At 67.4% G+C, this 57068-nt stretch carries 55 protein-coding genes (1 of these 55 running past the window's edge); 18 read left to right on the top strand and 37 right to left on the bottom strand.

Going from position 1 to position 57068, the window contains the following annotated elements; genetic code table 11:
* A protein-coding gene (gene lepA / locus G341_RS0103785) for a translation elongation factor 4 (protein ID WP_051092624.1) crosses the window boundary here: on the bottom strand, positions 1-1373 show its 5' portion. The gene continues 541 nt to the left of window position 1, outside the view; only the first 1373 of its 1914 coding nucleotides appear in the window; the start codon lies at positions 1371-1373; the stop codon falls past the left edge of the window.
* Between lepA and G341_RS0103780 the strand changes: the two genes are divergently transcribed.
* Entirely contained in the window at positions 1372-2040 is a 669-nt protein-coding gene (locus G341_RS0103780; RefSeq protein WP_043450495.1) for an alpha/beta hydrolase family protein, read from the top strand. The two genes, lepA and G341_RS0103780, sit on opposite strands and share 2 nt — an antisense overlap.
* Positions 2041-2058: 18 nt before the next feature.
* On the opposite strand, the gene G341_RS0103775 is transcribed toward G341_RS0103780, so the two are convergent.
* Together G341_RS0103775 and G341_RS0103770 are read right to left on the bottom strand one after the other, a co-directional pair.
* Positions 2059-2379 carry a nuclear transport factor 2 family protein gene (locus G341_RS0103775; protein WP_018177778.1) on the bottom strand — a complete coding sequence of 107 codons (321 nt, stop codon included), beginning with the start codon at positions 2377-2379 and terminating at the stop codon, positions 2059-2061.
* A 40-nt stretch (positions 2380-2419) separates the two neighbouring features.
* Positions 2420-3184, bottom strand: a complete 765-nt coding sequence (locus G341_RS0103770) for an SDR family oxidoreductase (protein ID WP_018177777.1) — start codon at positions 3182-3184, stop codon at positions 2420-2422.
* A gap of 125 nt (positions 3185-3309) precedes the next feature.
* On the opposite strand from G341_RS0103770, the gene G341_RS0103765 reads away from it, so the two are divergent.
* Both G341_RS0103765 and G341_RS0103760 read left to right on the top strand, forming a co-directional pair.
* Complete coding sequence (locus G341_RS0103765) at positions 3310-4212, top strand: LysR family transcriptional regulator (RefSeq protein ID WP_026303214.1); 903 nt, start codon at positions 3310-3312, stop codon at positions 4210-4212.
* Between the two features lie 62 nt (positions 4213-4274).
* Positions 4275-4823, top strand: coding sequence for a type II toxin-antitoxin system PemK/MazF family toxin (locus G341_RS0103760; RefSeq protein WP_051092622.1), 549 nt, complete (start codon positions 4275-4277; stop codon positions 4821-4823).
* Between the two features lie 6 nt (positions 4824-4829).
* Here the strand turns inward: G341_RS0103760 and G341_RS0103755 are convergent, their stop codons facing one another.
* Positions 4830-5741, bottom strand: coding sequence for an alpha/beta fold hydrolase (locus G341_RS0103755; RefSeq protein ID WP_018177774.1), 912 nt, complete (start codon positions 5739-5741; stop codon positions 4830-4832).
* 26 nt (positions 5742-5767) lie between these two features.
* A complete protein-coding gene (locus tag G341_RS0103750) occupies positions 5768-6844 on the bottom strand; it encodes an oxygenase MpaB family protein (protein WP_018177773.1) in 1077 nt (358 codons plus the stop codon).
* A 93-nt stretch (positions 6845-6937) separates the two neighbouring features.
* Between G341_RS0103750 and G341_RS20880 the strand changes: the two genes are divergently transcribed.
* Both G341_RS20880 and G341_RS0103740 read left to right on the top strand, forming a co-directional pair.
* Positions 6938-7447, top strand: coding sequence for a PadR family transcriptional regulator (locus G341_RS20880; RefSeq protein WP_018177772.1), 510 nt, complete (start codon positions 6938-6940; stop codon positions 7445-7447).
* 107 nt (positions 7448-7554) lie between these two features.
* A complete protein-coding gene (locus G341_RS0103740; protein WP_018177771.1) occupies positions 7555-7962 on the top strand; it encodes a nuclear transport factor 2 family protein in 408 nt (135 codons plus the stop codon).
* Between the two features lie 12 nt (positions 7963-7974).
* Here the strand turns inward: G341_RS0103740 and G341_RS0103735 are convergent, their stop codons facing one another.
* From G341_RS0103735 to G341_RS0103705, 7 genes are all read right to left on the bottom strand, one after another.
* Complete coding sequence (locus G341_RS0103735) at positions 7975-8493, bottom strand: DUF779 domain-containing protein (RefSeq protein WP_018177770.1); 519 nt, start codon at positions 8491-8493, stop codon at positions 7975-7977.
* Entirely contained in the window at positions 8493-10016 is a 1524-nt protein-coding gene (gene adh, locus G341_RS0103730) for an aldehyde dehydrogenase (RefSeq protein ID WP_026303213.1), read from the bottom strand. The genes G341_RS0103735 and adh overlap by 1 nt, the downstream gene beginning before the upstream one ends.
* 112 nt (positions 10017-10128) lie before the next feature.
* Positions 10129-11367, bottom strand: a complete 1239-nt coding sequence (locus G341_RS0103725) for a sigma-54-dependent transcriptional regulator family protein (protein ID WP_018177768.1) — start codon at positions 11365-11367, stop codon at positions 10129-10131.
* A gap of 128 nt (positions 11368-11495) precedes the next feature.
* Entirely contained in the window at positions 11496-12344 is an 849-nt protein-coding gene (locus tag G341_RS0103720) for a transglutaminase family protein (RefSeq protein WP_018177767.1), read from the bottom strand.
* Positions 12341-13330 (bottom strand): alpha-E domain-containing protein, encoded by a 990-nt coding sequence (locus G341_RS0103715; protein ID WP_018177766.1) that lies wholly within the window; start codon positions 13328-13330, stop codon positions 12341-12343. Before G341_RS0103715 ends, G341_RS0103720 begins: the two co-directional genes overlap by 4 nt.
* The gene (locus G341_RS0103710; RefSeq protein WP_018177765.1) at positions 13330-15021 is read right to left on the bottom strand and encodes a circularly permuted type 2 ATP-grasp protein; all 1692 of its coding nucleotides are present in this window, start codon (positions 15019-15021) and stop codon (positions 13330-13332) included. The genes G341_RS0103715 and G341_RS0103710 overlap by 1 nt, the downstream gene beginning before the upstream one ends.
* Positions 15022-15091: 70 nt before the next feature.
* Positions 15092-16213 carry a hypothetical protein gene (locus G341_RS0103705; protein WP_018177764.1) on the bottom strand — a complete coding sequence of 374 codons (1122 nt, stop codon included), beginning with the start codon at positions 16211-16213 and terminating at the stop codon, positions 15092-15094.
* Positions 16214-16436: 223 nt separating this feature from the next.
* Between G341_RS0103705 and rpsT the strand changes: the two genes are divergently transcribed.
* Positions 16437-16697 (top strand): 30S ribosomal protein S20, encoded by a 261-nt coding sequence (gene rpsT / locus G341_RS0103700; protein ID WP_018177763.1) that lies wholly within the window; start codon positions 16437-16439, stop codon positions 16695-16697.
* Between the two features lie 99 nt (positions 16698-16796).
* Here the strand turns inward: rpsT and G341_RS0103695 are convergent, their stop codons facing one another.
* The 5 genes from G341_RS0103695 to G341_RS0103675 form a co-directional block, all read right to left on the bottom strand.
* Positions 16797-17186, bottom strand: a complete 390-nt coding sequence (locus tag G341_RS0103695) for a PPOX class F420-dependent oxidoreductase (protein WP_018177762.1) — start codon at positions 17184-17186, stop codon at positions 16797-16799.
* A 49-nt stretch (positions 17187-17235) separates the two neighbouring features.
* Positions 17236-18264 (bottom strand): aldo/keto reductase, encoded by a 1029-nt coding sequence (locus G341_RS0103690; RefSeq protein ID WP_018177761.1) that lies wholly within the window; start codon positions 18262-18264, stop codon positions 17236-17238.
* A gap of 44 nt (positions 18265-18308) precedes the next feature.
* Positions 18309-18752 carry a MerR family transcriptional regulator gene (locus tag G341_RS0103685; protein ID WP_018177760.1) on the bottom strand — a complete coding sequence of 148 codons (444 nt, stop codon included), beginning with the start codon at positions 18750-18752 and terminating at the stop codon, positions 18309-18311.
* Between the two features lie 115 nt (positions 18753-18867).
* Complete coding sequence (locus tag G341_RS0103680; protein ID WP_018177759.1) at positions 18868-19848, bottom strand: crotonase/enoyl-CoA hydratase family protein; 981 nt, start codon at positions 19846-19848, stop codon at positions 18868-18870.
* Positions 19845-21503 carry an acyl-CoA dehydrogenase family protein gene (locus G341_RS0103675; protein ID WP_043450515.1) on the bottom strand — a complete coding sequence of 553 codons (1659 nt, stop codon included), beginning with the start codon at positions 21501-21503 and terminating at the stop codon, positions 19845-19847. The genes G341_RS0103680 and G341_RS0103675 overlap by 4 nt, the downstream gene beginning before the upstream one ends.
* Positions 21504-21557: 54 nt before the next feature.
* Here G341_RS0103675 and G341_RS0103670 point away from each other — a divergent pair, with 54 nt between their 5' ends.
* Positions 21558-22295: a PaaX family transcriptional regulator C-terminal domain-containing protein gene (locus tag G341_RS0103670; protein WP_018177757.1), complete on the top strand. Its 738-nt coding sequence runs from the start codon at positions 21558-21560 to the stop codon at positions 22293-22295.
* A gap of 48 nt (positions 22296-22343) precedes the next feature.
* On the opposite strand, the gene holA is transcribed toward G341_RS0103670, so the two are convergent.
* From holA to G341_RS0103655, 3 genes are read right to left on the bottom strand one after another with little or no spacing between them, the layout of a single operon-like run.
* The gene (gene holA, locus G341_RS0103665; RefSeq protein WP_043450513.1) at positions 22344-23318 is read right to left on the bottom strand and encodes a DNA polymerase III subunit delta; all 975 of its coding nucleotides are present in this window, start codon (positions 23316-23318) and stop codon (positions 22344-22346) included.
* On the bottom strand, positions 23281-24831 hold the full coding sequence (locus G341_RS23390) for a ComEC/Rec2 family competence protein (protein WP_018177754.1): 1551 nt from the start codon (positions 24829-24831) through the stop codon (positions 23281-23283). The genes holA and G341_RS23390 overlap by 38 nt, the downstream gene beginning before the upstream one ends.
* A complete protein-coding gene (locus G341_RS0103655; protein ID WP_081622408.1) occupies positions 24828-25697 on the bottom strand; it encodes a ComEA family DNA-binding protein in 870 nt (289 codons plus the stop codon). The genes G341_RS23390 and G341_RS0103655 overlap by 4 nt, the downstream gene beginning before the upstream one ends.
* A gap of 210 nt (positions 25698-25907) precedes the next feature.
* On the opposite strand from G341_RS0103655, the gene G341_RS0103650 reads away from it, so the two are divergent.
* Positions 25908-26294: a VOC family protein gene (locus G341_RS0103650; RefSeq protein ID WP_026303210.1), complete on the top strand. Its 387-nt coding sequence runs from the start codon at positions 25908-25910 to the stop codon at positions 26292-26294.
* 64 nt (positions 26295-26358) lie between these two features.
* Here the strand turns inward: G341_RS0103650 and G341_RS0103645 are convergent, their stop codons facing one another.
* Positions 26359-27216 carry a DegV family protein gene (locus G341_RS0103645; protein WP_018177751.1) on the bottom strand — a complete coding sequence of 286 codons (858 nt, stop codon included), beginning with the start codon at positions 27214-27216 and terminating at the stop codon, positions 26359-26361.
* 9 nt (positions 27217-27225) lie between these two features.
* The gene (gene octT, locus G341_RS0103640; RefSeq protein WP_018177750.1) at positions 27226-28047 is read right to left on the bottom strand and encodes a diglucosylglycerate octanoyltransferase; all 822 of its coding nucleotides are present in this window, start codon (positions 28045-28047) and stop codon (positions 27226-27228) included.
* Between the two features lie 89 nt (positions 28048-28136).
* Here octT and G341_RS0103635 point away from each other — a divergent pair, with 89 nt between their 5' ends.
* Positions 28137-28889, top strand: a complete 753-nt coding sequence (locus G341_RS0103635) for an adenylate/guanylate cyclase domain-containing protein (RefSeq protein WP_018177749.1) — start codon at positions 28137-28139, stop codon at positions 28887-28889.
* 84 nt (positions 28890-28973) lie between these two features.
* On the opposite strand, the gene G341_RS0103630 is transcribed toward G341_RS0103635, so the two are convergent.
* The 6 genes from G341_RS0103630 to G341_RS0103605 form a co-directional block, all read right to left on the bottom strand.
* On the bottom strand, positions 28974-29678 hold the full coding sequence (locus G341_RS0103630; RefSeq protein WP_018177748.1) for a histidine phosphatase family protein: 705 nt from the start codon (positions 29676-29678) through the stop codon (positions 28974-28976).
* Complete coding sequence (rsfS, locus tag G341_RS0103625; protein ID WP_018177747.1) at positions 29675-30091, bottom strand: ribosome silencing factor; 417 nt, start codon at positions 30089-30091, stop codon at positions 29675-29677. The genes G341_RS0103630 and rsfS overlap by 4 nt, the downstream gene beginning before the upstream one ends.
* On the bottom strand, positions 30088-30762 hold the full coding sequence (gene nadD / locus G341_RS0103620) for a nicotinate-nucleotide adenylyltransferase (RefSeq protein ID WP_051092614.1): 675 nt from the start codon (positions 30760-30762) through the stop codon (positions 30088-30090). The genes rsfS and nadD overlap by 4 nt, the downstream gene beginning before the upstream one ends.
* An 18-nt stretch (positions 30763-30780) precedes the next feature.
* Positions 30781-32211, bottom strand: coding sequence for a vWA domain-containing protein (locus G341_RS0103615; RefSeq protein WP_018177745.1), 1431 nt, complete (start codon positions 32209-32211; stop codon positions 30781-30783).
* Complete coding sequence (locus G341_RS0103610; protein ID WP_018177744.1) at positions 32208-33116, bottom strand: AAA family ATPase; 909 nt, start codon at positions 33114-33116, stop codon at positions 32208-32210. The genes G341_RS0103615 and G341_RS0103610 overlap by 4 nt, the downstream gene beginning before the upstream one ends.
* 69 nt (positions 33117-33185) lie before the next feature.
* Positions 33186-34466 (bottom strand): glutamate-5-semialdehyde dehydrogenase, encoded by a 1281-nt coding sequence (locus G341_RS0103605; protein WP_018177743.1) that lies wholly within the window; start codon positions 34464-34466, stop codon positions 33186-33188.
* Between the two features lie 109 nt (positions 34467-34575).
* Between G341_RS0103605 and G341_RS0103600 the strand changes: the two genes are divergently transcribed.
* Positions 34576-37455: a DEAD/DEAH box helicase gene (locus tag G341_RS0103600; RefSeq protein ID WP_026303208.1), complete on the top strand. Its 2880-nt coding sequence runs from the start codon at positions 34576-34578 to the stop codon at positions 37453-37455.
* Positions 37452-38189, top strand: coding sequence for an SWIM zinc finger family protein (locus G341_RS0103595; protein ID WP_018177741.1), 738 nt, complete (start codon positions 37452-37454; stop codon positions 38187-38189). Before G341_RS0103600 ends, G341_RS0103595 begins: the two co-directional genes overlap by 4 nt.
* A gap of 6 nt (positions 38190-38195) precedes the next feature.
* On the opposite strand, the gene G341_RS0103590 is transcribed toward G341_RS0103595, so the two are convergent.
* Both G341_RS0103590 and G341_RS20870 read right to left on the bottom strand, forming a co-directional pair.
* On the bottom strand, positions 38196-39935 hold the full coding sequence (locus tag G341_RS0103590) for an ABC transporter ATP-binding protein (RefSeq protein ID WP_018177740.1): 1740 nt from the start codon (positions 39933-39935) through the stop codon (positions 38196-38198).
* A complete protein-coding gene (locus G341_RS20870) occupies positions 39932-41806 on the bottom strand; it encodes an ABC transporter ATP-binding protein (protein WP_051092612.1) in 1875 nt (624 codons plus the stop codon). The genes G341_RS0103590 and G341_RS20870 overlap by 4 nt, the downstream gene beginning before the upstream one ends.
* A gap of 203 nt (positions 41807-42009) precedes the next feature.
* Here G341_RS20870 and G341_RS0103580 point away from each other — a divergent pair, with 203 nt between their 5' ends.
* Complete coding sequence (locus G341_RS0103580; RefSeq protein ID WP_018177738.1) at positions 42010-42969, top strand: ABC transporter substrate-binding protein; 960 nt, start codon at positions 42010-42012, stop codon at positions 42967-42969.
* 4 nt (positions 42970-42973) lie between these two features.
* Here the strand turns inward: G341_RS0103580 and G341_RS0103575 are convergent, their stop codons facing one another.
* From G341_RS0103575 to G341_RS0103565, 3 genes are read right to left on the bottom strand one after another with little or no spacing between them, the layout of a single operon-like run.
* Positions 42974-43669: an HNH endonuclease family protein gene (locus G341_RS0103575; RefSeq protein WP_018177737.1), complete on the bottom strand. Its 696-nt coding sequence runs from the start codon at positions 43667-43669 to the stop codon at positions 42974-42976.
* Between the two features lie 43 nt (positions 43670-43712).
* The gene (gene recG, locus G341_RS0103570; RefSeq protein ID WP_018177736.1) at positions 43713-45989 is read right to left on the bottom strand and encodes an ATP-dependent DNA helicase RecG; all 2277 of its coding nucleotides are present in this window, start codon (positions 45987-45989) and stop codon (positions 43713-43715) included.
* Positions 45989-47686, bottom strand: a complete 1698-nt coding sequence (locus G341_RS0103565) for a DAK2 domain-containing protein (RefSeq protein ID WP_018177735.1) — start codon at positions 47684-47686, stop codon at positions 45989-45991. Before G341_RS0103565 ends, recG begins: the two co-directional genes overlap by 1 nt.
* Before the next feature lie 240 nt (positions 47687-47926).
* Here G341_RS0103565 and rpmB point away from each other — a divergent pair, with 240 nt between their 5' ends.
* Both rpmB and G341_RS0103555 read left to right on the top strand, forming a co-directional pair.
* Positions 47927-48118 (top strand): 50S ribosomal protein L28, encoded by a 192-nt coding sequence (gene rpmB, locus G341_RS0103560; protein WP_018177734.1) that lies wholly within the window; start codon positions 47927-47929, stop codon positions 48116-48118.
* A 15-nt stretch (positions 48119-48133) separates the two neighbouring features.
* Positions 48134-48907 carry an enoyl-CoA hydratase/isomerase family protein gene (locus tag G341_RS0103555; protein WP_018177733.1) on the top strand — a complete coding sequence of 258 codons (774 nt, stop codon included), beginning with the start codon at positions 48134-48136 and terminating at the stop codon, positions 48905-48907.
* 87 nt (positions 48908-48994) lie between these two features.
* On the opposite strand, the gene G341_RS0103550 is transcribed toward G341_RS0103555, so the two are convergent.
* The 3 genes from G341_RS0103550 to thiL all read right to left on the bottom strand — a co-directional run bounded on the left by G341_RS0103550 (position 48995) and on the right by thiL (position 51226).
* Complete coding sequence (locus tag G341_RS0103550) at positions 48995-49669, bottom strand: uracil-DNA glycosylase (RefSeq protein WP_018177732.1); 675 nt, start codon at positions 49667-49669, stop codon at positions 48995-48997.
* Positions 49670-49672: 3 nt separating this feature from the next.
* A complete protein-coding gene (locus tag G341_RS0103545) occupies positions 49673-50194 on the bottom strand; it encodes a gamma carbonic anhydrase family protein (protein ID WP_018177731.1) in 522 nt (173 codons plus the stop codon).
* A 63-nt stretch (positions 50195-50257) separates the two neighbouring features.
* A complete protein-coding gene (gene thiL, locus G341_RS0103540; RefSeq protein ID WP_018177730.1) occupies positions 50258-51226 on the bottom strand; it encodes a thiamine-phosphate kinase in 969 nt (322 codons plus the stop codon).
* A 29-nt stretch (positions 51227-51255) separates the two neighbouring features.
* On the opposite strand from thiL, the gene G341_RS0103535 reads away from it, so the two are divergent.
* On the top strand, positions 51256-51870 hold the full coding sequence (locus G341_RS0103535) for a DUF3515 domain-containing protein (RefSeq protein ID WP_018177729.1): 615 nt from the start codon (positions 51256-51258) through the stop codon (positions 51868-51870).
* 18 nt (positions 51871-51888) lie between these two features.
* Here the strand turns inward: G341_RS0103535 and G341_RS0103530 are convergent, their stop codons facing one another.
* Positions 51889-52884, bottom strand: a complete 996-nt coding sequence (locus tag G341_RS0103530; protein WP_026303206.1) for an NAD(P)H-dependent glycerol-3-phosphate dehydrogenase — start codon at positions 52882-52884, stop codon at positions 51889-51891.
* Between the two features lie 93 nt (positions 52885-52977).
* On the opposite strand from G341_RS0103530, the gene cofC reads away from it, so the two are divergent.
* The 3 genes from cofC to G341_RS0103515 are packed head-to-tail and all read left to right on the top strand — an operon-like array spanning position 52978 to position 56881.
* A complete protein-coding gene (cofC, locus tag G341_RS0103525) occupies positions 52978-53655 on the top strand; it encodes a 2-phospho-L-lactate guanylyltransferase (protein ID WP_081622410.1) in 678 nt (225 codons plus the stop codon).
* A gap of 17 nt (positions 53656-53672) precedes the next feature.
* Entirely contained in the window at positions 53673-55952 is a 2280-nt protein-coding gene (locus tag G341_RS0103520) for an RNA degradosome polyphosphate kinase (protein ID WP_018177726.1), read from the top strand.
* Positions 55949-56881 carry an NUDIX hydrolase gene (locus tag G341_RS0103515; RefSeq protein ID WP_018177725.1) on the top strand — a complete coding sequence of 311 codons (933 nt, stop codon included), beginning with the start codon at positions 55949-55951 and terminating at the stop codon, positions 56879-56881. Before G341_RS0103520 ends, G341_RS0103515 begins: the two co-directional genes overlap by 4 nt.
* Positions 56882-57068: the final 187 nt, after the last annotated feature.

Here is a 57068-nt window from a genome sequence, read left to right as displayed (position 1 = left end):
CGGCGCGACTGGCACAGCTCCATGATGGTGCCAACGAATTCGCTGGGCGCGATGATCGTGGTCTTGGTGATCGGCTCGTAGATCTCGCGCAGCTTGCCGTCCGGCCAGTCCGACGGATTGGTGACGATCTGCTCCTTGCCGTCCTCGCCGACCACGCGGTAGACCACGTTGGGCGCCGTCGAGATCAGGTCGAGCCCGAACTCGCGCTGCAGACGTTCGCGGGTGATCTCCATGTGCAGCAGACCCAAGAAGCCGCAACGGAATCCGAACCCGAGCGCCACGGAGGTCTCCGGCTCGTAGGTGAGCGCGGCATCGTTCAGCTGCAGCTTGTCGAGCGCATCACGCAGGTCCGGGTAGTCGGAACCATCCACCGGGTACAGGCCGGAGTAGACCATCGGCCGCGGTTCCTGGTAGCCCGTGAGCGCCTCGGTCGCACCGTGCCGCGCGGTGGTGACAGTATCGCCGACCTTTGATTGGCGGACGTCCTTCACGCCGGTGATGAGGTAGCCGACCTCACCGACGCCGAGCCCCTTGGTGGCCTTCGGCTCCGGCGAGACGATGCCGATCTCCAGCAGCTCGTGGGTCGCCCCGGTGGACATCATCGCGATCTTCTCGCGCGGGATGAGTTTCCCGTCGACCACGCGGATATAGGTGACGACGCCGCGGTAGGTGTCGTAGACCGAGTCGAAGATCATGGCCCGTGCGGGCGCATCCGGATCGCCGACCGGCGCCGGGACCTTCGCGACCACGCGGTCGAGCAGCGCGTCGACGCCCTCGCCGGTCTTGCCGGAGACCCGCAGCACGTCATCCGGTTCGCAGCCGATGATGTGCGCGATCTCGGCGGCGTACTTATCGGGATCGGCGGCCGGCAGGTCGATCTTGTTGAGGACCGGGATGATCTCGAGATCCTTGTCCATCGCCAGGTAGAGGTTGGCCAGCGTCTGCGCCTCGATGCCCTGGGCGGCGTCGACCAGCAGCACCGCGCCCTCACAGGCCTCGAGCGCGCGTGAGACCTCGTAGGTGAAGTCGACGTGACCGGGGGTGTCGATGAGATGCATCACGTAGTCGGTCTTGCCCTCGGGACCGTCCACGGTCCAGGGCAGCCGCACGTTCTGCGCCTTGATCGTGATGCCGCGCTCGCGCTCGATATCCATGCGGTCGAGGTACTGCGCGCGCATCGCCCGCTCCTCGACCACGCCGGTCAGCTGCAGCATCCGGTCGGCCAGGGTCGATTTGCCGTGGTCGATGTGGGCGATGATGCAGAAGTTACGGATCCGGGCGGGATCGGTGAACGTCGTATCGGCGAAGCTGATTTGTCTCACTCCTTGTGGCGAAATAGCAGCCACCAGTTTCTCATGAGAGCGTTGATGCATGGCAGCCGCTTCCAAGCCAGGCGTGACCAGTTGGCAGCAGACGCTCGACGGGGTCGATATCGTCGGTGCGCTGCACCGCCCCGACCGTGATCCGATCGCCGCCGTCGTGATCGCGCACGGTGCCGGCAGCAACTTCCAATCGAAGCTGTTGCGGGCGCTCGCGGTGGACCTATGCGAGCGCGGCCTGCTGGTCGGCCGCATCGACCTGCCCTATCGCCAGCGACGCGAGAAGGGGCCGCCGTCGCCCAGCAAATCCGCCGATGACCGGGCCGGGATCGTCGCGGCAGCGGCGGCCATGCGCGCGCTCGCCGGGGACGTCCCGGTGCTCGTGGGCGGCCAGTCGTACGGCGGACGGCAGGCCTCGATGGTCGTCGCCGAAGACCCCGCGGTCGCCGACGGACTGCTGCTGACGGCCTATCCCCTGCATCCGCCCGGCAAGCCCGATCGCCTGCGCACCGAGCACTTCCCGGACGTCACCCGGCCGACGGTGATCATCCATGGCAGCTCCGACCCGTTCGCGACCAGCGCGGAGCTGGAGTCGGCGGTGGCGGCGATCCCGGCGGCGGTCCACATCGTGGAGATCACCGGGGTCGGTCACGAGCTCAACCCGGACAAGAAGCCGGTCGCCCGGCTGACCGGCGACGCGGTGGAGCAGTACCTGCTCTGACGCCGCGCCGCCGAATCGTCAGGCGGTGATCTTCATCAGCGACACTCCGCCGTCGTCAACCGTGTAGGTGAACGTCGACGGGCCGTTGAAACCGTCGCCGCCAACGGTCGCGATGACAATCGTCTGGTCGCCTTCGGTGGTGCTGGACGTCACCGACAGCGTGACGTTCTTGCCGATGTACTCCGCATTGCTCCAGCCGGTGATCTCGGCCGACCCACGAAAGACCCGGCCCCAATCGTCTACTGCCCCATCGGACGTGAACGTCGCGAGGAAGCCGGCCAAGTCCCCGGCATTCGTCGAGTCGATCGAAGCCTGAACGGGTGCTGGCAGTTCGGTCATTATCTCTGTCTCCTGTTGATCTCTGGCCAATGGTCCACGCTTATCGCGTGGTGTAGCCGCCGTTGGCGAAGATGGTCTGACCGGTGATCCAATGTCCTTGCGTCGCAAGGAAGATGACGATGGGGGCGATGTCTTCGATCTCGGTGAGCCGATTGCCCATGGCCTGCGACTTATGGAAATCCACCCGTTCCGGGGTCTCCTGCGGGTAGAAGAACGGCGTGTCCATCGGGCCGGGCGCGATGTTGTTGACAGCGATACCCCGATCGGCGAACTCCTTCGCCGCCGCCCGCGTGAAATGTTCCAGCGGCGCCTTACCGCCCGCATAGGTCGAATAGCCGTCGGTGAACGCGGCGAGCAACGAGGTGGCGATCGTCATCACGGACCCGTTGTCGCGCAGTCGTTTTCCCGCCTCCTGAATGAAGAAGTAGGCGGCCTTCGAGTTGATGTCGAACATCGAATCGTATTCCGCTTCGGTGGTTTCGAGGATCGGCTTGCGCAGCACCTTGCCGACGGTGTTGACGGCGATGTCTACGCCGCCGAATGCCTCGACGGCCGCATCGAACAACGCTGTCACGTTGCCCGGGACGGTCAGATCGCCCTGCACGATGATCGCGCGGGCGCCAGCCGCCTCGACCTCGGCGGCGGTCTTCTCCGCGTCCGGGCGCGACGAATCGCTGTTGTAATGCACGGCAACGTTGGCGCCGAGCTCGCCGAACTGCCGCGAGATCAGCCCGCCGAGGTTCTTCGCGCCGGCGGCGACGACGGCGCTCTTGTTCTCCAGCAATACAGACGCGCTAGTGGTCATGTGATGTCTCCTTCGTGGCTTCCTGTGTGCGATCGACCTCGTGGTCTTCTCGGATTCGACGCTAGGAGCGGTAGAGATCAACTTCCATCGAATGTTTTCGATGAATAATCAACTAGTGTTTGTATATGCCTGTTCAGCCAGCCTCTGCGGTCCCGGATACCCGCCGGCTCGAGCAGTTCGTTGCAGTGGCCGAAACCGAGACCCTCGCGGCCGCGGCGGAGCGCCTCTTCATCACCCAGCAGGCGTTGTCCACCGCAATCCGCCGCCTCGAACGCGAGATGGGCGTGACCCTTTTCCACCGCCAACATCGCCGCCTGACCCTGACTCCCGCCGGCGAGGATCTCCTGGAAGGCGCACGGCCGCTACTGGCCGGCGCGCGGCGGCTCACCGAGTCCGTACGACGCAGCGCTGACGGATCAGCGCCCGCCTTCGTCGTCGGACACTCCCCCGCACTGTCCAACGCCGAGGTGTTCTCGCTGATCGAGCCCGTGCTCGACGACTGGCCCGACACATCGGTCACCGTGCGCCAGGTGTTTCCCGACGATATTCACCACGAACTCATATCCGGGTCCGCCGACCTGATACTCCGTCGGGGCGTCACGACCCCGGACGGGCTGACGTCGGCGATCGTGGCCTATCAGCCGATGCGGCTCGCCGTCGCCGCCGACCATCCCCTGGCCGCCCGGGACCGGATCCGGATCGCGGACGATCTCGCCACGCACCCGGTCATCGTCTGGGCGCCGGAGCGACGATCGTTCTACACGGATTTCCTGGTATCCCATTGTCGGCGTGCGGGAATCGAGCCGGAGCTGCGGATCAACCGGGTGCAGGGAACGCCGCCCGCCACGGCGGCTCTCGTCGATCGTCAGGCCTGCGTGTTCGTCACCGATCCGGCCGGGCCGACGCTCGGTGGTCGCGCCGTCGTGAAGGACTTCGAGACACCGCCGTTGTCGCCGGTGCAGGCGCTATGGCTGCCGCACACGGTGTCCCGGTTTCGCACGGCGTTGCTGGCCGCCCTCGACTCCTGACGCGGCGGGCCGCCGACCATGCCTTGCCGCGCCGCCCTTCGGCCACGACCTACCCTGACCGTATGGGTACTTGGGGAACCGTGTTCTCGCTCGCCAAACAGCACGGGCCGAAGCTGTATCGCGAACTGCAGAAGTCCGGCGCTCTCGACAAGGGCAAGGCTGCGCTGCAGCAACGTCTGGGCTCCGGGTCGGCGGCCGGCGCCGGGCGGCCCATAACCGGCACCTTTCACGACACCGGCAGCCGGGCGCGGTCGATCGAGCACTCGCCGCAGCTGGACGGCCAGGCCGACCCGGGCGAGATCGTGTGGACATGGGTCGAGTTCGAGGAGCACAACGGCGAGGGCAAGGACCGTCCGGTGCTGGTCGTCGGCCGGGACGGCAAGCACCTGCTGGGCCTGATGCTCTCGAGCCAGCAGCACCGCCGCGACGACTCGGACTGGGAGTCCATCGGGTCCGGCAGCTGGGACAACGAACGCCGGGAGAGTTTCATCCGCCTCGACCGCGTCCTGGACGTGCCCGAGGCCGGGATCCGCCGCGAGGGCGCGATCCTCAGCCGCGACCGATTCGATCGCATCGCGAACCGCCTGCGGGCCGAATACGACTGGAGCTAAAGCGGTTCACGCGCCGCCGGACACGCTCGCGCTGCGCTGAACATGCGCAGCCACCATTCCCGCGAGCTCGTCGGGACGCTCCCGGGGTATCCAATGGGAGACGCCGTCGAGCACCTCGAATCGATACGGACCGCTGACGTACCGGACGCAGGCCTCGGCGGCCGTTCGTCCGATGAAGTGATCGCCGGTGCTCCACACGTACAGAGTTGGTATCCCGACGTCTTCGTAGCCCGAGGTGCGCCGCAGCATCGCGCGATACCAGTTGAGAACCGCGGTGGGAGCACCACGTTCGCGCCAGAGCGCGTACATCTCATCGATGGGGCCGGCCGGGGTCCGCGACGCCAGCCGGTCGGCAAGCCGCGTGGCGACGCGGCCGTGTCCACGGAGTCGTCGGGGCAGCTGGCCCAGCGAAAGCAGTAGCAGCATAAGCTTTTCCGGCAGCCACGGGATCTGGAACAGCACCATGTACCAGGACCGAAATATCTGTCCGCGCGGTATCGCGGCGAGGAACGCATGCGGATGCGGCACCGACAGCGCGGTCAGCGTGCAGACGCGGTCGGCGCGCGAGCCGGCCAGCTCCCACGCCACGGTGGCTCCCCAGTCATGGCCCAGGACATGGAATCTCGTGACACCCGCCTGGTCGGCGAGCGCCAGGATGTCCGCGGCGAGGCGGTCGACGGTGTAGTTCTCGACGCCCCGCGGCCGCGCGCCCGGCGAGTACCCACGCTGATCGGGAGCCAACACCCGAAATCCGGCCGAGCTCAAGGGCGCCGCCAGTGCACGCATCCCAACCCGATCCGGAAACCCATGCAGCGCAATGACAACGGGGCTGTCGACCGGCCCCTCGTCCATGACATCGAAAGTCAGCCCGTCGTTGGTGAACGTCCGCAGGCGAGTCGGTCTCGGCTGATCTGTCATCTGAATCCTGTTCCTTCGACGGACCGCTACTGCGGCTGAAAATCGGCCGGCACGCCGGCCAGGCCCTCACGCACAAGCCTTTCCAGATACCCGCGACCGAAACGCTCGAGCCGGGGCGCCACCACAGGGATGCGCTGGAACCAGCCATATGCCGTCAGGCCGCGCGCCACGACCCGCGCCAGCCACGAGCCGAGCCGATGACGATCGATTCCCATGGCGTCGGCGCGCATGTCGCCCAGCATGTGCCGAGCGAGCACCTCGTGCACCGCCCGCGGCACGCGTTCGGCATGCGGGAGATGCTTGAGCCCGGACAGCAAGGCGTCGGCCAGTTTTCGCGAGTTGTCGTCGGGATCGAAGCTGTATTCGAGCACCCGAGCATCGAGCGCCGCCTGCTCCTCCGCGGTGTCACCGAGCAGGTCGCGCGGCACGCCCAGCACGGCGGTGACATAACGCCAGATCAGGTAATAGCCGTCGGCCTCCGCGGGACTGATCACCGCGCCCGACGACCGCAGTCGATCAAGCACCATCGACCCGAAGAACAGTGGCCCCGCCGAGGTCTGCAGCGCATTGATCGGGACGCCCCGCAGCGGCCACTCGCGCGCGCTGCCCAGGTTCATCCGGATCATCGTGTGCATCAGCCGCACCCGCACACAGGTTTCCCACGCGCTGCCGCCCGGTCGCAGCGCGTCGATGTCGAGCACCCCGAAGAAGAGCGTGCCCGACTCGAATATGCGACGCACCACGTCCTGTTCGAGGCGGTTGGTGCCGGCCAGGATGTAGGCGGCGTCGGCACTGCAGAAGGTTGTCATCAGTCCGCCGTGCAGCAACGCGACACCGAGCATCGGGAAGTGCCGGCAGGCCATCGCGGCGCCGGGTCGCATGCGATCGAAATCCGCCCACTCCGGCGGTGTCTCAATATCTTTCAGGAAGTCTCGACACTGCGCGTCACCGTCCGTCGCCAGTTCGCAGATGGCTGGAAGCAGATCGTCAGACCGGACTCCCCGCGCCCGCAATCGGAGGACCACCGCCTCCGCCAGCGGGCGGCCGGCCTCCAGCCAGGGCTCCAACGGCATGCTGCGCAGCCGGTCGACTCGAGACATCATGCGAACTCCCGTCGATGCAGAGGTCTATGTAATAGTCCAACATGGACTATTACATAGACCTTATTCGTCGGCAAGACGTTCTAGAATCAACCGATGCATCCCCGGCTGACGCCCACCTCCTATGTCGTGCTCGGGCTCGTCCGCTGGGCGCCCGGTTCCACCGCCTACGAACTGGAGCGCACGATCGGCGCCACGGTCTCGCATATGTGGACGATTCAGCGCTCACAGATCTACCGGGAGCCACCACGGCTGGCCGACGCCGGACTGCTGACCGCCGAGAGCGACGAATCCGCCCGGCAGAAGACCCGCTTCTACATCACCGACGCAGGTACGGAAGCCCTGGACTCTTGGCTGACGCAAGCATCGGGCGAGATGCCGCAACTGCGCGACATGGCAATTCTCAAGGTCTTCTTCGGCGCCGACCCGGAGGCCATCGCCCGGGTTCAGCTACTGGCACATCAGGCCCGCCTCAAGGAGTACGAGTTCTTGCGCGAAGCGGGCGGTCTGGCTCATCCGGGGCCGCGTCGCGCACTCGAAGCGGCCATCGCACACGAACGCACATCCATCCGCTATTGGAGTGAGCTGGTCAAGCCCGCGGAGTAGCCCCGCGGGGTAGCGCAGTCGAACGAAACCGAACATCTGGGCCACGGCGGCTGATACCGTCAGCGGAACTAGAACACGTTCCAGTTCCGCACCCCTAGGAGACCGCCATGACGACTTTCGATTTCGAGCAGAAGAACACCGAACTGGCGAGCAAGATCGCCCCCGTCGTCGAGGCATACGTCAATCTCCTCGACAGCGGCACCGCCGAGGAGATCGCGGATCTGTACGCGCCATCCGCGACGGTCGAGGATCCGATCGGCTCCGACGTCCGCAACACCCGCGAGCAGCTCGTCGAGTTCTACAGCATCATCACCAACATGGCTGAGCGCTCCGCGAAGCTGAACTGGAAGAAGATCGCCGGCGACACTGCCGTGTTCGAGTTCACGCTGGTGACCGGTGTCAATGCCGATATGCGGTTCGAGATCACCCCTGTCGACATCATGGTCTTCGACGCCGACGGCAAGATCTCGTCGATGCGCGCTGTCTGGGCGCCCACCGACCTCAAACAGCTCTAGTCACAACCGGTTTCAACGACCTGGCACCGGGCAGGCCTCCGACGCCTCGGCGACGACGGTCGGCTCTCCCGGTACCGCCGGTCGTCGGCCGGCCTCCCAGTCGGCGCCGGTGACAACCCCGTCACTAGCCAGCGCGGAGCGTTCTTCATCGGTGAAAACTCTTCCCCGCGTGAGGAATCGCATCCCCTCAGGCGATTCCAGGCTGAATCCGCCGCCACGGCCGGGCACCACGTCGAGCACGAGTTGCGTGTGGCTCCATACGTCGAACTGCGAACCGGAGATCCACAGCGGCACGGCATCGTCGCCGTCCGGGAGCGAGGTCGGCACCTCGCCCGGCGCCAGTCGCAGATCCAGCAGCCCGAGCAGTACATCGCGGTCACCGACGATGAATTCGCCTGCGGGGTAACACATCGGGGACGACCCGTCGCAGCAGCCGCCGGACTGATGCATCATCAGCCCGCCGTGCATACCGCGGAGGCGACGGAGCAGATCCATCGCCCCCGCGGTGGCCAGTGCCCGGGCAGGAACCATCAGAAGAATCCTTGAGCCTTCGGTGCATACGACACCAGCAGATTCTTGGTCTGCTGATAGTGGTCGAGCATCATCTTGTGGTTCTCCCGGCCGATCCCGGACTGCTTGTAGCCGCCGAACGCCGCGTGCGCCGGGTACTGGTGATAGGTGTTCGTCCACACGCGGCCGGCCTTGATGGCCCGGCCGGCCCGGTAGGCGACGCCGCCATCGCGCGACCAGACGCCGGCTCCCAGGCCGTACAGCGTGTCATTGGCGATCGAGATCGCGTCATCGAAGTCGTTGAACGACGTCACCGACACCACGGGGCCGAAGATCTCCTCCTGGAAGATGCGCATCTTGTTGTCGCCCGTGAAGATGGTCGGCTGGATGTAATAGCCACCGGAGAGATCGCCGCCCAGATCAGCCTTCTCGCCACCGGTAAGCACCTGCGCGCCTTCGCCTTTACCGATCTCGATATACGACAGGATCTTCTCGTACTGATCGTTGGACGCCTGCGCACCGATCATCGTTTCGGTATCCAGCGGGTCGCCCTGCCGAATCGCCTTGGTGCGGATGGCCGCCAGCGCGAGGAACTCGTCGTAGATGTCGTGCTGGATCAGCGACCGCGACGGGCAGGTGCAGACCTCGCCCTGGTTCAGCGCGAACATCGCGAAGCCCTCGAGCGCCTTGTCCTGATAATCGTCGTTGGCCGCCAACACATCCGAGAAGAAGATGTTCGGGCTCTTGCCACCGAGTTCCAGCGTGACCGGGATCAGATTCTGCGACGCGTACTGCATGATCAGGCGCCCGGTGGTGGTCTCACCGGTGAACGCGATCTTGGCGATCCGGTTGCTCGACGCGAGCGGCTTGCCGGCTTCGGTGCCGAAACCGTTGACGATGTTGACGACGCCCGGCGGCAGCAGGTCGCCGATGATGCTGAACAGGAACAGGACCGAGGCCGGCGTCTGCTCCGCAGGCTTGATGACCACCGCGTTGCCGGCGGCGAGCGCCGGAGCCAGCTTCCAGGTGGCCATCAGGATCGGGAAGTTCCACGGAATGATCTGTCCGACAACCCCTAGCGGCTCGTGGAAGTGGTACGCGACGGTCTGCGAGTCGATCTCGGACAGCGAACCCTCCTGTGCGCGAATGGCTCCCGCGAAGTAGCGGAAGTGATCGATCGCGAGCGGGATGTCGGCGTTGAGGGTCTCCCGGATCGGCTTGCCGTTGTCCCACGACTCGGCGAGCGCGATCGCCTCCAGGTTCTCCTCGATGCGGTCAGCGATCTTGTTGAGGACCACGGCGCGTTCGGCGGCGGACGTCTCGCCCCAGGCCGGTGCCGCGGCATGCGCCGCATCGAGGGCCAGGTCGATGTCCTCGGCCGTGGATCGGGCAACCTCGCAGAAGGTCTCGCCGGTCACCGGGGTCGGATTCTCGAAGTACTGCCCTTTCACCGGTGGCACCCATTCGCCGCCGATCCAGTTGTCGTATCGCGATTGGTAGGCCATCGCGGCGCCGGCGGTCCCAGGTCGGGCGTAAACGGTCATGTCGCATCCTCCTTGCCTCGACCCGGCCTGTGATCCGGGTCACTGATCCCAAACTAGGAGCGCAACCGTTGCAACAACGTTGCGTGTGTCAGCAGCGACGAGATCTGGGCGATCACCCCCGGCCGAAGCGTCGGTCCAAGAGTTCGATTCGGGCGCTGGCCTGCGCATATCGCGCGCTGGCCGGATCCAGCAACGCCCGGTACGCCGCCCAGCAGTCGCGGTCGTCACGCCCGTCCGCGGCCAGGGTCCATTCCCGCATGAGGCCGGGTTCGGCCGCCCGCAGCAACGCGGCACGCATCGCGGTCCGCAGTTCCTCGCGCAGCTCGACGATGCCGGGCGCATTCGACTCCGGCAGGAGCGGCCCGCGGTACCGGCCCAAGGCTCCCGAGGTATCGCCGCCATCCAACGCCGATCGCACCGCCGCAACATCGGTCCGCAGCGGTATCGCCAGCCGGTACGGCCGCGAGGTGACCGCGTCCGGGCCCAGCACGCGCCGCAGCCGCGACACCTCCGCTCGTACGGTGACCGCGTCCAGGTCGGCCTCGTCGAGCAGCACCGCGAGCCGATCGGCCGACATGCCCTCCGGGTTCTCGGAGAGCAGCAAGAGCACCTCGGCATGCCGTCGAGACAGCTGGATGCGGCGTCCCTCGTGGACCAGCTCCGCCGGGCCGCCCAACACCGAGAGCGTGCTGCCGGTCCGGACCTGGGAGCCGAGCGCCGCGCCCGCCGCCTTGAGACTCAGATGCGCCTCCGCCGCGGCGACGGTGGCCCGCACCAGCGACAGCACCTCCGGCGCGGCGACCCGTGGGCCGCCGGTGATGTCGATCGCGCCGAGCATCGCACCGGAGAGCGGGTCGTGCACGGGCGCGGCCGAACAACTCCAGTCCTGCACCACCCGGCTGAAATGCTCCGACGCGAAGATCTGTACGCAGTCGTCGACCACCAGCGCGGTGCCGGGGGCGTTGGTCCCCACGCGCCGTTCGCTCCAGTCCGCGCCTTCCGCGAAATTCATCAGTGCCGCACGGTCTTTCGCGGCATGATCGCCCTCAACCCATAGCAGTCGGCCGTCGGCATCGCTGATCGCCACCAGCAGCCCGGTCTCCGCGATGTCGTCGAGCAACAGGCGTCGGACGATGGGCCGCACGATGGACATCGGATGCGAATTCCGATACGAACGCAGGTCGGCGTCCGCCCAGGAGTCCGTCGTCTCGGAGTCCGGATCCACACCGTTGCGCAGGCTGCGCTGCCAGGAGTCGAGCACCACCGGCCGCACATCGGCGGCGGACTCGCCCTGCAGCAGGAACGCGTCGTGCGCCGACTCCACGTCCCGCGCGACCCGCGAAGCATCCATGCCCGGGCGCAATGCCACCCAGGGGTTCGTGGCTCCGCTCAACGACACGACGCTCCTTCCGGCCGAGCCCCCGCCCCGCCGAATTCCACTGTAACGCCGATCACAGTCGACTCGCCGTGCGCCGAACGTCAGGCCAGTCGGGTGATCTCCACGACGACGTCCAGATCGGTCGCGCCGCCACCGGTGTAGATGCCCTTGAGCGGCGATACGTCCGAATAGTCGCGGCCCAGGCCGACCGACACGTGTCGTTCCCCGATCGGAATGTCATTCGTCGGGTCGTATCCGCTCCAGGCACCGGTCCATGCCTCTATCCAGGCGTGGCTCTCGCCCTCGACCGTCTCACCGATCGGCGCGTCCGGATTCGAGTGGAAGTATCCGGACACGTAACGGGCCGGAATTCCCAAGCTGCGCAACAGGACCAGCGTCAGGTGCGCGTAGTCCTGGCAGACGCCCTTGCGTTCCTTCCAGGCGTCGACCGCCGAAGTGTGCACCCCGGTCGTGCCCTGCACGTATTCGATCTCCTCGTGCACCCACTTGCACACCTCTCGCACCGCGCCGCGCGGCGTGAAGCCCTTCGCCAGCTTGCGCGCCGTCGCCGCCAGGGTGCGGTTGCGCGGCACGTACTTGGTGAATGTCAGGTATTCGTCGAAACGATCGGCCACGTACTCGCCGGGGAGGTCCTCCCACTCGACGCGCTCGGCATCGTCCGGATACTCCTCCGGCTCGGTCTCCACCACCGAGGCACCCGATACTTCCAATTCCTCATGGGGCGCATGCAGATCGAAGGCGGTGACGGCCGTCCCCCAGTAGTCGATGTAGCGATACGAGCGGGTCGCCGGCACGGTCTCGACGCGGTTCACGATGACGTTCTGCCGGTGGTCACTGCGCGGGGTCAGCCGCGCCTCGTTGTAAGACGAGGTGACGGGCGCGTTGTAGGCGAATCCGGTGGAGTGCACCACCCGTAGCCGCATCGTCATAGCTCACCCTCCTCGATGGCATGCTCGCGCGGATCGGCATCGCTCGCGCTGACACCGGCCCACGAAACATATGGTGCGACATGGAAATACTGCTGCGTGACGGCTTCGGTGACGTCCCGACACGTCGCTTGCAGATCCATCAGCCGCTGCTGCAGTTCGTCGAGAAGCATTCCCGGAGGCATGAACTCGAGGCCACTGCGGGCCCGGCCCAGCAGCCGTTGCGCCTCAGCCCGGGCACCGACCCGACTGGTGTTGCGGCTGTCCAATTCCTGCAGGCACAGTTCGGCCAGGGTGATCGCGTGGAAAACCGACCGCGGAAACAGCCTGTCCAGCAACATGAATTCGACCACGCGATTGGCGTCCAGGGCACCGCGATAGGTCCGCAGGTACGTGTCATGCGCCCCTGCCGACCGCAGCACAGTGACCCAGGCGGGCGAGCTCGACCTGTCCCCCGCCCGCGACAGCAGCATGCGCACCGTCATGTCCACGCGCTCGATCGACCGGCCCAGCAACAGGAATCGGTAGCCGTCGTCGCGGCTGAGAGTGGCGTCGGTGAGCCCGGCGAACATCGCCGCACGGTTCTTCACATACGAGAGATACTCGTGGGGACCCAGCCGCCGCGCCGCCCGCTCGGCATCGGCGAGGCCGTTATAGGTGGTGTTCAAACACTCCCACATCTCGCTGGACGTGACTTCTCGTGCCCCGCGGGCATTTCCGCGCGCCTGGGCGATCGAGTCGGCGATCGAGCCCGAGCCCTCCGCGCCGTATGCCACCCGCTCGGTGAGCGACCGAACACCCAGCTCCTCGTCGGCCGGCGGCTCGGCCATGCCGAGCACCTGCAGCACCAGCCGACAGGTGCGGTCGGGATCGACGGTCGCGTCCTCGAGCAGCTGATGCACCGCGACATCCAGGATGCGGGCGGTATCGTCGGCCCGCTCCACGTAGCGGCCGATCCAGAACAGCGATTCGGCGTTGCGCGCCAGCATCATCGGCGATCACCGCCGTCCGCCCGCTGTTGCTGTTGCTGTTGCTGTTGGCTGGAGACGACTTCCGGCCCCTGATCAGTGCTGTTGCTGGTCGGCAGGTCGCTGGTGCGCACCAACTCATCGCCGGACAGCTCCCGCTCGTCATCGGAGCTGCGCGGCGCCAGCACCCAGGTGTCCTTGGAGCCGCCGCCCTGGCTGGAGTTGACCACCAGTGAACCCTCGGGCAGCGCCACGCGCGTGAGCCCGCCCGGCAACACCCAGACGTTCTCGCCGTCGTTGACCGCGAACGGCCGGAGATCGACATGGCGCGGCGCCAGGCCGTCGCCGACCTTCGTCGGCACCGTTGACAGCTGCACCACCGGTTGCGCGATCCAATCCCGCGGGTGGGCCTTCACCTTGCGTGCCAACGTGTCCCGCTCGGCCTGCGTCGCATCGGGCCCGAACACGATGCCGTAGCCGCCCGACCCCTCGACGGGCTTCACCACCAGCTCGTCGAGCCGGTCCAGCACCTCGTCACGCTCCTCGGGCAGCCAGCACCGCAGCGTTTCGACGTTGCCCAGCACCGGCTTCTCGCCCAGGTAGTACTCGATGATCTGCGGCACATAGGTGTACGTGAGCTTGTCGTCTCCGACCCCGTTGCCGACGGCGCTGGAGATCACGACGTTGCCCGCCCGCGCCGCGTTCAGCAGACCCGGCACACCGAGCACCGAATCCGGCCGGAACTGCAGGGGATCCAGGAACTCATCGTCGATCCGGCGGTAGATGACGTGCACGCGCTGCTCGCCCTCGGTGGTGCGCATGTAGACGTCGTTGTCACGGCAGAACAAGTCTCGCCCCTCGACCAGCTCGACTCCCATCTGCCGGGCCAGCAGCGAATGCTCGAAGTAGGCGGAGTTCGCGACGCCGGGCGTGAGCACCACGATGGTCGGGTCGGCCTCGTTGAACGCCGAGGCCGCGCGCAGCGCCCGCAGCAGATGCGTCGCATAGTCACCGACCGCGCGAACTCGATGGGATGAGAACAGATCCGGGAACACCCGCGCCATCGTTCGGCGGTTCTCCATCACGTAAGACACCCCGGACGGCGACCGCAGATTGTCCTCGAGGACCCGGAAGTCGCCGTGCTCGTCGCGAATCAGGTCGATGCCGGCGACGTGGATGCGCACGCCGTTCGGCGGGACGATTCCGGCCGCCTGCCGATGGAAGTGCTGGCACGACGTCACCAGTCGCTTCGGCACCACGCCGTCGCGCAGGATCTCCTGCTCGCTGTAGACGTCGGCGAGGAACATCTCCAGCGCCTGCACGCGCTGCGTGATACCGCGCTCGAGCTTGGACCACTCGGCCGCCGAGATCACCCGCGGGACGACATCGAGCGGAAACGGCCGTTCCTGCCCGGACAGCGAGAACGTCACGCCCTGGTCGATGAAGGCACGGCCCAGCGCGTCGACCCGGGCCTGCAACTCCTCGTTGGCCGATGGGGCAAGCGCCTTGTGGATACCGCGGTACGGTGCGCGGACCTCGCCGCGAGCATCGAACATCTCGTCAAATGCATTGCTGTACTTCGCATTGCCGTAGTCGTCGAAGATGCCCCGGGCCGCACTCGCTGCGGTCGCCGCCTTTCGCGCTTTCGTCGGCCGGGCGCGGGTCCTGGCCGATCCGGCGGATCGGCCCGAGGCGGTCGGGGTGGCGTTCATGACTATGAATCGTGCTACAGATCGCCGCATCCGGCAGCACCGCGGTTCGATTCGTTACCGCGCAAAGCTGTTACCGGCGCAGTCGCTGCGTGACACTGAGCACGCGACGTGCGGGGCCGCGCGCAATCGCCTTGGCGCGCTGCGCGGCCGTGAGCCTCTCCTCCGGCAGCGCCATGACTTTCAGCATCGCGGCCATCGCATCCAGCGCTTCGGACAGCACCGCCGACTCACCGATCGGGTCGGCCGGCGCCGCGTCGGTAGCCGCGGCGACCCTCAGGTCGTCGGGGGAACCGGTGACCCGGTAGCCGGCGGCGGCGATATCGCCGAGCATCTGCTCCGACCGTTCGGCCGCCCAGATCCGATCGGCCGGCAAGAGCTGTTGTCCGGCAGCCCGTTCCGTCTCGAACAGAATCGACCCGATCAGGAACCGCTTGACGGCCGCTTCGTAGCGGCTCCACTCGATGTCCTCGGGCTGCAACCGGGAGTTGAGCTGCCGCAGCAACTCCACCTGCACCGGCGTCAGAGCGGCGTTGGACGAGTCCACCACCCGATCGAGTTCTGCGTCGTCGACGCCGAGGACCGAGATGAACCGGGCCCACAGGCTGTCGTGGCTCCCCGGGGGCGGAACCGCGACGACGTGCACCCGTTCCGGCGGCAGATCCGCCGCCCAGGTCCGCAGGATCCGCGGATAGTCCTGGAATTCCCAGAACGGCGGGGCCGACGGGTCGTCCTCGCGGATCGCGGTCACGAAGTCGTCGAACGTGGCGCGGTACTGGTTCTTCACGTTCTCCTGCCACACCGACGGGATCTGCCGGGCGAGGTCACGCACCGTGACGACGATGTGGACCGGCGCGAAGTCCAGATCACGCAAGAGCTGCGCGGCCTGTTCCGGCGTGGCCGTCGCGAACAACTCATGGGACACGATGCTCGGTCCGGACCAGCTCCGCATTTGCCGGACCATCGCCGGCCACGCATCGGCATGTGCCGGGTCGACCCAGTCGAGATAGCGGCCCGGCTGCAGGTGGGCGGCAGCGTGAAAATGATCATCGATCTCGTGGCCCGGATACAGCAGACCGCTGCGCCGCATCGCGACGTCACGGTTACGCCAGAGCCGATCCTGCAGATACGTCGTCCCGGTCTTGGGTAAACCCACATGCAGATAGATGCGCTGCTGACGATTCGCGGTGGTCACGTCAGGTCACCCTAGTGACTGAGCCTGGCAAGCTTCGACGGTGCGGCAATCCGGACGCAGACGAGTCGCTACTGCGGTCATCGGCCGGTCAGACCGACGATTTTGGCAGGAAGCGGGCCCGCTGGTAACCTGGACAGCTGGAACGCACCGCTCCCAGCGCGTGCGATAGATAGTTGCGCAAGCAACCGCAAACCAGAACACCAGACAAACGAGGTAACAGCGCGTGGCAAACATCAAGTCGCAGATGAAGCGGATCCGCACCAACGAGGTGCGTCGTCAGCGGAACCAGTCCGTGAAGTCGGCGCTGCGTACCGCCATCCGCAACTACCGCGAGGCTGTCGCCGCTGGTGAGAAGGACAAGGCCGGCGAGCTCCTCGCCAGCACCAGCCGCAAGCTGGACAAGGCCGCCAGCAAGGGTGTCATCCACGCCAACCAGGCCGCCAATAAGAAGTCGGCGATGGCGCAGGCGTACAACCAGCTCTGATCTTTCGGTGAGCCCGGCCCCGGGCTCCCACCGCAAAACCCCGGTGACACCACGCGGTCACCGGGGTTTTGCTGTAGCTGTATGCCGCTGGGCCGGCAGCTACTGGCTGCTGGTCGCGACCGGCCTGATCACGTAGGCCACGCGGTGGTCGACATCGCCGGGTGGCCCGTCGATCGCAAGCCCGTAGCGATCGGCGAGCTCGGCGAACAGCTCGCCCGACGAGTCGTCGTCGATCCGCTCCACGACGCCGCGCACCTCCAGGTAGCGGTACGGCTGGTCGGGGTCGTTGATGGACACCGCGACCTCGGGGTGGGCGGTCACGTTCTTGTACTTCTGCCGGGTCGTCGTGTTCGTGAACCGCAGGTATTCGCCGTCCCATGCGAACCACATCGGGTTCACCTGCGGCGTCCCATCGGGTCGAATGGTGGCGAGGTGCGCGTAGAGCGGCCTCTCGAGCAGGTCACGATGAGTTTCGGGAATCACGGTCATGGCATGGCCTTTCTTTGTTCGGACGCGGTTCGGGTCGATCGACGTCGAGCTATTCGCGGCCGGACGAGATCCAGGTCGGGTCGCCGACGATATTGCGGGTTCCCCGGGCCAGGTCGGCCACCGTGTCGAGCGCGGCGACGGCCTCGTCATCAAGCAGCAGATCGACGGCCGCGGCATTCTCCGACAGTCGCGAGACCGAGCGCGTCCCGGGGATCGGCACCACCGGCAGGCCGGCCCGACGTCCCGCCGCGTAGAGCCACGCGAGCGCGACCTGCGCATTCGTCGCCCCCAGGCGTTGCGCGACCCCAGCCACCACAGCGAGCGCCGACTGATTCGCGTCCCAGTTGTCGCCGATCCGCTCAGTCGCGCCCCGGATGTCGCCGGCGATCTGCTCGCGGGTCAACGTCCCGGTGAGAAAACCGCGGCCCAGCGGCGAGTACGGAACGAATCCGACTCCCAGCTCCGCACACGCCGGCACGACCTGCGCCTCGACATCGCGCGACCACAGACTCCATTCGCTCTGCACCGCGGCGATCGGGTGAATCGATTGTGCCGCAATGAGTTCAGCGGCGGTCACCTCCGAGAGCCCGAGATGGCGGACCTTACCCGCCGCGACCATCTCGGCCATCGCGCCGACCGTTTCCTCGATCGGTACGTCGGGATCGCGGCGATGCATGTACCAGAGGTCGATGACGTCGATCCCCAGTCGCTCGAGAGACGCGTCGCACGCCTGCCGGACGTACTCGGCGTCACCCCGCGAACGCTTGGCAGTCGGATCCACGTCGACGCCGATGCGCGCGGTGATCCCGAACTTGGTCGCGACGGTGACCTCGTCGCGCCGGTCGGCCAGCAGTCGACCGACCAGGCGTTCGTTTGTCCCTGCCGGCCCGTCGGCGCCGGGCAGCGGTTCGCCGTAGACGTCGGCGGTGTCGATGAAGGTGATACCCGCGTCGACGGCGGCGTTCAGTACGGAAAGCGCTGCGGCATCGTCGGTTCCGCCGTAGACATGGGTGACGGCCATGCCGCCGAAGCCGAGGGCCGAGGTCTGCAGGCCGTCTCCGAGGAGGGTGGTGTGCATTCGGGCGTGCTCCTTTTCAGTCTTGAGTTGTTTGTCTTGAGTTGTCAGTCGGTCTCGCCCAGGAGGCGTTGCTGGGCAAGTTCGTCGGGATCGGTGATCGGCTGCTCGCCGCAGTCGAGGCCGGCGTCGATCAGTCGGCGGTAGTGCGCGATCTTGTCGTCGACCGCCCCGAGATCATCGATCAGCTCCCGGATGCGCGCCTCCATCTCCTCGCGATGATCTTCGAGCAGCCGCATGCGCCGCCCATGCGAACGCGCGCCCTGCCCGACCATCGTGACGAAGTCACGCATGTGCGCCACCGACATTCCGGTGCGGCGGAGTCGGACGAGTAGGTCGATCATGCGGACCGTCGCCTCGTCGTACCGCCGGACGCCGGCGGCGTTCCGGGGCACGGCGGGAATGAGACCTTCGGATTCGTACCAGCGGAGGGTGTCGCGGGTGAGTCCCGTCCGGGCGGACACATCGGCGATGCTCAGATCATCAGGCATGTGCCAACGGTATGACCTGGAGTGCACTCCAGGTCAACAGAACTCGGCCCATCGAACCGAAATGAGCCTCGACACGCGCCGGCGGTGCCGCCTGCGTCAGCCGTTGTGCCGCCTGTCAGCCTTTGTTGGTGGACGGCCCGGCATCGTCATAGGGCGCGCCATCGCGTTCACGGACGGCCTGCCGAAAACCGACCGCGGCGGCCCGTTGCTGGAACGCGTACCCCTCGCGCGTGTGCCGCGAGATGCCATCGAACACGGTGCTGATCATCCGGCTGTTCTCGACGCCCTGGCTGAGCAGGGCCGAGTTCAGTGCCAGCTTCACCATCATCAATTGGTTGAGCGGCATAGTCGCGATGCGTTCGACGAGATTCTCGGTACGCGCGTCGAGGTCGTCCGGCTCCGGCGCCTCGATCGCGAGGCCCCACTCGTACGCCTCCTTGCCGTTGAGACAGTCGCCGGTGAGGAGGAGACGCTTGGCGCGTTGGTCACCGAGTCGGTGAGCCCACATACCGGCGCTCGGAACGCCCCACACGCGAGTCGGCGGATAGCCGATCTTGGCATCGCTGGCGATCACGATCTGATCGCAGTGCAGCGCGATGTCCGTGCCGCCGGCCACGCAGAAGCCGTGGATCTTCGCCACCGTCGGCTTGTTGGCATGCAGCAAGGCGGCGAAGCCGCGGGTGAACCGACTCATCATCGCGTAGTCGACCATCGGGTCCCAGGTGCCCGACGGATCGTGGTTGGCCATCTGCACCAGCGGGTCGAGGACGGTCCCCGTCGCATCCCGGCGTCCGGCCATGTCGCCGTCCATCAGCCTCTCGGCGCTGGCCGCGAGGTCGTACCCGCCGCAGAAGCCCTTGCCGCGGCCGCTCAGCAGGATGACGTGAACGCGCGGATCGAGGTCGGCGCGTTCCACCGCGGCCGTGAGGTCCAGCGGGGTGTCCGGCGTTATCGAGTTGCCCTGATCCGGCCGATTGAAGGTGATCCGCGCGATCCGACCGGTCCGTTCGTAGGTGAGCGTGGCGTATTCGACCGGTTCGTCGTTCGTGTCGTCTCCCGGCCCTTCGCGCCACGCAGCGGGTCGGCCCGCGGTCATGCGGGCAGGGCGCGGTCGAGGATCGCGGTGATGTCGGCCGAGGCGGGCAGGGTGCCGAAGACCTGTCCCCAGTCGCCGCCGAGCCGCGAGACGCAGAACGCGTCGGCCACCGCGGCAGGGGCATGACGCACCAGCAGCGATCCCTGAAGTGCGAGAGCCATCGACCCCACCAGCCGGCGGGCCAGCAACTGCGCCTGCGCCGGATCACCGGCCGCGGCCATCAGATCGGACTTGATGCGGCCGACCGCCGCATCGAGATGCTCGTTCGCGCCCGCCGCGAGCTCCAGCTCGTCGAGGAAGGCCTGCGCGGTGGCGGGTTCGCGGCCGAGTGCCCGCAGCACGTCGATCGCGTTGACGTTGCCGGACCCCTCCCACACCGAGTTGAGCGGCGCCTGCCGGTAATGCCGTGGCATCCCGGATTCTTCGACATAGCCGTTGCCGCCCAGACATTCGAGTGCCTCCGCGGTGAACGCGGGCGTCCGCTTGGTCACCCAGAACTTGCCGACCGCGTTGGCCATCCGGCGGAACGACGTCTCACTCTCATCGCCGCGCATCGAGCGATCCGCGGCACCCGCCAGCCGCATGCCGAGCGTCGTCGCCGCTTCGGATTCCAGGGCCAGGTCGGCCAGGACGTTGCGCATCAGCGGCTGGTCGATCAGGTTCGCACCGAATGCCGACCGGTGGCGAGCGTGGTGGCCCGCCTCGACGAGGGTCTTGCGCATCACGCCGGCGGAGCCGATCACACAATCGAGGCGCGTGAAGTTGACCATGTCGATGATCGTCTTGACGCCGTTGCCCTCGCCGCCGACGAGCCAGCCGACGGTGTTGTCGAACTCGGGCTCGCTCGAGGCGTTGGATCGATCGCCGAGCTTGTCCTTGAGTCGGACGATCCGGAAGGTGTTGCGGGTGCCGTCCGGCAGGATTCGCGGGACCAGGAAGCACGACAGGCCGCCGGGCGCCTGGGCCAGCACCAGGAACACGTCGCACATCGGCGCCGACGTGAACCACTTATGCCCGGTCAGCAGGTAGTGGTCGCCATGCGGCACGGCAACAGTCGTGTTGGTGCGGACATCCGAGCCGCCCTGCTTTTCGGTCATCCCCATGCCGGCGAGGAGGCCGCGCTTCTCGGTCGGGATGCGCAGCCCCGGGTCGTAGACGCGGGAGGTGAGCAGCGGCTCGTAGACCGCGGCGAGGCTCGGCTCGTGCCGCAGCGCGGGAATGACCGCGTAGGTCATCGTGATCGGGCAGCCGTGTCCCGCCTCGGTGTGCTGCCAGACGAGCCCGCCGGCGGCCCGCGCGACGTGCCCGCCGGACTTGCCCTCCGTCCACACTGCGCCGGCGCCCCCCTCGGCGACCGACGTCCGCATCAGGTTGTGCCATGCGGGGTGGAACTCGACCTCGTCGATCCGGTTGCCATAGCGGTCGACTGTCTTGAGGACCGGCGTGTAGGTGTTGGCATCCTGCGCCCATCGCTGCGCCTCTTCGCTTCCCGCCAGGCGGCCGAGACGACGGACGTCATCTTCGGCCCAGCCGCCGCCCTCGCGATGCAGCGCCTCGATCAGCGCGGCGTCCTGCGACGAGTCGTACGGGGCGAGTGGCGGCACCTGGTTGGTGACGTCGTGAGTTGCGGTACGTGGAGTGGAGACCTCGGTCATACCGTCGATCATTACACAATGACGACGGTCGTGTCGATAGTGTAATATTTGGATGTGCCGCCAGCCGAGTCGTTGAACCTCCAACCGCTGTCGGCGAGGTCGATCGTGCTGAGCCTGCTGCTCGGCGCCCACCCGCCGCAGCGTCATGTGCGCCACCTTCTCGGTTCCGCGGAGCTCTTCGGCGTATCGGAGTCCGCGCTGCGGGTGGCGCTCACGAGGATGACGTCCGCCGGCGAGCTCGAACGGGTCGACGGCGTCTATCGATTGAACGCACGCCTGCTGGAACGTCAACGGCGCCAGGATGAATCGATCAATGCGCGCACGGTGCCGTGGTCCGACGAGTGGGAGCAGGCGATCGTCGTCGTCAGCGGCCGCGCCGCCGCCGAGCGGGCCCAGATGCGGTCCGACCTCACCGCGCTGCGTCTCTCGGAGCTGCGCGAGGGCGTCTGGATGCGGCCCGCGAATCTGGACCGCGAATGGCCGATCGAGCTCGAACCCTCGCTCGCGCGCTTCACCGCCCGGCCGGACTCTCCCGCCCACGAACTGGTGGCCACGCTCTGGGATCTCCGCGCCTGGACCGCCACTGGCGAGGCACTACTGCAGCACTTCTCGGCGACCACCGATCCGTTGACGCGACTGACCGCCGCCGCCGCGATAGTGCATCACCTCACGACGGATCCCGTGCTGCCGGACGAATTGCTGCCCGCCGACTGGCCCGGCGCCCGACTGCGTGACACCTACGCGGCATACCAGGCCGAACTGATCGCACTCACCGACGCGTTCGTCGGTTAGGCGAACGGAATCGTGACTGCCCCGGAGTAGTTGGCGGTCGTCGCGAGATCAGCGGCGCGACCGCGAGGGCCGCAGGTCGGCGACCATTCCGACCGCGTGCTGCAGGCTGTAGTCGGCGTCGGCCGCCTGGCCCTTGACGTCCCCATTCAGCGTCGCCACCACGGCCATCGCCTTGGCAACCGACTCGGAGTCCCATGCTCGTGCCTGACGCAGCGCTTCCTGCGCACGCCGCGGCGGCATGCCGAGCTCGGAGGCGGCATCGTACTGATTCATCCGGCCGAGGCCGCGCGCCCGGGCGATCCGGTGCACCGCCTCCGCGAGCGCATCGGCGATCAGCACATGCGGGACGCCGCCGTGCTCGGCCCAGCGCAGCGCCTCGAGCGCGCCGGCCCGATCGCCGAGCACCGCCTTGTCGGCGATCTCGAAACCCTTGACCTCCGCACGGCCGGAGTAGTAGCGAGTAACCGCGGCCAGGTCGACCTTGCCGCCGGTGTCGGCGCACAGCTGGCTGACGGCCGACGCGAGTTCACGGAGATCGCTGCCGACCGAATCCATCAGCTGCTCGATGACGTCGGCGCTCGCCTTGACCTTGTTGCGGGCGAACTCGGCCTTGACGAAGTCCGCGCGCTCGTTCGGCCACTTGACCGCCGGGCACTGATGCACCTGCGCACCCGACTTCGTGATCGCTCCGACCATCGCCTTGGTACGACCTCCCCCGGAGTGCACGACGATCAGCGTGATGCCCTCGGGCGGGTCCTGCGCCACGTCGGTGACGAGCTGCGCGGGCTCCTTGCCGGCGGCATCGGCGGCCTCGATGACCACGATCCGGTCTTCGGCGAACAGCGACGGGCTCAGTACCTCGGCGAGTTCGTTGGCGGTGGCGTCGCCGGCACGCAGGATCGCGACCGGGACATCGTCTGATCCGCTGGCGGCCCGAGCCTCGGCGACGATCTGCGACCGGGTGCGTTCGATGAGGAAGTCCTCTTCACCGACGATCAGATGAACCCTGGACTGTGTCGCCATGGCGCCCATCGTGCCAGACTCCGCGGCGCCCGACTCCCCCATACCGACGGCCATGCGCCGGGTGCTGCCGGGCTCGCCTCAACGCCCAGACGGATGCCGCCACGGCAAGGATCGCGGCGGTGACCAACAGCGCGCCCGCCGCGCCGTCGGGCACCCGCACCGTCGCGCCCGGCACCCGCGCGAGCCGCTGCGCGACCTGCACCAGCCACCAGACCGCCGGACCGGTGAATCGCACCAGCAGGTCTGCGATCAAGGGCACGATCGGCGACATCACCGCGGCTGCCGTGCCGAGGATCGTGATCGGTGGAATCGTCAGTGCCACAGCGATGTTGGCGACCATACCGACGGCACTCACCGTTCCCGAATAGAGCGCGACGAGCGGAGCGGTGACCACCTGCGCGACCGCTGCCACCGCCAGCAGTTCGGCCAGCGGCCGGGCAACCCCCCACTCGGACAGTCGATCTCGAACCAGCGACCCGAACACGATCAGTCCCGCGGTCGCCGCGACCGACAGCGCGAACCCGGGATCGACCGCCAACGCCGGCGACACCGTCAGCAGCACCAGGATCGCGGTCGCCAGCGCCGGTATCGCCGCCGATCGTCGGCTGGACGCGATCGCGATCAGGCCGACCGCGCCCATCACCGCCGCCCGCACCACGCTCGGCGAGGGCCGCACCAGGATCACGAAACCGACGATCACGCAGGCGGTGACGGCCGCCGCGACCCGTGGCCGAGCGCCGCAGGATCGTACGAGCCAGAGCACCGAGCCAGCGATGAGCGTGAAATTGCTGCCCGATACCGCGGTCAAGTGACTCAGCGATGTCGCCCGAAAGTCGTTCACCAGCTGCGGATCCTGGGCCGATACGTCACCGAGTACCAGACCGGGCAGCAGCCCCGATTGCGGCGACGGCAACGCCATGGCAGCGACCTTGCGGAATTCCGATCGCACATGCGTCGCGAGCCGCTGATACCAGGGCGGCGCGCGCACCTGCCGCGGCTCCCCGCGCGCGGTGAGCGTCGCAACGGTCAGTCCGCGAGTCGGCGGCCGCACCGTGACCTCGGCGCGCAGCCGCTGGCCAGGCATCACGTCGGCCCAACCGCGGGCAGGCGCGAACACCACCGCATCGACGCCGCCGATCAGCCCGCCGACACGGACGGGCAGCCACACCCGCGAGCCCCCACCCCCAACCGAGCGCGGATCGTCACGCACCGTGACGACGACCGGGCGTTCACCGGCGGCCCCGTAGAGCACGTGCCGCTGAACATGGAACTGCCGCAGGGTGATTGTCGCCGCAAACCCGCCGATCACCACCGCGGCGGCGGTCGCCGGCACCACCCAGCCCGCCGGTCCGCGTCGCCGCCACCACCAACCGCCGGCGACTCCGCCGACCAGCAGAAGGCCGGCCACCGTCGCCGACAACTCGACCGGAGCAACGATGCCGACCGCGGTGACCAGCCAGGCGCCGGCCGCCGCCGGCACCAGTCGCGCGTCATGATCGGAACCGCCGTTCACACCACGACCAGTTCTCGCAGCTTGGCCAGGCGTGCCGGGCCGATACCGTCCACCTCGCCCAGCTGATCGACGCTGGTGAATCTTCCGTGCTGCGTGCGCCAGGCGATGATCGCCTTGGCCGTCACCGGACCCACGCCGGGCAACGCGTCCAGGGCCGATTCGTCGGCGGTGTTCAGATTGACCTTGCCCGCGCCGCCTGCACCCCCAGTACTCGGTTTCGGCTGTGCACCCGCAGATCCCGTCGGGCTTCCGCCATTCGAACCGACCACGGCGCTCTTGATTCGTGGTCCGGTCACCGGATCGGCGAACCCGATCAGGATCTGATCGCCGTCGTGCAGCAGCTGCGCCTGATTGATGCTCGTCACGTCGGCGCCTGGACGTGGTCCTCCCGCGGTGTTGAGCGCATCGGCGACACGCGATTGCGGCGGCAGCCGAACCAGGCCCGGGCGGTGCACCAGACCCACGACGCTCACCACCAATTCCGTTGGCGGCGCCGATGACTCGGGCGCGCTCGATAATGCCCGGCCGGCGGTCGACGGGAACGCCACCCGCGGGGTATCCGCCTCACCCGCACCGGAGAACACCGAGAACGCGGTGAACCCAACCGCCACGACCGCGACAGCGATCAGCGCCAACGCCGCCGGCGGCGCGGTTCGCCACCTGCCGAATCGCGGTCGGTCGGGCGCCTCATCGTCGACGTCGGTGTTGACTCCGCCAGCGCCACCGGTATCCAGCCATGCCGGCGTGGTGCCGACGTCCCACACCGGAGTAGTCGCCGAATCACGCTCGTGCGCAATATCATCGGCCGATCGCGATGGCGCTGGACCGATCCGCGACAGATCGGCCGATACGTGTCCTCTCCCCATGCCGCCACGCTAGTGCGCACACCAGGACGAGCCGCCGCGCCGAGCGCCCATTGTGAATGGCCGGAATGACTGTGGATAAATCACGTTCCCCCAGAGGAATTCGCGTGTCAGACCGCGGTGTGACAGCTCTCCACGGCCCGGAATCGCTTGGGTACCGTATCTTTGCCGATCCGGGTCCCGTTTGTCGGTGTCGGATGCGACGATGTCGTCATGATCGATCACCTCGGAATCAACTGCACCGACTTCGCCAAGGCCAAGGACTTCTACGACTCCGTGCTCGGCGTGCTGGGCTTCACCCGGCAAATGGACTTCGGGGTGGCCATCGGTTACGGCCGCGATGGCAAGCCCGATTTCTGGATCGCGGATGCCAGCGCGGGTGAGGCAACCGGGCCGAATCGCGAGGTCCATATCGCGTTCCAGGCCGCCGATACTGCCGCGGTGCACGCGTTCCACGATGCCGCGCTGGCGTCGGGGGCCGAGTCGCTGCACGCACCGCGGCTGTGGCCCGAGTACCACCCCGGCTATTGCGGGGCGTTCGTTCGTGATCCGGACGGGAACAACCTCGAAGCCGTGTTCCATGGGGCTGCCCCCGAATAAGAGGTCCAGGTCTGCGACACCCGCCGCCGGACGAACGAATCGCTCATCCAAGAGAGCTCGCGGGTCAGAGAACTGAGGTATCGATCCCGACGAGCGAGGTGCACAGGCAGATCGCGACCGCACCACTGCCGACATGCGATCCCAGGACCGGCCCCATGTCGGCGCGGATCATCGAGTCGATCTTCGGCATGCACTCCGAAAGCTCCTCCGCCACTTGCTCCGCCAGCTCAGGAGCAAAGTTGTCGAGCACGCCGACCGAGACCGGATTCGATCCCGCGGCCTCGACGGCGATGTCGATCATCTTCGCCACCGCGCGGGTCATGGTGCGCTGCTTCTCGGTCAACGACAGGCTGCCGTCGACGATCTGCAGTACCGGCTTGATCGACAGGGCCGATCCCAGCAACCGGGTGGTGGCGCTGATCCGGCCGCTGTGACGCAGATTGTCGAGCTGGTGCACGCAGACGACGCATTCGGTCGTCGATGTCGCACGGATCGCGGCCTCATAGACCCGATCGCGATCGGCGCCGTCGTCTGCCGCCTGTGCCGCCGCCAGCGCGGCGAAGCCGATCCCCAGCCCTACCGACCGCGAGTCGACGATTCGGATCGTCGGACCGAGCTTTTCGGCCACCAGGCGTCCTGCGCTCCAGGTTCCCGACAGCCGGCGGGACAGGTGCACGGCCACGACGCCGTCACCATCGCTGTCGGCGATCGCCTGGCTGTAGACCTCTTCGAGATCCGCCGGGATCGCCCCCGACGTGGTGGTGTCGGGATGATCGATGACGTCCTGACTGATCGCATCGATGCCCTCGCGCAGATCGCCGTCCGCGGTGAGCACGTGCATCGGCACCTCACGGATCCGATACCGCTCGCGCAGCGCGGCAGGAATCCGCGCGGCGGAGTCGGTCACGACGATGACGGTCACGGGTACACGCTAGTCGGTGGCCGGCGGCGCGTCGGCCGCGGCTTCCGGGACAGTTGTGCCCAATTCCTCGATCTTCTCCGCGACGAGTTCGGCGACCGCTTTGTGCATCTCGAAGCCCCAGTGAATGCCGTCCGGATTGTGGCCCGGCTGGTGGAAATTGACGACGCTCGGCGGCGTGAAGTCGACGGTCGGCAACCCGGCCTTCGCAGCCCAGTCGACGATCGCCGCGCGGGTTCGGGGGTGACCCGGGTGGGCATGCCCGTAGTAGGGGCTGTCGTGTGTCGGCGGCAGGCAGACGATCAGCCGCAGGTCCGGCCGCAGCTGCGCGAGCGCTCCGCGGATGCGCTCGAAGTATTCGATCATCAGGCGCGGCGGCACGGCCATCGGCCACCCCAGCGGCGACAGCCGCGGCTGCAGCCACCCATAGCCATCACGAACCCCGGCCCGCAGCCAGCCGGGCCGCAGATAGCGAATGCCCTCGCGCAGCGCGGTCGGCAGCGGGGACGGCAGCGAGTCCATGCCGCCGAACGCCAGCACGACCACGCTCGCCTTGGGAATCGCCGCCCACACCCGCGGATCCTGCGTTATCGCCCACCAGACGTCGCGGCTCGTCCACCCGATTCGGGCGATCAGCTCGACCGGCGCACCGAGCCGGGCGCCAACCAGATTCGGCCAGATTCGTGGGTCGTCGGCGGGCAGGCCGCCTTTCGGGCCGTAATACGACAGCGAATCGGCCAGCACGACGATCGTGTTCTGGCTTGTCTCGTCGGCGGAGGGGTCGTTCTTAATGTCCGAAGCAGCGGAGCTGCCGTTCTTAATGTCACCGTTCATTTGCTGTCAAACCCTAGCGATAGGGTCGATGTGTGAGTTCATCTCCCGATGGTTCCGACAAACCCGAGGCTGGCCGGGCCGCCCGCAACGTGGGCAAGATGCTCGCGCAGACGGACCGACAGGACGCGGTGGTGAAGGCTGCTCAGGCGTTGCGCCGGCACGCGCCGGGCGGAGATCCGACCTCGCTCGCCCGCAATGACCTGCGCGGCAGTGATCGGATCGCGGGACTGATCGAGCAGGTGCGCGCCGAGCATCCGAGCGCGGTTCGCGAACTGGGCCTGGCCGCCGTTCAGGTCTGGCAGTCGATCGCACCGCGTCGACGCAGCGCCGACGTGGATACCGGGCCGGTCACGATCCTGTTCACCGATCTGGTGAGTTTCTCCACCTGGGCGCTGCGCGTCGGCGACGACAAGGTGCTCGAACTGCTGCGCGCCGTCGACAAGGCGAGCGAAGAGATCATCGCCGGCCGCGGCGGCCGAGTGGTGAAGTCGCTTGGCGACGGCCTGATGGCGGTCTTCAGCGATCCGGCCGAGGCGATCTGGGCGGCGCATGAGACGTCGGCCGCGGTCAGCGCGATCACGGTGGACGGTTACCGCCCGCAGCTGCGGTGCGGGCTGCATACCGGCACCCCGCGGCAGGTCGGCGAGGACTATCTGGGCGTCGACGTGAATATCGCCGCACGGATCTCCGCGGCTGCGGGCGCCGGCGAGGTCCTGGCCTCTGCGGCCACGCTTGAGGGCGCCGACGAATCGCGATTCACCAAGCGGAACAAGCGATTCCGCGCCAAGGGCGCGCCGAAGGATCTGGTCGTCTATTCGGTGCTGCCGCGCTACGACGCCTAGCTGCTCAGAACGTGGGCATAGCGCGCCGCGGAGGACACTATGTCATCCGCATCCCGCTATGCCCACGGCTTGAGTAATGATCGGCTATTGCACGGCGGCGTCGGCAGGCTCGGCCGACGCATTCCACACGTCCAATCGCCACGTCGGCTGCTCGCCGTGGCCGGACAACTGCACCCAGCTGGTATTCGCCAACCCGCCGAACACCGGCCAGTTCGCGACCGGCAGCGCCAGCAGTCCGGCGGTCATCGCGGCGATCACGCCGCCATGCGCGACCAGCACCACCGGCGACTCCGCATCGTCACCACGACCCCAATCAGCAAGTCCGGCAACGAGTTCGTCCACCACCGCCATAGAGCGCTCGGCCACCTGGACGCGGCTCTCGCCGCCGGGCGGACCCCAGGTCGCATCGTCGCGCCACGCCGCCCGGGCGCCCGGGTTCACGTCGTCGACCTCGTGGTGGGTCATCCCCTGCCACTCCCCGAGATGCGTTTCGCGCAGCCGAACGTCGTAGCCGACCGTCAGACCAGTTTCATCGGCCAACGCCTGCGCCGTGTCGGCGGCCCGCTGCAAGTCCGACGACACGATCAGTCGTGGCCGGCGCGGGGCCAACGCCATTGCCGCGCGCTTCGCCTGCGCCACACCGACTTCCGACAGGTCGGTATCTAGCTGACCCTGCATCCGACTGGCCGCGTTGTAGGCGGTCTGACCGTGCCGCAGCAGCACCAGCCGCCGCACGACCGGAGTCATGCGCTCGACGCTGCTGTCGTGGGTGTCGGGCCCGTTCGTCACGCGAACGTGTCCCCTCGGTCCGCCTCGGCGGCTTCGTGACGCTCGACGCGCCCGGTGACCCCCTGGATCTCGATCGCCGGGCAGTCCTGCCACAGCCGGTCGAGCGCGTAGTAGCTGCGCTCCTCGACATGCTGGATGTGGATCACCACGTCGACGTAGTCGAGCAGCGCCCATCGTCCCTCCCGAGTGCCCTCGCGGCGCACCGGCTTGTGCCCGGCCTCGCGCAGCTTCTCCTCGACCTCGTCGACGATCGCGCCGACCTGCCGGTCGTTGTCCGCGGAGGCGATCACGAAGCAGTCGGTGATCACCAGCTGCTCGGAGACATCCAGGATCACCACATTCGTGGCGAGCTTCTCGTGGGCGACGCGGGCCGCGATGGTGGCGACGGCGATCGATTCGGCGGCGGCGGTCACACCTGGTCCCTTCGGTAGAGCTTGCGTTTGTTGATGTACTGCACGACGCCATCAGGCATCAGGTACCAGATGGGACGACGGGAACTGGCCCGCGCACGACAGTCGGTGGACGAGATCGCCAGGGCGGGGATCTCCATCAGATGCAGGGTATCGGGTGGGAGCTTTTCGAGGTGTTGTGCAAGATGCGCGGCACCCAGCTCATACCCCGGCCGATTGACGCCGATGAACCGCGCGTGCTGGAACAGTTCCTCCCAGTGCTGCCACGACAGGATCGACCCGAGGGCGTCGGCCCCGGTGATGAAGTACAGCTCGGCGTCGGGATGCAGTGTGTGCAGGTCGCGGAGGGTATCGATGGTGTAGGTGGCCCCGACGCGGTCGATGTCGACGCGGCTGACCGAGAACCGCGGGTTGCCGGCCGTGGCGATCACCGTCATCAGATAACGATCCTCGGCAGCCGTGACCTGCCGGTCACCCTCCTGCTTCTGCCAGGGGACGCCGGTAGGGACGAAGATCACCTCGTCGAGGGCGAACTCGTGGGCCACCTCGCTGGCCGCGACCAGGTGCCCGTTGTGGATCGGGTCGAAGGTGCCGCCCATGACGCCGATGCGCCGCAGCGGTGCGGGTCGATCAGGACCCCGGCTGGCCGGAGGACGCTCGTCAGACACAGGCATGAAGTGTGACTTTACTGGTCAGATGGGCAACAGGTTTGCGATGACGTCCGCCAGCTGTGTCGCGTTGCGGCATTCGTACATGTCGATGACGTCCGCGTACTCCCCGGCGGCCGAGTCTCCGGTGTCCCACAGGTTCCGTTCCTCGGGGTTGAGCCAGTAGGCGTGACGGGCCTTGTCGACCAGCGTCGCCAGCACGTCCGCCCGCGGATCGCGGAAGTTGGTGCGGGCGTCGCCGAGGATCAGTAGGGCGCCCCGGTGAGTCAGCGAATCGGCGTAGTTGTCGACGAATCCGCGCAGCACGTGGCCATAGTCGGAATGCCCGTCGCGGGTGAGGACCGCCGACTCCCGCAACATCGTGGACATCGTCTCGGCGAAGTTCGCGTAGTCGTCGGACCGGTCGAAGTAGTCGGTGACCTCGTCGACGGTGTCGACGAAGGCGAACACCCGCACCTTCGAAAACTGTTGCCGCAGGGCATAAACCAGCTGCAGGGTGAACTGGCTGAACCCGGCGACCGAACCGGACACATCGCAGCACACCACCAGTTCGGGACGTCCCGGCCGCGGGCGTCGATGGACCAGATCGATCGGCACCCCGCCGGTCGACATCGACTTGCGCAGGGTGCGCCGCACATCGACCGCTCCCCGATTGTTGCGTCGGCGCCGGATCTCCAGCTTCGCCGCCAGCAGCCGGGCCAACGGCTGCACGGTGCGTCGCAGCTCGGCTTGTTCCGCCGCCATCGCCGACAAGAAGTTCATCTGCTCCGGCAGTAGCGGCACCGCATACTCGCCGACCCGCTCCCGGCCGGCCTCGGCGACCATCCGGCGCCGGGTCTCCGCCTCGATGTCGGAGGAGAACTGCTGCACGCGATCGGACGCCGACCTGCGGTAACGAGCCTGGGTGCCGAGGCGCGGCGCATCACCGTCGGCCGGCTCCCCTGCCGCCTGCGCCATCGCCGCCGCGATCGATGCGATCAGCGTCTGCGGACTGACCGACGACATCGCCTGATACGTGGAGAAGGCCGGTCCGCGCGTCGACTGATACGACCCGAGCTGCTCGACGATCTGCGCCACCATGTCGGCCATCCGACCATCGCTCTGCGCGGCATCGTCGGCGAGCAGCTGCGCCAGCCGATCCCGCAACTGCGGAATGTCGATCTCGCCGGCCTCATCCCGCGGCAACTCCCGCTCGTCGACTACCGACCGGGCGCCGCCCCCGAGCGGCCACCACAGATCGAACACCACGTCGAACACCTTGCGATGGGCGATGTCGTCCAGCAGCGTGCAGGCCAGGCCCTCACGGAAACTGGTGCGGTCCAGGAGATTCAGTACCGATACCGCTTCGGCGGCATCGATCAGCTTGGACGGTCCGACCACGATTCCCCGATCGCGCAACTCGTCCACGAAGGACGCCAGGTGCGCGACGAGTGGTTCAGCGGCGGGAGCGTTCACCCGAGCTTGAGTTCCTTGAGTGCGGTCTTCAGGTCGGGACGATGTTTGAGTACGACGCCCAGCGTGCGGCGAACGGTGTTGTCGTCCAATCGTTTTCCGGGTTCGGCCCCGACGCCCAGGGCGAGCAGCGTGTTGCCCCAGTCGATCGTCTCGGCCACCGACGGCTTCTTGCGGATGTCGAGCCCGCGCAGCACCCCGACGATGCGTACCAGCTCCTGCGCGATCGAATCGCTCAGCTGCGGAACGCGGCTGGCCAGGATCTCACGCTCGCGGGCAGCATCCGGGAAGTCGATGTAGAGGTACAGGCAGCGACGCTTGAGCGCCTCGGACAGCTCGCGGGTGGCGTTCGACGTGAGCAGCACGATCGGACGGGTCTGCGCCGCAACGGTCCCCATCTCCGGGATGGTGACGGCGAAGTCGCTCAGGACCTCCAGCAGCAGGCCCTCGACATCGACGTCGGCCTTGTCGACCTCGTCGATCAGCAGCACCGTCTTGTTCTCGCTGGCAATGGCTTTCAGCAGCGGCCGCGGCAGCAGGAATTCCTCGGCGAAGATGTCGGTCTTGGTCTCTTCCCAGCCGCGGTCGCCGCTCGACTGGATGTGCAGGATCTGCTTGGCGTGATTCCACTCGTACAGGGCCCGCGCCTCATCGATGCCCTCGTAGCACTGCAGCCGCACCAGCTCGCTGCCCGACGTCTGCGAAATGGCCCGCGCCAGTTCGGTCTTACCCACGCCGGCCGGTCCCTCGACCAGCAGCGGCTTGCCGAGCCGGTCGGCGAGGAAGACGGCCGTGGCGGTGGCTTCATCGGCGAGGTAGCCGGTCTGCGCCAGCTGCGCGCGGACCTCGTCCACATCGGTGAAGCTCGGCACCGTCGCCGGGCCGACGCCCAGATTCTGCTCAGTCATACGAGGATTCGACTTTCTGCTGGGGCGGGCGGATTGCGACGCGGGCGGACCTACTTGGGACGAATGTGCCTATTTGGGACGAACTTGGCCGTCGCCCCACACCGTCCACTTAGACGACGTGAGCTCGGGCAAGCCCATCGGACCGCGCGCATGCAGCTTCTGGGTGGAGATGCCGATCTCGGCGCCGAAGCCGAACTGCTCCCCGTCGGTGAACGCGGTCGACGCGTTGACCATCACCGCGGCCGAGTCGACCTCGGCGGTGAACTTCGTTGCGGCCTTGAGGTTCTCGGTGACGATGGCATCAGTGTGGCCGGTCGAGTACTGCGCGATGTGATCGATGGCCGCGGTGATGTCGGGCACGACCTTCATCGCGATGTCCAGGCTCAGGTATTCGTCGTACCAGTCCGAATCGGTGGCCGGCACCATGCCTTCCTCGTCACCGTGAATGACGACGCTGTGCGCCTGCAGGGCCGCGGTGAGCCGCGGCATCGCCACGTCGGCGATCGCCGCGTCGATCAACACTGTCTCCGCGGTATTGCAGACGCTGGGGCGACGAGTCTTCGAGTTGAGGACGATCGCCTCGGCCTTGTCCAGATCGGCATCGCGATCAATGAAGACGTGGCAGTTGCCGGTGCCGGTCTCGATGGTCGGGACCGTCGCCTGCTCGACGACCGCCGCGATCAGCCCGGCGCCGCCGCGCGGGATCACCACGTCGACCAGGCCGCGGGCGCGGATCAGCGCGGTGACGCTCGACCGGTCATGCGCGGGCAGCAGCTGCACCGCGTCGGCGGTGATGCCATGGGCGGTCAGCGTCCCGCGCAGGATGCGCACCAACTCCGCGTTCGAGTCCGCGGCCGACGACGAACCGCGCAGCAATGCCACGTTGCCGGACTTGAGGGCGATACCGAAGGCATCGACGGTGACATTCGGCCGGGCCTCGTAGACCATCCCGACGACGCCGAGCGGGACGCGCACCTGGCGCAACTCGAGCCCGTTGGGCAGGGTCTTTCCGGCGAGCACGTTGCCGATGGGGTCGGGCAGCGCGGCGACCTGTCGCAGGCCATCGGCGATGCCGACGACGCGCTCGGCCGTCAGCCGCAACCGGTCGAGCAGATTCTCCTCGGTGCCGGCGGCCTTGGCGCGCTCGATGTCGGAATCGTTGGCCTTCAGAATCGTCTTCGTCTCGGCGACCAGCGCCTCCGCGGCGGCCGTCAATACGGCGTTCTTCTGCAGGGTGGTCAGCTGAGCCACCTCGCGCGCCGCAGCCTTGGCCGCGGTGGCCTGGGCCCTGACGGTTTGCTCCACGGGTGTCTGCTCTACCTCGCTCTGCGCGGCCTCGGATGCGCTCATTCATCCAGGGTATCCACCCGCGTCCAGCGCGTTCTGTCTGGCCTGCGCCGACCTCCTGCCGGCCGGAGACAGGCTCGATATGTCGGCCTGCCGTGCCACGATGGTCGCCATGTCCCCAGCGACCAGCCCGCGCGCCATCTGGCGCCCGGGTGTCGGGTTATCGCTGTGGTTCAGCGACCCCGATGGTGCGCCGGTCTCCGAACCGGTCCCGGACGATCTCCCGGGGCCGATCGCCGCCTTGATCTCCGGTCGCACCCTGCGTCGCCGCATCGAGCTCACGGTCGACCGCCGCCGGATTCTCGCGGCGTCGCTGACGCTCGGTCCGTCGGCAGCCACCGAGCTGCTCGATTCGCTGACGATCGACGAGCCCGGCGCCGAACTCGCCTTCTATCGCCATATCCGGCAGGGGGTCGAGGCATTCGTTGCGGCGGGTTCGGTGGTGCCGGGAATCGTCCGGACCGCCGGCGAGGCCACGCTGCGGTGGCGCCCGCTGGAGACACCGACGTGGCGGCAATGGCGCCGCGACCTCGCCACCGCGACACCGCAGCTGCTGCGGGACAACGGCGGAACGGCCGCGGTCGACGATTTCTGCGAGGAGCTGGTCGATCAGCAGGCGAGGCAGCTGGTCGGCAAGGTCTCGGCGTTGCGCTCCCCGATCGTCAACGCGCTGATGCTCGGTGCCGACACCCAACCGATCGCGCCAGACCGGCTGGCCGGCGCATCTCGGGCCTGGGCCGAGTGGGCGTACTCGGTGACCGATGGCGAATCCTCTGTCGTGCTAAGGCTCTTCGAACCCGACGACGATTCCGACGCGCTCGACGATGCCGATATCGACTACTGGCGGCTGCAGGTGTGTCAGCGCAGCATCGATAAGCCGGACGAGGCCGTCGACCTGCGCGGCATGGATCCGGCGGACGTCGATCAGATCACCACGGAGCTGGCCGGCGCCATGCGGGCCTTCCCCACCCTGAAATCCGCTCGACATGACCGATATTCACTCGATTTCCTCCTGCCGACCGCCGCCGTCGAGGAGCTCCTCGACACCGGCGCCGACCAGCTGCGCGCCGCCGGATTCGACGTCCTGCTGCCGCGCGGACTGGCGACCGTCCGGCCACGCCTGCACCTGCGCGGCCAACCCGTCGGCATGAGCCGCGGCCGCGACGCGATCGTCGGGTTCGATGAGATCCGCGATTTCCAGTGGCAGTTGGCCATCGGCTCGGACGTGTTCGACGCCGCCGAGCTGGATCATCTGGCGAACCAGGCCGGCGATCTGGTGCGGGTGCGCGGCGTCTGGGTGCGCGCACAAGGAGCGGCGCTGACCCGGGCCGCCAAATTCATTGCCGCACAACAGGCCCTCGCGGCATCCGGCCAGCCCGCCGATATGGGCGAACTGTTCAACCTGGTGGCGGGCGCCGACGACGCGCTGCCGGTGCCGGTCGACTCGGTGCACGGCCTCGGCTGGCTGGACGAGATCGCGAGGGGCGGCACGCTGGCGCCGCCGCCGACCGAGCAGCCCGCGACCCTCGACGCCGAGCTGCGGCCCTACCAACGCCGCGGGCTCGACTGGCTGCAGCATCTGGAAGGTCTGCGGATCGGTGCAGTGCTCGCCGACGACATGGGTCTGGGCAAGACCATCCAGGTGATAGCGGCGATCTGCGCCGGACTGGCCCGCGATCCGGACGCCGGGCCGACCCTGATCATCTGCCCGATGTCGGTCGTCAGCAACTGGGAACGCGAGATCGGTCGATTCGCGCCTGACCTCAAAGTCCTTGTCTATCACGGTAATGACCGTGTTCGCGGAACCAAGTTCACCGCGGCCGCCGCCGCGTGCGACGTCACCGTCACCACCTTCGCGCTGGCCGCTCGCGATACGGCGACCCTAGCTGACGTTCCCTGGCATCGGCTGGTCGTCGACGAGGCGCAGCACGTGAAGAATGTCGCCACCGCGCAGGCGAAGGCGCTGCGCAAGATCGGCGCGCGCCATCGCATCGCCCTCACCGGCACCCCCGTCGAGAACCGCCTCGAAGACCTGCGGGCGGTGCTCGATCTGGTGAATCCAGGAATGCTGGGCTCGCCGTCCGTCTTCAAGGCGCGCTTCGCCGAATCGATTGAGCGCGAGCGGGATCCCGAGGCCGTACGCCGACTGACGGCGGTGACGTCGCCGTTCATTCTGCGACGCGTCAAGACCGATCCGACGATCGTCGCCGACCTCCCCGACAAGACCGAGCTGGTGCTGCGCACCAACCTGACGGTCGAGCAGGCGGCGCTCTATCGGGCCGTGGTCGACGATCTGATGCTGGCGCTCACCGGATCCACCACCGACAAACGGAACAACGCGCTGCGCCGGCGCACCGTTCTGGCCGCCCTGACGCGGCTGAAGCAGGTCTGCAACCACCCGGCCAACTACCTCGCCGACGGGTCCGCGGTGCTGCGTGGGGGCGCGCATCGATCCGGCAAGGTCGAACTGCTGGAGGACCTGCTCGCCGGCGTCGCCGCGGACGGCGCGCGCGCGCTGCTCTTCACCCAGTTCACCGCGTTCGGTGAGATCCTGCGCCCCTGGCTGTCCCGCGAGCTCGACGGCGACGTCCCCTTTCTGCACGGCGGCCTCACGCGCGCCGAGCGGATGGGCATCGTCGAACGTTTTCAGGATGGCGGCGGCCCGCCGGCCCTGCTGGTGTCCCTCAAGGCCGGCGGCACCGGATTGAATCTGACGTCGGCGAATCATGTTGTGCACCTGGATCGCTGGTGGAATCCGGCGGTCGAGAACCAGGCGACCGACCGCGCCCATCGCATCGGGCAGACCAAGCGCGTGGAGGTGCGCAAGTTCGTCTGCGTCGGCACGCTCGAGGAACGGATCGACCAGATGATCACCGCCAAGAGCGAGCTGTCCGACCTGACGGTGTCGGTCGGCGAGAACTGGCTGTCGGAGATCGGCGACGACGAGCTCTTCGATCTGATGCGACTACGCGACGAGGCGGTCAGCGAATGAGCGCCCGCAAGAAGAAACAGCCGATCCGCGGCTACGCGCTGACCCCTTGGTCGAAGGCGCTGCTCGCGGTGATCGATCAGCCCAGCGACGTGCGCCGGGTCAACAAGGCGCGCAGCTACTTCCGCGATCGGCAGGTGATGGATCTGCGCGTGCGGCCCGGCGTGGTGACGGCGATGGTGCAGGGCAGCCAGCTCGATCCGTTCGAGGTCGAACTGACCACCCGCACCGTCGATTCCGACACCGTTCTGGAACTGTTGGCCCGCGCCGACGCCACCCCGGATCTGATGGCCGTCGCCCGCGGCGAGCAGCCGAAGATACTGGGTGAGTTGATCATTCCGACCGAATCCGCGGACATACGGTCGGCCTGCAGCTGCCCGGACGAGACGGTGCGCTGCATCCATGTCCTGGCGACGAGCTACGAACTGACGACCGTCATCGACGACAACCCCGCCGCGCTGCTGACGATGATGGGCGCCGACCTCGGCCGACTGCTCGCCACACTGCGCGGGACCGATGAGAACCCGTCAACGACGCCGTCACGCCGTCGATTGCAGCCCCCCACCGCCGCCCTACCGCCGCTTCCGCAGCCGCCACCGATCGACCCCTTCACCGAGCTCGACGCCACGAAACTGGCTGCGGCACTGCGGGCCAGCGGAACCAATCAGCTTGACATCGCCGAGTCGATCGACGAACTCGCCGAGCTCTACCTGGCGCTGCGACGATCCGGCGGCTGACCCTCGCTAGTGGGCCATAGACCATCCGACGGCTGCCATCCGCTGATCCCAGAACTCGCGATACTGCCCGCCCCGGGCAAGAAGTTCGTCGTGAGTACCGATGTCGTCGATCCGACCATCGTGCGTCAAGACGACAATCTGGTCGGCCCCGACGACCGTGGACAGCTTGTGCGCGATCACCAGCACCGTGCTGCGCTCAGCCAGTTCCCGGATCGACGCCGTCACGTGCACATCGTTTTCCGGGTCCAGAGCGCTCGTGGCCTCGTCGAACAACACGATCGGAGCGTTCTTTATCAGGGCACGAGCGATCGATATTCGCTGTCGTTCCCCACCCGAGAGCGCGGTTCCGGCCTCCCCGACCCGGCTCTGCCAACCGTTCGGCAGGCGATGCACGATGCTGTCGACGCCGGCCACCTCGGCTGCCGCGCGAACCTCGTCATCGCTCGCACCGGGATTGCCGATCTTGATGTTTTCCCACAGCGTGTCGTCGAACAGGTAGACGTCCTGGAACACGAGTGACAGTTGGCTCATCAAGCTTTCGGCTTCTTGATCGCGCACGTCGACCCCGCCGACCCGGACGACCCCTTGATCGACGTCGTAGAACCGGGCGATGAGTCGCGTCACCGTGGTCTTGCCGGACCCGGACGGTCCGACCAGTGCCGTCAACGTGCCCGGGCTGGCGCGAAAACTGATGTCCTGCAGTACTGGCCGATCCGCTGCAGCGTTCGCATAGCCGAAGGCCACCCCGGCCAACTCCAGCTCGCCGACAGTGTCGACCTGCTGCGGCAGCGCGGGTACCGGCATCGCCTCGGTCTTTAGTATCTCCGCGATTCGGTCGATCTCGGTACCGGCAGTCCGCAGCGCGGATCCGAGTTGGGCCAGTTCGGCGATCGGATCGGTGAACCTGGCGACCAGACCGATGACCGCGATGAGCAGGGCCGGCTCGATCCGGTCGGTCACCGCCATCCACGCGCAGAACGCCAGCATGCCCGTGAACACCGCCTGCACCGCGAGGCCGTTGCCCATGATCCCGACGACCGATCGGGTCAGCGCTGTCTTTCCCACCCGATGCTGCTCGTCCAGGGCCGTGCGCAGCGGGACATACTCGGTGCCGGTCTTGCCGAACGCGCGCAGCACCGGCTGAGCGCGGGCGAACTCCACGACGCGATTGTTGACGTCCACGGCGACACCGTGATTAAGGTTCTCCGCGGATGCGGTCATGCGGCTCGCACCCGCCCCCACGGCCCACAGCACCAGCAGACCGAGCACCGCCACGAGACCGATCTGCCAGTTGATGAACAGGAGCCCGATCACCACGGTCACCGAACTCACCGCGTTGGTGACGACCGGCGTGAAGAGATGCGCGCCGGCGCTGCCCACGAACAACGTTCCCTTGACGGCGATCTGCGACGCCTGCCCAACGCGCTCACGGCTGAACCACCCGAGCGGCAGGGTGACGAGGTGATCGCCGAGGCGGTGATGCAGGGCGCGCATGGTGTACAAGGCCATCTGCATTCCCTTCATCGCCTGCACGTAGAAGGTGCCCGAGGCAACGATGACCAGCGGGAGCAGCACCCACAGCCATCGCGCCGCCGTGTCCAGGTTGCCGTCGAGGAAGGCTTGGGCGATCGGCACCAGCACCAGCATCGCCAGCCCCTGCGCGATCCCGAAAATGCTTGCCCACGCGAGGAACTGAATCATTCGGCCGCGCTCGTCGGCCAGGATCGTGAAGTATCCGCGGATCATTCGGGGCTCTCTCCGTCGATAGATGTGCGATGGGCGAGCTCGGCGTCCAGGTGCGCGCTGCCAGCCAGGTAGCTTCGCCACATCGACGCGTACACGCTGTCGGCGGCGACCAGATCGTCGTGCTTGCCCTGTTCGGCGATGCGGCCGTCGACGAGCACCGCGATGTTGTCCGCGTGCACGATGGTGCCGAGTCGATGCGCGATCACCAGGACCGTCCGCCCGGCGACCAGTCGTCCGATCGCCTCCTGGATCTGCGCCTCCGACTCCGGGTCGGCGAACGCGGTGGCCTCGTCGAGCACGAGAATCGGGGCGTCGGCGAGCAACGCGCGTGCGATGCTCACGCGCTGCGCCTCGCCACCGGAGAGCTGCGCATGCTCGCCGACAACGCTGTCATATCCCCTGGGCAGAGCCATGATTCGACCGTCGATGTTGGCTGCGGCGGCCGCCGCCCGAATGTCCCGTTCGCCGGCGTCCGGGCGCGCAAGGGCTATGTTGTCGCGGATGCTGATCCCGAGCAGCGACACGTCCTGAAGGACGAATCCGACCCGCTGGTAGAGCGCCGCCGGATCGATGTTCCGCACATCGACCCCACCGATGCGCACCGCCCCGGAGTCGACGTCATTGAAGCGCATCACCAACGTCGCGAGCGTGGACTTGCCGCTGCCGGACGGGCCGACGAGCGCGGTGAGGCTGCCGGGGGGCAGCGTCAGCGTCACACCGTCGACCGCCGTGACCGCGTCGCCAGTCTCAGACCGATAGCTGAATTCGACATCATCGAACTCGACCGAATTATTCTGGGGTACGGCTGCTTTGACCGGCTCCGCCAGCTCTTCCTGCGCCAGCAGCTGCAACAACCGGCCCGCGGCCGCACCGGCATCCTGCCGACTGTGCATCGACATACTCACGGTGATGATGGCCGTGGGCAGCGTCATCGCGATCAGGGCCGATCCCAGCACCTCGATCGGCTCCACCCAACCGCTGTCGATGAACCAATAGCCTCCGGCAAGATTCACCAGCAGGATCAGCGGCGCCGACAGCACCATCGCCGCAACGGCCTCGAGCCGCAGCAACGGACCGACGTACCCGGCGAAGTCATCGTTGAAAGAGTCTGCGGCATCGGCGAATCGACGATGCGCCTTGCCCGTCTGACCGAACGTCTTGACGACCGAGATCCCCGCGACGAACTCGACGATCGTGGAGCTGATCCGTTCGATGCCGGCGTTCATCTTCGCCATCTGGTCGGTCATGTCGCGGATCATCCAGGCGTAGGCCAGAACGTACAGCGGCAATGTCGCGATGGCGAGCAGCCCGAGGCGCCAATCGAGCGTGAAGCAGTAGATCAACGCGAATACCGGAGTAGTGGCGGCAGCCGTGGTCTCCACATTGGCATGGGCCACCAGATAATGGAGCGTGGCCACATCGTTCTGCGTCGCCTTGCGCACCTGACCCGACGATGTCCGCGTGAACCAGCCCAGCGGCAGCCGCCCCAGCTTGTCGACGATCCGGCGGCGAAGAACGGCCTGCAACTCGATGTCCGCGAAGTGCGTGATGGACAGTGCGGCAGCGGATCCCACCGCTCGCACGAACAGCCCGGCCAGGACGAACAAAACGATGGCCCAGACCCGACCTGTATCCAGCGGTCCCGACTTCAGGAGAGTACGGCCGAGCTCGACGACCCCGATGAACGGCACGACCGTGGCAGCGGACGCCAGCAGCTGGACGAGTTGCGCAACGCGAATTCGGTCGCGGACCGGCGAGAGCATCTCGGCCAGCGCGGCTCGCTGGACTTTCGCTTCGGCGCGCGGGTCGGTCGGCGGGTCGGTGCTCTCGGGCAGTTCCACGACAGCGCTGGGCGATTCGACAAGAACCATGGCCGGAACCCTAGGCTTCCATCACAAGTTAGGCAAGGCTTAGTTTACTTTTGACAAAGCCAACACATATTCATAAAGTTTGGCAAACCTAACTTGAGGACGATCGGTGAGCGACAAGGGTTCGATTTCCATTCCGGCCGTGTTGGCTTCGGCCGCACCGGCTTCAGCCATCGGGTCGCACAGGTGAAACACTCGGTGGCGGCATGATCGCCCGGCGCCTGACAATTCTGGTGGTCGTTATCATCGCGGCGACCCTCGGGCTCGCCGGTTGCAGCAGCAAGGCAGCCGACGACAAACGCGACCCGGTTCAAGTCAATCTGCCGGACGGCACGTCGGTCACCATCAACGGCACGCCCAAGCGCATCGTCACGTTGGGTGACCAGTGGACCGACATCGCTCTGCAATTCGGCATCACTCCCGTCGCGTACTACGACGGCTTGAAGCAACAGACCAAAGAGGACCATCCCTGGTACGGCGGCAAGATGAAGGACGTCCCGCTGATCCAGGTCGGCGGCGACGCAGTCGGCCAAGTCGCCAAGGCCAGGCCGGACCTGATTCTGGCGCCCGGATTCGGCCAGGAGCAGACCCAGGCCCTGGCCAACATCGCGCCGATGATCGGGAAGATCAGCGGGCAGCAGGTCGACCCGTGGGAAGACATGGTGCGGCTGTTCGGCACGATCATCCATCAGCCGGGCCGCGCCAATGAGATCATCCAGGACACCAACGCGAAGATCGCGGCGCTACGGCAGAGTCATCCGAATATCGTCGGCAAGACGTATGCGTTCGCCTTGATCTTCGGCGCCGATCAGATTCAAGTGCTCGCCGACCCTAATGATGGCGCGGCAAAGCTGTTCAGCCAGCTCGGATTTCAGATCGATCCGCGGCTGGTGGCCGAGGGCAAGAAGGCGGGGCAGGCACGATTCGCCCTCAGCGCCGAGCAGGTCCCCATGCTGAACGCCGATCTTCTCGTCATCAGCGCCACGACGCCCGCGCTGCAGGAACGGCTGGGCCATCTCCCCGGATATACGAACCTCACGGCCGTCCGGAACAACGCATACACGTTCCTGTCCCTGCAGGACATCACCGCGTTGAACCAGCCGTCGCCAGGCGGCATCGACTACGTGCTGGATCGGCTCGACCCGACGCTGGGCGCGGTTCGTTAAACCCTCAGCATCTCCGCAACGCTCGATCCAGGACCACCGCCGACGGCCGATCCAGGTACAGCCCGTACGTCTTGGTTACGACGACGAACTGCACGGCATATTGACACCCGATCCCCCGATTCGGCGGCATCCATCGGGCCGGCTCCTGGTCGCCCTTGTCCTGGTTCGAATCACCGTCGACAGCAAGTAGATTCGCCGGATCATTGGCGAATCGCTCGCGCTCGGCGCGATCCCACAGCGCCGCACCCATGTCCCAGGCGTAGGCCAGCGGCACGATGTGGTCGATCTGCACCTGGGCTCCGGTCTGCGCGCCACGACGGAACGACACGAAGTCACCCGTGTAGGGGCTGCGCAGATCGCCGGTGGCGACGGCCCTCGGACAGCTCCGCACGGCGGCATAGGTCTTGTCGGTGAGATCGCGATCCAGGATGTCGTTGCGGGTATCGCAGCCGTTGCGCCCACCGATGGCATCGACTTCGTCGGTCCAGGCTGCACCGAACATGGTGCGCTCGTAGTCTTTTCGCTTCACCCGATCCGGAACCTGCGGGATCAGCCGCAGCTCGGCGATCCACGCGAGCCCATCCGGCGACGTGGGCGGTGGGCGATGTGTGCGCCAGCTGGAGGCGGCAACCAGGACCGCGACCAGCGTCGCGGCACCGAGGGTCGCCCATTGCCGACCGGACAGCTCGATACGCCTCACGAATCATGAGACGTACCAGCAGCGTCGGACCGTTCCGTCGTCCTCAGGACTTGTCGAGATAGCCGGCCCGATCAGAGCCCAGCACCTGATCGACCAGCTCCGGCGACACCGACTTCGTCGCCAACAGCGCATCGGCCAGCTCCCGCGCGTCGGCGATGATGTCGTCGTCCTCCAGCAGCGACAGGAAGTGCAACGACGACGTCTCGCCCGACTGCGCAGCGCCGAGCACGTCGCCCTCGCGCCGCTGCGCCAGGTCGACCCGGGCCAATTCGAAACCGTCATTCGACTTCTCGACGGCCTTGAGCCGCTCCATCGACTGCGACACCTCCGGCGCGCCCGTCATCAGCAGACACAGGCCCGGCAGCCCGCCACGGCCGACCCGGCCGCGCAGCTGATGCAGCTGACTGACGCCGAAGCGTTCGGCATCGACGATCACCATCGTGGTCGCGTTCGGCACATCGACGCCGACCTCGATGACCGTCGTCGACACCAGGATGTCGATATCACCGGCGGTGAACGCGTCCATGATCGCGTTCTTCTCGTCTCCGGGCATCCGGCCGTGCAGCATGGCGATCCGCCGCTTGCCGAGCGGCCCGGCCGACAGCTGCGCGAACAGGTCGACCACCGCGACCGTCTTGTCCTCCTTGCCGTCCCCGGACTTCTTCTTGGACTTCGGTTTTGCGTCCGGATCGTCGCCGATGCGCGAGCACACCACGTACGCCTGGCGCCCGGCCTCGACCTCCTCGTCGACCCGCTGCCAGACGCGTTCCACCCACGACGGGAGCCGGGTCGGCACGACGGTGGTGGTGATCGGTTGGCGCCCGCGCGGCAGCTCCCGCAGCGTCGACGTCTCCAGATCGCCGTAGACCGTCATCGCGACGGTGCGCGGAATCGGCGTCGCCGTCATCACCAGCAGATGCGGAACGACATCGTCGCGGCCCCGGCCACGGAGCACGTCGCGCTGCTCGACGCCGAATCGGTGCTGCTCGTCCACCACTACATAGCCGAGGTTGAAGAAGTCGACATGCTCCTCGAGCAGCGCATGCGTGCCGATGACAATGCCGGCATCACCCGATACCACCTCCAGCAGCGCGGTGCGCTTGCCCGCGGTCTTCATCGAGCCGGTCAGCAGTGCCACCCGAGTGGCGCCGGGTTCGCCCTCCAGCTCCCCTGCCTTGGCCAGCCCACCCAGCTGCGTGGTGATGGTCCGGTAATGCTGTGCCGCAAGAACTTCCGTCGGCGCGAGCAGCACGCACTGGTAACCGTTGTCGACCGCGCGCAGCATCGTCAGCAGCGACACCAGGGTCTTGCCCGAGCCCACCTCGCCCTGCAGCAACCGGCTCATCGGCCGCGGCAACGCCAGCTGTTCGTAGATCTCGTTGACGACGATCTGCTGACCGCCGGTCAGGGTGAACGGAAGACGCTCGTAGAGCTTGTCTTCCAGCCCGCCCGACACGTGCACGATCGAGGGTGAACGTTGATCCCGGTCGGCGAGGCGACGTTCGGCCAGCGCGACCTGCAGGGCGAACGCCTCATCGAACTTCAGGCGTTCCTTCGCCGCGGCCACCTCGTCCTCGGTCTCCGGGAAATGCACCGTGCGCAGCGCCGTGTCCTCGTCGACGAACCCCCGCTCGGCACGGGCGGATTCCGGTAGCGGATCCGCCACCGGCTCAAGAATTTTGAGCACCGTCCGGATGTGACTCCAGATGTCCCAGGTCTGCAGTTTGCGGGTGGCGGGATAGACCGGCACGAGCGCGCGGTCGAAGTCGGCAAGATCGAGACCGCCGGCCGAATCCCCGACGTAGCGGCCCTCGGGCGCGTCCGCCCCTTCACCATCCTGCCGATCGCGTAGGGCAGTCACGACGCTGGTCAATTCGGCCGAACCGACACCGGTCTCGATGCTCAGCCCGTCGTCCGGCAGCACCATCCACTCCGGATGGGTCAGCTGGAGCTGATCGCGGAAGTAGGACACCTCGCCGGAGAGCATCACGCGCACACCGGCTTTGAGTCGATTCCGGATGAACTTCGGATTGAAGAACGTCACGGTGAACTTGTTGTGACCATCGTTCGCGACGATCTTCAGCATCTGCCCGCGACGCTGGCGCATGTTGACCACGTCGGCGCGTTCGATGCGTGCCACCACGGTCACTCGTTCGCCCGTATCGGGCAGCTTCTCCGGCGACAGCGATCCCTGGCGCACATAGCGGCTCGGGAAATAGTGCACCAGGTGACCGACCGTGAATACCTTGATCTCCTCGGCCAGCGATTCCGCAACCTTGGCGCCCAGCACCGATTCGAGCGGATCGGACAGCACCGCCACTATTCGACGCCGATCTGCATCAGCTCATCCGGCTGACCGGACCGGTACGAGACCAGCTCTACACCCGGATGATGCACGCGCACATGCTCTTCGAGCTTCTCCAGCGCCTCCTCGGTGAGGTCGCAACCCGCCAGCACGGTGATCAGCTCACCGCCGGTGGCCATCAGCAGATCGACGAGCGCGGCCGCGGCACCGTCCCGATCGGGATCGATCACCAGCACGTCGTCGCCGATCTTGCCGAGCAGATCCCCGGGCTCGCACATGCCGGCGAACGTCAGCATCCGCTCGGACGCGACGGTCACCGACCCATACTTGGCGGCGGCGGCCGCCTCCGCCATCGCGTAGGCGTCGTCGTCGGCGGGGCGGGAAATGTCGTGAACGGCCATGGCGGCCAACGCCTGCGCCATCGACGCGGTCGGCAGCATCACCACGGACCGGTGCCGCGATCGTGCCGATGCCGCCACATTCAGCAGCTCCTGCGCAGGCAGCGCCCCGTTGGCCATCACGACGACATGGGCGCTGTCGAGTTCGATGATCGCCGCGGCGAGCACGTCGGCGCTCAGGCCGCCGTCGCAACGCACCACCGTCGCTCCCTCCGCCGCGAACAGCTCGGCGGCGTCGTCACCCTTGACCACGGCGACCACGGCGCGTTTGCGGGTCGGCAGCCGACCCTCGGTTCCGCCGGACGCCCGGAAGGCATCGAGCAGAAAGCAACTGATGCGGACATCGGAGACCCGGCCGCGCTCCAGCCCCGCCTCGACCGCCACGCCGGGCGCATCGGTGTGCACGTGCACCGAGAACCGTTCGCTGCCGGCGTCGGAGCTGTCGCCAACGATGACGACCGCCTCGCCGATCGCGTCGAGGGCGGCGCGGAGCTCGGCGATCTGCTCCGCGGCGGTCTGATCGAGGACGTACATGACCTCGAATCCCGTCTCGTCCGATCCGCCGTCACCGCAGGGTTCGCCGATCGCGTGACCGATCGGGTCGCCGCCGCCGGCCAGCGCGCCGGTGTACCGCCGGCGCCGCGCCGACACCCCGGTGACGACCTTGACCAACGAATCCATCAGCACCAGCAGGCCGCGGCCGCCGGCGTCGACGACGCCGCTGCGGGCCAGCACGTCCAGCTGTTCGGTCGTGGCGTCGAGCGCCTCGGCGCAGCTGTCCGCGACCGCCCGGGCCAGGTCGGCGGGCGAATCGGCGGCATGCTCGGCCGCCGTGGCGGCGCCGGCACGCAGCACCGTGAGAACCGTCCCCTCCATCGGATCACTCACGGCCCGCTTGGCACCCAGCGACGCCATCCGCAGCCCCGTGACGCAGAGTGCATTGAAGGTGAGCGCGGACTGCGCATCGCTGCCGAGCTCGGCCGCGTCGGCCAGACCCACCATGACCTGCGACAGGATCACGCCCGAATTCCCGCGAGCGCCGCCCACGGCACCCTCGGCGATCGTCCGCGACACGGCCAGCAGGTCCGCGTCATCATCGAGCGCCTGCAACGCCTCCAGCGCGGCGGTCATGGTGTGCAGCATGTTGCTGCCGGTATCCGAGTCAGGGATCGGGAATACGTTGAGGTCGTTGATCTCGCCGCGAACCTCATCGAGGCCGGCCACGCAGGTCGCGATCCAGTCGCGCAGCAGCTGCGGGTCGACCGGCACTGAGCTGCCGGAATCACGCGTCGCCTGCGGGTGCTGCGGCGGCACGGACTGCGGCGAAGGAACAGTATTCTGGGTCACCCATGCACCCCTTCTCCCGACTGGCTCACCGCTACTAAGGGTACGGACAACCCCGACGATCGCCCGACGGGCGGCTCGTTTTGGCCTGACAGGGTCTGGGCGGCTATTGTGGAACGGTTGCCCCGGGCGGGTCGCGGCGTTCGTAGAACGTCCCCCAGCCACCGGGAAGACCATTGACCACCAGTTTTCGATTAGAGGAGTTCCGCCATGGCTGCCGTCTGTGACGTCTGCGGAAAGGGCCCCGGCTTCGGCAAGTCGGTCTCGCACTCGCACCGGCGTACCAACCGTCGGTGGAACCCGAACATCCAGTCGGTGCGCGCCGTCGTCGCGCCGGGCAACAAGCGCCGGATGAACGTGTGCACGTCCTGCCTGAAGGCCGGCAAGGTCGCCCGCGGCTAAGAGCCACGCGATCAGATGAGCGCGGTTGAAATCCGCGACGGCATTCTGCACGTCGCTGTCTCCAGTTCGGCCAACGGAACGTCGCTCGACCGCGACGCGAAGATCGCCGGCGCTGAAGCCCTCAATTCGTCGGCGGCAACAGACGGCTCCATTCGGGCCATCCTGCTGTACGGCGCGGGTGCCAACTTCTGTGCGGGCGGCAACGTTCGCGCCTTCGCGGCGGCCGACGATCGCCCCGAGTACCTCCTGGGACTCGCAGGCGACTTCCACAGGTTCATCGAGGTGCTCTCGCGCGTCGACATCCCGGTGATCGCCGCGGTCCATGGGTGGGCGGCCGGTGCCGGCATGAGCATCGTCACCCATGCGGACATCGCGATCGGCGGCACCTCGACCCAGTTCCGGCCGGCCTACCTGGGCATTGGCCTCTCCCCCGACGGTGGCATGACCTGGTCGTTGCCGCGAGTGGTCGGCGCTGCCCGCGCCCGCGACATCATTCTGAGCAACCGCGTGCTCGACGCCGCCGAGGCCGAGCGCATCGGGCTGCTCTCGCGCATCGTGGCCGACGACGAGGTGTACGACACCGCGCTCGCCGCCGCCCAGGAGATCGCCAACGGACCGTCGGCCGCGGCACAGGCCACCCGGCGTCTGCTCAATGCGTCCGGTTCCTCGACGCTGGCCGACCAGCTCGACGCCGAGGCGCAGTCGATCTCGCAGCTGTCGGGCACCCCGACGGGCATCGAAGGCGTCGACGCCTTCGTCGGCAAGCGCAAGGCCAACTGGCCCAGCTGACCTGCCGCAGGCGCAAACCCCACACTCAACGACAAACCCGCGCTCTTTCGAGTGCGGGTTTGTCGCGTCTAGTTGGGTCTACGTCGGTCAACCCAGGCTCCAATTAATGGGCTCTGCGCCGAGTTCTTCTAGGGCCTCGTTGGCCCGCGAGAACGGTCGCGACCCGAAGAACCCGCGTGATGCCGACAACGGCGACGGATGCACCGACACGATCGTCGGAACGTCCGGCATCCACGCCCGCAGTCCCGCAGCATCTTTGCCCCAGAGGATCGCGACCAGCGGTTGATCTCGCGCCACCAGTGCCTTGATCGCGCATTCGGTGATCGCTTCCCAGCCCTTGCCACGATGCGAGGCCGGCGCCCCGGGCGCCACGGTCAACACCCGATTCAGCAGCAGCACACCGTTATTCGCCCACGCCGACAGATCACCGTGGTCGGGGCGCGGCAAGCCGAGATCCTCGGTGTACTCGGAGTAGATGTTCTGGAGTGAGCGCGGAACTGGCCGCACATCCGGGGCGACCGAGAAGCTCAGCCCGACAGCATGTCCCGGCGTGGGATATGGATCCTGCCCGACGATGAGCACCCGCACCTGATCGAACGGCTGGGTGAAAGCGCGCAGCACGTTCTCGCCGGACGGGAAGTATCCACGGCCGGCGGCGATCTCGGCCCGCAGGAAGTCTCCCATCGCGGCGATGTTCGATTCGACCGGAGCGAGGGCCCGCGCCCAGCCCGGATCCACCAGTTCGGCAAGCGGTTTGGCCACGTCTCAGTCCAACCGACGGAGGTTGTCGCGGTAGTACGCCGCGTTGTTGGAATACAGCTCGATATTCAGATCGGTATGCCCCTCGGGCACCTCGTAGCCCTCACGGATCTTCGCCGGTACCCCGAGCGCCATCCGCCGGGGCGGCACGTCGAACTTGAAGGGCACCACGGCACCGGCGCCCACCACGGCACCGTCGCCGACGGTGGATCCGTTGAGCACCACCGACGCCGACGCGATCAGCACGTTGTCACCGATGGTGGCGCCCTCGATATGCGCGTTGTGGCCGACGACGCAGTTGCGGCCCAGCACCGTGTTGTCCTGGAATGTGCAGTGAATGATGGTGCCATCCTGGATATTGGTGCGTTCGCCGATGATGATGCGTCCGTAGTCGGCCCGCAGCACGGCGGTCGGCCACACCGACACCCCGGCGCCGAGCTCCACGTCGCCGATCACCACCGCATCCGGATGCACCCAGGCACCCTCACCCAGCTTCGGTTCGCGCTCACCCAGCGCATAGATAGCCATGCAGCGAACCTACCGCCAGCCGGGAATCCGGTCGGGCCGGGATGGCCGGAAGGTCGGGACGGGTCAGAAGGAATGCCAGCCGTCGGGCGGATCCGGCACGCCGACGACGTCGACCCGCGGATCGCCGGCGGCGACGTCACCGATCACCGTCCAGCCCGACGGGACCGGCCCGGGGAATGCCGCCAGCAGTACATGGTCGTCCGTCGCGCCCAGCACCCAGCCCAGCGGGTCCCGGCCGAGCACCTCGGCCGCCCGAAATATGCTCGGATGCACCGGAATCCGTTCCGGGTCGATCCGCAGCCGCACCCCGGACGCGGTGGCCAGCGCGAGGGCGTCGCCAGCCAGGCCGTCGGAGACATCGGTCATCGCCGCCGCGCCCGCCTCCCCGGCGCGCACACCGGCCGCGAGGTCGGTCGGCGGCACACGGTAGCGGTCGGTGAGATCGTCGAAGCCGTCCACACCGGCGCTCAGCACGGCGAGACCCGCTGCCGCGGCCCCGATCGGTCCGGATACCGCGAGCCGCTGCCCGTCGCGCGCCCCCGACAACAGCACCGCATCCCCGTCCAGCTGCCCAACCGCCGTCACGGTGACCACGATCTGCGCGGCGGCCACCAGGTCGCCGCCGGCCACCGCGGCTCCGATGTCCGCGCATTGCTGTGCCAGCCCCTCCACGATGCCGAGCACCGTGCGCGCCGGCGTCGACGGGGGCGCGGCGATCGCGGCGACGCAGGCGGTGGTGCGCCCGCCCATGGCCGCGACATCGGCCGCATTCGCGATGACCGCTCGCCGACCGACCTGCACCGGCGAACACCAGTCGAGCCGGAAATGGGCACCGTCCACCAGCGCGTCGGTCGTCACGACCATTGACGCCGCGCCGCGGATCACCGCCGCGTCGTCGCCGATACCGACGATGGTCTCGGTCGCTTGCGGCGCCGCGTCGACGATCCGCGCGATCTGGCGCAGCAACTCGCGCTCGCCGACGTCGGCGACCGATGGACCGACGCCGCTGCGATCACTACCCGGGTCCGGCATGCCCGCAACCCTATCGGTCACAATGATGTGTGCCCGACAGCCGAGATCCCGACGATCAAGCAGCTCCCGACCCTGCTTCCGACGACGCCGCGTCCCGCCACCGGCTGAGCCCGGCGGTCACCGCCACCCTGGTGGCGATCCCGGTCATGGTGCTGGTGATCGTGCTGGGTGTGGTCCTGTTCAAGAGCGACGACGCCAAGTACCGCACCGATCTGGAGAAGCTGTCGGCGTCGCAGCTCGCCGACCCGCACTGCACCCAGCTGATGGCCGAGCTGCCCGCGCATTTCGACGGATTCGACGACAAACGGATGAAGAACGGCTACGCCGAATGGCCCGCAGGTAACGAGATGCCCGGACCGATCCAGGTCCGCTGCGGCGTCGACCGGCCGGCCGAGTTCAACGACACGTCCAAGCTCGACCAGGTCAACGGCGTGCAATGGTTCACCGCCTCGACCAAGACCGGCGCCGACGGACAGCTCTTCTACTGTGTGGACCACCGCCCGTACGTGGCACTGTGGGTCCCGAACAACGCCGGCAACGCCGCGATCACCCAGCTGTCGGCACTCGTCACCAAGCATCTCGCCCCTGGACCGCTCGACCTCGGTCCGGAGCCGTCGATCGCCCCCGCCCCGCCGACGTCCTGATCGAACGGGGCCGGCCCGCTACTCGGGTTTGGTGCTGCGACCCAACAGCATCGCCATCGCGTCTCGGACCGATAGCCCTTCGTGGCAGACCTGCTGTACGGCGTCCGTCAGCGGCACCTCCACCCCATGCTGGGCGGCCAGTTGCCGCACCGGTCCGCAGGACTTGACGCCCTCGGCCACCTGCCCGTTGGTCGCCGCCTGCGCCTCGTCCACGGACTTGCCCTCGCCGAGGGCGGTGCCGAATGTGCGGTTCCGCGACAGCGGCGACGAGCAGGTCGCCACCAGGTCGCCGACCCCGGCGAGGCCGGCGAGCGTGTCCGCGCGGCCGCCCAGGGCGATGCCGAGGCGGATGGTCTCGGCCAGTCCCCGGGTGATGATCGTGGCGGTCGTGTTGGTGCCAAAGCCGGCTCCCGACGCCATGCCGCAGGCGAGGGCGATGACGTTCTTGAGCGCGCCGCCGACCTCGCAGCCGATGACATCGGTATTGGTGTACGGCCGGAAGTAGCCGGTGGAGCATGCGGCCTGAATCTGCTTGGCGCGCTCCTCATCCGCACACGCCACCACCGTGGCGGCCGGCTGCCCCATGGCCACCTCTTTCGCCAGATTCGGCCCCGAGAGCACCGCGACCCGGTCGACGCGGGCCTTGGTCACGTCGGCGATCACCTGGCTCATCCGGGAAAGCGTTGACGTCTCAATGCCTTTGGCGAGCGACATCAGCGTGGAGTCCGCCGGGATGTGCGGCAGCCAGTCGCCGAGGTTGGCCCGCAAGGTCTGGGACGGCACGGCGCACACGATGAGGTCGGCGCCCTCGAGTGCGTCCGGCACCGAGCTGACGGCCCGGAGCGCCGAGGGCAACTCGATGCCGGGGAGGTAGTCGGGGTTGACGTGCTGCGAGTTGATGGCGTCCGCCAACTCGGGTCGACGCGCCCATAACCGGGTATCCGTGCCGGCGTCGGTGAAGACCTTCGCCATCGCGGTCCCCCACGAACCGGAGCCCATGACCACTGCACGCATCGCTGTCATGGGGGAAAGACTAGTCCGGCCGAGCGAGGCGAGGGGTGGATAGCCACCGGCAGCCCGGTGGGACCGCTGCTGCATGATGAACCCATGCGTTGGACAGCCGTGCTCGCCGTCAAGCAGCTGACCGACGCCAAGTCACGCCTGGCCGATCACTTCGACGAGGACGTCCGGCGGCAGCTCGTGCTGGCGATGCTCGCCGACACCCTGTCGGCGGTGCTTCCCGAGGTCGCCGATACCGCGATTCTCGTCAGCCCCGACGCCGATGTGCTCGCCGCCGCGAATGCGCTTGGTGCGCAAGCCGTTCCCGAGCCCGCCGGGGGTACCGGATCGATCAACGGAGCCTTCGCCCTCGGGCTGGCCGCCGCGTGGCGCGCCGACCCCTCCGTCGGCGTACTGATCGTGCAGGCCGATCTGCCCGCCGTGCGTCCGGCCGAGCTCTCCGCCGCAGCCGCAGCCGCCGAACGCGTTCTGACGGACGGCGCCGCGGCGGCGTTCGTCCCCGACCGCGACGGCTCCGGGACCACCACGTTGTTCGCCGCGCCGCCGGGATCGGCGGCGACCGCCGACTCGGCTGCGGCACAGCAGGTTCCGCTGCATTTCGGTCCCGGTTCCGCCGCGGCGCATGCCGCGGTCGGCGCCATCGAGCTGACCGGCAACTGGCCCGGGCTGCGTGCCGACGTCGACACCCCCGAAGATCTGCTGGTGGTCACCGATCTCGGCGTCGGCGCCGCGACGGCACCATTGCTGACGCATCGCGTCCGCTGATGGGCGATGATGTGTGAGTGAGCGCATCAGAATCATCCGGATCGACTCGATCGTCGGCAGCCGTCGACACCGACAGCCTGCCCACGGCACCGCCCGCCGAGACCGAGCTACCGGATGAGACGGCCGACCTGCCCGCCGATCGGTACCTGAACCGCGAACTGAGCTGGCTCGATTTCAACAGCCGGGTGCTGGCACTCGCCGAGGACACGTCGCTGCGATTGCTGGAGCGCGCGAAGTTCCTCGCGATCTTCGCGTCGAATCTGGACGAGTTCTTCATGGTCCGGGTGGCCGGGCTCAAGCGCCGCGACGAGACGGGCCTATCGGTGCGGTCGGCGGACGGTCTGTCGCCGCGCGAACAGCTCTCACGCATCGCTCGTCGCACGCAGACGTTGGCGGTGCGACATTCGCGCGTCTGGCTCGACTCGGTGCGCCCCGCGCTCGCGGCGGCCGATGTGCATGTGGTGTCGTGGTCGGACCTCTCGACGCCCGAGCGGCAGCGCCTGTCGGAGTACTTCCATGAAGAGGTGTTCCCGGTGCTCACGCCGCTGGCCGTCGACCCGGCGCACCCGTTCCCGTACATCAGCGGCCTCAGCCTGAATCTCGCGGTGACGGTGCGCGACTCCGGGCCGGTCGACGGGATCGAGGCGCGCGGCGTCAAGGGCGGCATCATGGACGACGCGATCTCCGATGGCGGCGAGCGGTTCGCGCGAGTCAAGGTGCCCGACAACGTCAATCGCTTCATCGAGGTCGGCAAACTGATGCCGACCACGCCCGCTTCCGATTCCGACGACTCGTCCGTGCAGGCATCGCCGTCACCGCAGCGGATCACCTTCCTGCCGATGGAAGATCTGATCGCGGCCCACCTGGACTATTTGTTCCCTGGCATGGAAATCGTTGAACACCATGTTTTTCGGATCACCCGCAATGCCGACTTCGAGGTCGAGGATCGCGACGAGGATCTGCTGCAGGCCCTCGAACGCGAACTGGCCCGCCGACGTTTCGGCTCGCCGGTGCGGCTCGAGGTCGCCGATGACATGAGCGAGCACATGCTCGAACTGCTGCTGCGCGAACTCGACGTCGACCCGGCCGATGTGATCGAGGTGCCCGGCCTGCTCGATCTGTCCTGCCTGTTCCAGGTGTACGCGGTCGACCGACCGGCGCTCAAGGACCCGCCGTTCGTCCCGGCCACCCACCCGGCCTTCGGCGAACGCGAGACCCCGAAGAGCGTCTTCAAAACGTTGCGCGAAGGCGATGTCCTCGTTCATCATCCGTACGATTCGTTCTCCACCAGCGTGCAGCGGTTCATCGAGCAGGCCGCCGCCGACCCGCAGGTGCTGGCGATCAAGCAGACCCTGTATCGGACCTCCGGCGACTCCCCGATCGTCAACGCGCTGATCGATGCCGCCGAGGCCGGCAAGCAGGTGGTGGCGCTGGTCGAGATCAAGGCACGATTCGACGAACAGGCCAACATCCGCTGGGCCCGCGCACTGGAGCAAGCAGGCGTCCACGTGGTCTACGGCCTCGTCGGACTCAAGACGCACTGCAAGACCTGCCTCGTGGTGCGGCGTGAGGGCTCGACGATCCGCCGCTACTGCCATATCGGCACCGGCAACTACAATCCCAAAACCGCACGGCTGTATGAAGATGTGGGCCTGCTGACGGCCAATCCCGATATCGGCGCCGACCTGACCGATCTGTTCAACACGTTGACCGGCTATTCGCGCAAGCACGAATACCGCAACCTGCTGGTCGCACCGCATGGTGTGCGATCGGGAATCATCGAACGTATTCACCGCGAGATCGCCGCCAAACGGGACGGCGATTCCGGTGCACTCGTTCAGATCAAGGCCAACGCGCTGGTCGACGAACAGGTCATCGACGCGCTGTATCGGGCGTCACAGGCCGGCGTGCCGGTCGACATCGTGGTGCGCGGTATCTGCGCCCTGCGGCCCGGTGTTCCCGGAATCAGCGAAAACATCAGCGTCCGATCGATTCTGGGCCAATTCCTGGAACACTCGCGGATCATGCATTTCGGCGCCGCCGGCGAATACTGGATCGGCAGCGCCGACATGATGCACCGCAATCTGGATCGACGGGTCGAGGTGATGGCGCAGGTTCGCGACGAACGGTTGACGCGCGAGCTCGGCGACGTATTCGCGTCCGCGCTCGATCCGCGAACCCGCTGCTGGGTGCTCAATTCCGACGGCAGCTGGTCGGCTTCGCCGGCGGCCGGCGAAGATGTCCGAGATCATCAGCGCCAATTGATGGCCCGGCACAACCGCCGGTCACATCAATGAGTTCGGTGCTCGAGCACCCTGCCGAGGACGGCATCGTGCAGGCGGCGGGCGGGGTGCTGTGGCGACCCGTGAACGAACGCGGCGATATCGAGATCGGGGTCGTGCATCGGCCCCGCTATCACGATTGGACCCTCCCCAAGGGCAAACTCGAGCGCGGCGAAACCGTTGTGGCAGCGGCTGTTCGGGAAATCGAGGAAGAGACCGGTTACAGCGTCCGACTGGGCCGGTTCATCAGAAGAGTCAGTTACGACGTCGGCGGTGGGCGCCGTCGCAAGCATGTCCACTATTGGGCTGCGCAGGCGATCTCGGGACAATTCGTCGCCAATTCCGAAGTGGATGAATTGCGCTGGCTGTCACCCGATGCAGCTGCAAAGAAACTGACCTACCAACTCGATCGCAAAGTATTGCGCGCATTCCGGCAGTACCCCGCCGATACCCATACGACGTTGTTGATCCGGCACGCAAAGGCCGGTCGCAAGGCCCGCTACCGGGGCGACGATCGGCTGCGTCCGCTGGAGAAGTTCGGCCGAGTGCAGGCCGCCGCCCTGGTCCCGCTGCTGCTGGCCTTCGGTGCCGAGCGCGTGCATGCGGCCGACCGCACACGATGCGAGCAGACCGTGGCGCCGCTGGCCGACGAATTGGGCGTGCAGGTGACCGCGGAGCCGTTACTGACCGAGGAGGCCTACAGCGCCGATCCCGACGCCGCGCTGGACCGGATGCGGTCCATCGCCGGGCGGCGGCGTATCCACGCGGTATGCAGCCAGGGCAAGGTGATTCCCCCGCTGCTGAAGCGCTGGGCCGAACTCGATGGCGTGCCGATGCCGGCCACCCGTAATCGCAAGGGCAGCATCTGGGTTCTGTCGTCGTACCAGGGGCGGCTGATCGCGTTGGACCACATTCCCAGCCCACTGCCGACAGTGGCCGAATAAAAGCGATCCCCGACGGTGGGAAGTCCGTCGGGGATCGCTTCTCAGTGTGAAGCGCGGCGTGTCAGCGACGCTTTGCGGCCTTCTTGGCCGGAGCCTTCTTGGCTGCGGTCTTCTTGGCCGGAGCCTTCTTGGCCGGAGCCTTCTTAGCAGCGGTCTTCTTGGCCGGGGCCTTCTTGGCTGCGGTCTT

Source organism: Jongsikchunia kroppenstedtii DSM 45133, from assembly GCF_000380485.1.
Classification (GTDB): Bacteria; Actinomycetota; Actinomycetes; order Mycobacteriales; family Mycobacteriaceae; genus Jongsikchunia; species Jongsikchunia kroppenstedtii.
Note: the sequence above shows the minus strand (reverse complement) of the source record. Positions and strands in the feature narration are given on the sequence as shown.

What these genes read in the sequence shown, in the direction of transcription:
- G341_RS0103780 (WP_043450495.1), top strand. Translation starts at nt 1,372, where the DNA reads ATGGCAGCCGCTTCCAAGCCAGGCGTGACCAGTTGGCAGCAGACGCTC.
- G341_RS0103775 (WP_018177778.1), bottom strand. Translation starts at nt 2,379, where the DNA reads ATGACCGAACTGCCAGCACCCGTTCAGGCTTCGATCGACTCGACGAAT.
- G341_RS0103770 (WP_018177777.1), bottom strand. Translation starts at nt 3,184, where the DNA reads ATGACCACTAGCGCGTCTGTATTGCTGGAGAACAAGAGCGCCGTCGTC.
- G341_RS0103765 (WP_026303214.1), top strand. Translation starts at nt 3,310, where the DNA reads ATGCCTGTTCAGCCAGCCTCTGCGGTCCCGGATACCCGCCGGCTCGAG.
- G341_RS0103760 (WP_051092622.1), top strand. Translation starts at nt 4,275, where the DNA reads ATGGGTACTTGGGGAACCGTGTTCTCGCTCGCCAAACAGCACGGGCCG.
- G341_RS0103755 (WP_018177774.1), bottom strand. Translation starts at nt 5,741, where the DNA reads ATGACAGATCAGCCGAGACCGACTCGCCTGCGGACGTTCACCAACGAC.
- G341_RS0103750 (WP_018177773.1), bottom strand. Translation starts at nt 6,844, where the DNA reads ATGATGTCTCGAGTCGACCGGCTGCGCAGCATGCCGTTGGAGCCCTGG.
- G341_RS20880 (WP_018177772.1), top strand. Translation starts at nt 6,938, where the DNA reads ATGCATCCCCGGCTGACGCCCACCTCCTATGTCGTGCTCGGGCTCGTC.
- G341_RS0103740 (WP_018177771.1), top strand. Translation starts at nt 7,555, where the DNA reads ATGACGACTTTCGATTTCGAGCAGAAGAACACCGAACTGGCGAGCAAG.
- G341_RS0103735 (WP_018177770.1), bottom strand. Translation starts at nt 8,493, where the DNA reads ATGGTTCCTGCCCGGGCACTGGCCACCGCGGGGGCGATGGATCTGCTC.
- adh (WP_026303213.1), bottom strand. Translation starts at nt 10,016, where the DNA reads ATGACCGTTTACGCCCGACCTGGGACCGCCGGCGCCGCGATGGCCTAC.
- G341_RS0103725 (WP_018177768.1), bottom strand. Translation starts at nt 11,367, where the DNA reads ATGGATGCTTCGCGGGTCGCGCGGGACGTGGAGTCGGCGCACGACGCG.
- G341_RS0103720 (WP_018177767.1), bottom strand. Translation starts at nt 12,344, where the DNA reads ATGACGATGCGGCTACGGGTGGTGCACTCCACCGGATTCGCCTACAAC.
- G341_RS0103715 (WP_018177766.1), bottom strand. Translation starts at nt 13,330, where the DNA reads ATGCTGGCGCGCAACGCCGAATCGCTGTTCTGGATCGGCCGCTACGTG.
- G341_RS0103710 (WP_018177765.1), bottom strand. Translation starts at nt 15,021, where the DNA reads ATGAACGCCACCCCGACCGCCTCGGGCCGATCCGCCGGATCGGCCAGG.
- G341_RS0103695 (WP_018177762.1), bottom strand. Translation starts at nt 17,186, where the DNA reads ATGACCGTGATTCCCGAAACTCATCGTGACCTGCTCGAGAGGCCGCTC.
- G341_RS0103690 (WP_018177761.1), bottom strand. Translation starts at nt 18,264, where the DNA reads ATGCACACCACCCTCCTCGGAGACGGCCTGCAGACCTCGGCCCTCGGC.
- G341_RS0103685 (WP_018177760.1), bottom strand. Translation starts at nt 18,752, where the DNA reads ATGCCTGATGATCTGAGCATCGCCGATGTGTCCGCCCGGACGGGACTC.
- G341_RS0103680 (WP_018177759.1), bottom strand. Translation starts at nt 19,848, where the DNA reads ATGACCGCGGGCCGACCCGCTGCGTGGCGCGAAGGGCCGGGAGACGAC.
- G341_RS0103675 (WP_043450515.1), bottom strand. Translation starts at nt 21,503, where the DNA reads ATGACCGAGGTCTCCACTCCACGTACCGCAACTCACGACGTCACCAAC.
- holA (WP_043450513.1), bottom strand. Translation starts at nt 23,318, where the DNA reads ATGGCGACACAGTCCAGGGTTCATCTGATCGTCGGTGAAGAGGACTTC.
- G341_RS0103655 (WP_081622408.1), bottom strand. Translation starts at nt 25,697, where the DNA reads ATGGGGAGAGGACACGTATCGGCCGATCTGTCGCGGATCGGTCCAGCG.
- G341_RS0103650 (WP_026303210.1), top strand. Translation starts at nt 25,908, where the DNA reads ATGATCGATCACCTCGGAATCAACTGCACCGACTTCGCCAAGGCCAAG.
- octT (WP_018177750.1), bottom strand. Translation starts at nt 28,047, where the DNA reads ATGAACGGTGACATTAAGAACGGCAGCTCCGCTGCTTCGGACATTAAG.
- nadD (WP_051092614.1), bottom strand. Translation starts at nt 30,762, where the DNA reads ATGCCTGTGTCTGACGAGCGTCCTCCGGCCAGCCGGGGTCCTGATCGA.
- G341_RS0103610 (WP_018177744.1), bottom strand. Translation starts at nt 33,116, where the DNA reads ATGACTGAGCAGAATCTGGGCGTCGGCCCGGCGACGGTGCCGAGCTTC.
- G341_RS0103605 (WP_018177743.1), bottom strand. Translation starts at nt 34,466, where the DNA reads ATGAGCGCATCCGAGGCCGCGCAGAGCGAGGTAGAGCAGACACCCGTG.
- G341_RS0103600 (WP_026303208.1), top strand. Translation starts at nt 34,576, where the DNA reads ATGTCCCCAGCGACCAGCCCGCGCGCCATCTGGCGCCCGGGTGTCGGG.
- G341_RS0103595 (WP_018177741.1), top strand. Translation starts at nt 37,452, where the DNA reads ATGAGCGCCCGCAAGAAGAAACAGCCGATCCGCGGCTACGCGCTGACC.
- G341_RS0103590 (WP_018177740.1), bottom strand. Translation starts at nt 39,935, where the DNA reads ATGATCCGCGGATACTTCACGATCCTGGCCGACGAGCGCGGCCGAATG.
- G341_RS20870 (WP_051092612.1), bottom strand. Translation starts at nt 41,806, where the DNA reads ATGGTTCTTGTCGAATCGCCCAGCGCTGTCGTGGAACTGCCCGAGAGC.
- G341_RS0103580 (WP_018177738.1), top strand. Translation starts at nt 42,010, where the DNA reads ATGATCGCCCGGCGCCTGACAATTCTGGTGGTCGTTATCATCGCGGCG.
- rpmB (WP_018177734.1), top strand. Translation starts at nt 47,927, where the DNA reads ATGGCTGCCGTCTGTGACGTCTGCGGAAAGGGCCCCGGCTTCGGCAAG.
- G341_RS0103555 (WP_018177733.1), top strand. Translation starts at nt 48,134, where the DNA reads ATGAGCGCGGTTGAAATCCGCGACGGCATTCTGCACGTCGCTGTCTCC.
- G341_RS0103545 (WP_018177731.1), bottom strand. Translation starts at nt 50,194, where the DNA reads ATGGCTATCTATGCGCTGGGTGAGCGCGAACCGAAGCTGGGTGAGGGT.
- thiL (WP_018177730.1), bottom strand. Translation starts at nt 51,226, where the DNA reads ATGCCGGACCCGGGTAGTGATCGCAGCGGCGTCGGTCCATCGGTCGCC.
- G341_RS0103530 (WP_026303206.1), bottom strand. Translation starts at nt 52,884, where the DNA reads ATGCGTGCAGTGGTCATGGGCTCCGGTTCGTGGGGGACCGCGATGGCG.
- cofC (WP_081622410.1), top strand. Translation starts at nt 52,978, where the DNA reads ATGCGTTGGACAGCCGTGCTCGCCGTCAAGCAGCTGACCGACGCCAAG.
- G341_RS0103515 (WP_018177725.1), top strand. Translation starts at nt 55,949, where the DNA reads ATGAGTTCGGTGCTCGAGCACCCTGCCGAGGACGGCATCGTGCAGGCG.